47 protein-coding genes, 2 tRNA genes, 1 other RNA gene and 1 pseudogene (1 of these 51 running past the window's edge) are annotated in these 57671 nt (G+C 44.1%); 29 read left to right on the plus strand and 22 right to left on the minus strand.

All coding sequences use genetic code 11. The features are described from left to right. Window positions 1-177 precede the first annotated feature (177 nt). From AS194_RS03695 to AS194_RS03705, 3 genes are all read right to left on the minus strand, one after another. Window positions 178-1614, minus strand: coding sequence for an outer membrane protein transport protein (locus AS194_RS03695; RefSeq protein ID WP_058024129.1), 1437 nt, complete (start codon window positions 1612-1614; stop codon window positions 178-180). A 371-nt stretch (window positions 1615-1985) separates the two neighbouring features. Next, window positions 1986-3197 (minus strand): OmpP1/FadL family transporter, encoded by a 1212-nt coding sequence (locus AS194_RS03700; RefSeq protein ID WP_058024130.1) that lies wholly within the window; start codon window positions 3195-3197, stop codon window positions 1986-1988. Window positions 3198-3416: 219 nt separating this feature from the next. Further along, complete coding sequence (locus AS194_RS03705; protein ID WP_058024131.1) at window positions 3417-3674, minus strand: SlyX family protein; 258 nt, start codon at window positions 3672-3674, stop codon at window positions 3417-3419. 240 nt (window positions 3675-3914) lie between these two features. Between AS194_RS03705 and AS194_RS03710 the strand changes: the two genes are divergently transcribed. The 6 genes from AS194_RS03710 (at window position 3915) to AS194_RS03735 (ending at window position 10289) form a co-directional block, all read left to right on the plus strand. Beyond that, on the plus strand, window positions 3915-5858 hold the full coding sequence (locus AS194_RS03710; protein WP_058024132.1) for an ATP-binding cassette domain-containing protein: 1944 nt from the start codon (window positions 3915-3917) through the stop codon (window positions 5856-5858). 523 nt (window positions 5859-6381) lie between these two features. Next, the gene (gene petA, locus AS194_RS03715) at window positions 6382-6966 is read left to right on the plus strand and encodes a ubiquinol-cytochrome c reductase iron-sulfur subunit (protein WP_058024133.1); all 585 of its coding nucleotides are present in this window, start codon (window positions 6382-6384) and stop codon (window positions 6964-6966) included. 22 nt (window positions 6967-6988) lie between these two features. Next, on the plus strand, window positions 6989-8194 hold the full coding sequence (locus AS194_RS03720) for a cytochrome b (RefSeq protein WP_179207292.1): 1206 nt from the start codon (window positions 6989-6991) through the stop codon (window positions 8192-8194). Next, a complete protein-coding gene (locus AS194_RS03725) occupies window positions 8194-8907 on the plus strand; it encodes a cytochrome c1 (RefSeq protein WP_058024135.1) in 714 nt (237 codons plus the stop codon). The genes AS194_RS03720 and AS194_RS03725 overlap by 1 nt, the downstream gene beginning before the upstream one ends. A 197-nt stretch (window positions 8908-9104) precedes the next feature. Beyond that, the gene (locus tag AS194_RS03730; RefSeq protein ID WP_058024136.1) at window positions 9105-9719 is read left to right on the plus strand and encodes a glutathione S-transferase N-terminal domain-containing protein; all 615 of its coding nucleotides are present in this window, start codon (window positions 9105-9107) and stop codon (window positions 9717-9719) included. 132 nt (window positions 9720-9851) lie between these two features. After that, complete coding sequence (locus AS194_RS03735) at window positions 9852-10289, plus strand: ClpXP protease specificity-enhancing factor (protein WP_058024137.1); 438 nt, start codon at window positions 9852-9854, stop codon at window positions 10287-10289. A 104-nt stretch (window positions 10290-10393) separates the two neighbouring features. Here AS194_RS03735 and dcd read toward each other — a convergent pair whose 3' ends face one another. From dcd to AS194_RS03775, 8 genes are all read right to left on the minus strand, one after another. Continuing rightward, window positions 10394-10969 carry a dCTP deaminase gene (gene dcd / locus AS194_RS03740; RefSeq protein WP_058024138.1) on the minus strand — a complete coding sequence of 192 codons (576 nt, stop codon included), beginning with the start codon at window positions 10967-10969 and terminating at the stop codon, window positions 10394-10396. A gap of 112 nt (window positions 10970-11081) precedes the next feature. After that, window positions 11082-12203 carry a DUF2804 domain-containing protein gene (locus AS194_RS03745; RefSeq protein WP_058024139.1) on the minus strand — a complete coding sequence of 374 codons (1122 nt, stop codon included), beginning with the start codon at window positions 12201-12203 and terminating at the stop codon, window positions 11082-11084. 27 nt (window positions 12204-12230) lie between these two features. Further along, window positions 12231-12656 carry a hypothetical protein gene (locus AS194_RS03750; protein ID WP_058024140.1) on the minus strand — a complete coding sequence of 142 codons (426 nt, stop codon included), beginning with the start codon at window positions 12654-12656 and terminating at the stop codon, window positions 12231-12233. A 93-nt stretch (window positions 12657-12749) separates the two neighbouring features. Beyond that, window positions 12750-13982 (minus strand): iron-sulfur cluster carrier protein ApbC, encoded by a 1233-nt coding sequence (gene apbC, locus AS194_RS03755; RefSeq protein ID WP_058024141.1) that lies wholly within the window; start codon window positions 13980-13982, stop codon window positions 12750-12752. 209 nt (window positions 13983-14191) lie between these two features. Next, a complete protein-coding gene (locus AS194_RS03760; RefSeq protein ID WP_058024142.1) occupies window positions 14192-14968 on the minus strand; it encodes a 3-hydroxybutyrate dehydrogenase in 777 nt (258 codons plus the stop codon). A 66-nt stretch (window positions 14969-15034) separates the two neighbouring features. Continuing rightward, window positions 15035-15664, minus strand: coding sequence for a 3-oxoacid CoA-transferase subunit B (locus AS194_RS03765; protein WP_058024143.1), 630 nt, complete (start codon window positions 15662-15664; stop codon window positions 15035-15037). A gap of 125 nt (window positions 15665-15789) precedes the next feature. Then, entirely contained in the window at window positions 15790-16503 is a 714-nt protein-coding gene (locus tag AS194_RS03770; RefSeq protein WP_058024144.1) for a CoA transferase subunit A, read from the minus strand. A 139-nt stretch (window positions 16504-16642) separates the two neighbouring features. Beyond that, the gene (locus AS194_RS03775; RefSeq protein WP_058024145.1) at window positions 16643-17983 is read right to left on the minus strand and encodes a short-chain fatty acid transporter; all 1341 of its coding nucleotides are present in this window, start codon (window positions 17981-17983) and stop codon (window positions 16643-16645) included. A gap of 398 nt (window positions 17984-18381) precedes the next feature. Here AS194_RS03775 and AS194_RS03780 point away from each other — a divergent pair, with 398 nt between their 5' ends. Both AS194_RS03780 and metG read left to right on the plus strand, forming a co-directional pair. After that, window positions 18382-19035, plus strand: a complete 654-nt coding sequence (locus AS194_RS03780; protein WP_264753427.1) for a hypothetical protein — start codon at window positions 18382-18384, stop codon at window positions 19033-19035. A gap of 352 nt (window positions 19036-19387) precedes the next feature. Then, window positions 19388-21487, plus strand: a complete 2100-nt coding sequence (gene metG, locus AS194_RS03785) for a methionine--tRNA ligase (protein ID WP_058024146.1) — start codon at window positions 19388-19390, stop codon at window positions 21485-21487. A 108-nt stretch (window positions 21488-21595) separates the two neighbouring features. On the opposite strand, the gene AS194_RS03790 is transcribed toward metG, so the two are convergent. Beyond that, window positions 21596-22000 (minus strand): hypothetical protein, encoded by a 405-nt coding sequence (locus AS194_RS03790; protein ID WP_058024147.1) that lies wholly within the window; start codon window positions 21998-22000, stop codon window positions 21596-21598. Between the two features lie 590 nt (window positions 22001-22590). Here AS194_RS03790 and AS194_RS03795 point away from each other — a divergent pair. The 10 genes from AS194_RS03795 to AS194_RS03835 all read left to right on the plus strand — a co-directional run bounded on the left by AS194_RS03795 (window position 22591) and on the right by AS194_RS03835 (window position 33869). After that, window positions 22591-23655, plus strand: coding sequence for an ABC transporter substrate-binding protein (locus AS194_RS03795; RefSeq protein WP_058024148.1), 1065 nt, complete (start codon window positions 22591-22593; stop codon window positions 23653-23655). A 133-nt stretch (window positions 23656-23788) separates the two neighbouring features. Further along, entirely contained in the window at window positions 23789-24820 is a 1032-nt protein-coding gene (locus AS194_RS03800; protein WP_058024149.1) for an ABC transporter substrate-binding protein, read from the plus strand. Between the two features lie 442 nt (window positions 24821-25262). Then, window positions 25263-26162: an ABC transporter permease gene (locus AS194_RS03805; protein ID WP_058024150.1), complete on the plus strand. Its 900-nt coding sequence runs from the start codon at window positions 25263-25265 to the stop codon at window positions 26160-26162. Between the two features lie 64 nt (window positions 26163-26226). Further along, complete coding sequence (locus tag AS194_RS03810) at window positions 26227-27021, plus strand: ABC transporter ATP-binding protein (protein ID WP_058024151.1); 795 nt, start codon at window positions 26227-26229, stop codon at window positions 27019-27021. Window positions 27022-27213: 192 nt separating this feature from the next. Continuing rightward, a complete protein-coding gene (locus AS194_RS03815; RefSeq protein WP_058024152.1) occupies window positions 27214-29544 on the plus strand; it encodes an FdhF/YdeP family oxidoreductase in 2331 nt (776 codons plus the stop codon). A gap of 90 nt (window positions 29545-29634) precedes the next feature. Further along, window positions 29635-30597, plus strand: coding sequence for a formate dehydrogenase accessory sulfurtransferase FdhD (locus AS194_RS03820; RefSeq protein ID WP_058024218.1), 963 nt, complete (start codon window positions 29635-29637; stop codon window positions 30595-30597). Window positions 30598-31510: 913 nt separating this feature from the next. Beyond that, entirely contained in the window at window positions 31511-33178 is a 1668-nt protein-coding gene (locus tag AS194_RS03825; RefSeq protein ID WP_058024153.1) for a sodium:solute symporter family protein, read from the plus strand. A gap of 94 nt (window positions 33179-33272) precedes the next feature. Continuing rightward, window positions 33273-33407: a putative transporter small subunit gene (locus AS194_RS13885; RefSeq protein ID WP_208855952.1), complete on the plus strand. Its 135-nt coding sequence runs from the start codon at window positions 33273-33275 to the stop codon at window positions 33405-33407. Window positions 33408-33584: 177 nt separating this feature from the next. Continuing rightward, window positions 33585-33658 (plus strand) — tRNA-Cys (locus AS194_RS03830). A 124-nt stretch (window positions 33659-33782) separates the two neighbouring features. Beyond that, a tRNA-Leu gene (locus AS194_RS03835) sits at window positions 33783-33869 on the plus strand. Window positions 33870-34157: 288 nt separating this feature from the next. On the opposite strand, the gene AS194_RS03840 is transcribed toward AS194_RS03835, so the two are convergent. The 5 genes from AS194_RS03840 to AS194_RS03855 form a co-directional block, all read right to left on the minus strand. Further along, a complete protein-coding gene (locus AS194_RS03840) occupies window positions 34158-35786 on the minus strand; it encodes a long-chain-fatty-acid--CoA ligase (protein ID WP_058024154.1) in 1629 nt (542 codons plus the stop codon). A 387-nt stretch (window positions 35787-36173) separates the two neighbouring features. Continuing rightward, entirely contained in the window at window positions 36174-36419 is a 246-nt protein-coding gene (locus AS194_RS03845; RefSeq protein WP_058024155.1) for a hypothetical protein, read from the minus strand. Window positions 36420-36495: 76 nt separating this feature from the next. Then, complete coding sequence (locus AS194_RS03850; RefSeq protein WP_058024156.1) at window positions 36496-36747, minus strand: hypothetical protein; 252 nt, start codon at window positions 36745-36747, stop codon at window positions 36496-36498. 397 nt (window positions 36748-37144) lie between these two features. Further along, window positions 37145-37503: a transfer-messenger RNA gene (gene ssrA, locus AS194_RS13395) on the minus strand. Between the two features lie 85 nt (window positions 37504-37588). After that, window positions 37589-38260, minus strand: a complete 672-nt coding sequence (locus AS194_RS03855) for an alpha/beta hydrolase (protein WP_058024157.1) — start codon at window positions 38258-38260, stop codon at window positions 37589-37591. 421 nt (window positions 38261-38681) lie between these two features. Here AS194_RS03855 and AS194_RS03860 point away from each other — a divergent pair, with 421 nt between their 5' ends. The 4 genes from AS194_RS03860 to AS194_RS03875 all read left to right on the plus strand — a co-directional run bounded on the left by AS194_RS03860 (window position 38682) and on the right by AS194_RS03875 (window position 43202). Beyond that, window positions 38682-40055, plus strand: a complete 1374-nt coding sequence (locus AS194_RS03860) for a glycerophosphodiester phosphodiesterase family protein (protein ID WP_058024158.1) — start codon at window positions 38682-38684, stop codon at window positions 40053-40055. 232 nt (window positions 40056-40287) lie between these two features. After that, window positions 40288-41067: a response regulator gene (locus tag AS194_RS03865; protein ID WP_058024159.1), complete on the plus strand. Its 780-nt coding sequence runs from the start codon at window positions 40288-40290 to the stop codon at window positions 41065-41067. Window positions 41068-41083: 16 nt separating this feature from the next. Beyond that, the gene (gene creC / locus AS194_RS03870) at window positions 41084-42871 is read left to right on the plus strand and encodes a two-component system sensor histidine kinase CreC (protein ID WP_058024160.1); all 1788 of its coding nucleotides are present in this window, start codon (window positions 41084-41086) and stop codon (window positions 42869-42871) included. A 130-nt stretch (window positions 42872-43001) separates the two neighbouring features. Then, entirely contained in the window at window positions 43002-43202 is a 201-nt protein-coding gene (locus AS194_RS03875) for a hypothetical protein (RefSeq protein ID WP_058024161.1), read from the plus strand. 134 nt (window positions 43203-43336) lie between these two features. Here AS194_RS03875 and aroC read toward each other — a convergent pair whose 3' ends face one another. Both aroC and prmB read right to left on the minus strand, forming a co-directional pair. After that, window positions 43337-44440: a chorismate synthase gene (aroC, locus tag AS194_RS03880; protein WP_058024162.1), complete on the minus strand. Its 1104-nt coding sequence runs from the start codon at window positions 44438-44440 to the stop codon at window positions 43337-43339. Window positions 44441-44543: 103 nt separating this feature from the next. Continuing rightward, window positions 44544-45719 (minus strand): 50S ribosomal protein L3 N(5)-glutamine methyltransferase, encoded by a 1176-nt coding sequence (prmB, locus tag AS194_RS03885; RefSeq protein WP_058024163.1) that lies wholly within the window; start codon window positions 45717-45719, stop codon window positions 44544-44546. Window positions 45720-46057: 338 nt separating this feature from the next. Here prmB and AS194_RS03890 point away from each other — a divergent pair, with 338 nt between their 5' ends. Next, complete coding sequence (locus AS194_RS03890; RefSeq protein WP_200960312.1) at window positions 46058-47461, plus strand: L,D-transpeptidase family protein; 1404 nt, start codon at window positions 46058-46060, stop codon at window positions 47459-47461. A gap of 159 nt (window positions 47462-47620) precedes the next feature. Here AS194_RS03890 and AS194_RS03895 read toward each other — a convergent pair whose 3' ends face one another. After that, window positions 47621-47833 carry a hypothetical protein gene (locus tag AS194_RS03895; protein ID WP_058024164.1) on the minus strand — a complete coding sequence of 71 codons (213 nt, stop codon included), beginning with the start codon at window positions 47831-47833 and terminating at the stop codon, window positions 47621-47623. A gap of 364 nt (window positions 47834-48197) precedes the next feature. Here AS194_RS03895 and AS194_RS03900 point away from each other — a divergent pair, with 364 nt between their 5' ends. The 5 genes and pseudogenes from AS194_RS03900 (at window position 48198) to AS194_RS03920 (ending at window position 55376) form a co-directional block, all read left to right on the plus strand. Beyond that, window positions 48198-49835 carry a DUF389 domain-containing protein gene (locus tag AS194_RS03900; protein WP_058024165.1) on the plus strand — a complete coding sequence of 546 codons (1638 nt, stop codon included), beginning with the start codon at window positions 48198-48200 and terminating at the stop codon, window positions 49833-49835. A 146-nt stretch (window positions 49836-49981) separates the two neighbouring features. Further along, complete coding sequence (gene alaS, locus AS194_RS03905) at window positions 49982-52654, plus strand: alanine--tRNA ligase (RefSeq protein ID WP_058024166.1); 2673 nt, start codon at window positions 49982-49984, stop codon at window positions 52652-52654. Between the two features lie 316 nt (window positions 52655-52970). Further along, a complete protein-coding gene (locus AS194_RS03910) occupies window positions 52971-54257 on the plus strand; it encodes an aspartate kinase (RefSeq protein WP_058024167.1) in 1287 nt (428 codons plus the stop codon). Between the two features lie 412 nt (window positions 54258-54669). Beyond that, window positions 54670-54837, plus strand: a pseudogene (gene csrA / locus AS194_RS03915) (carbon storage regulator CsrA); the annotation flags it as partial. Window positions 54838-55001: 164 nt separating this feature from the next. Next, window positions 55002-55376, plus strand: coding sequence for a HopJ type III effector protein (locus tag AS194_RS03920; RefSeq protein ID WP_058024168.1), 375 nt, complete (start codon window positions 55002-55004; stop codon window positions 55374-55376). Between the two features lie 81 nt (window positions 55377-55457). Here the strand turns inward: AS194_RS03920 and AS194_RS03925 are convergent, their stop codons facing one another. Then, window positions 55458-55769: a YeaC family protein gene (locus AS194_RS03925; protein ID WP_058024169.1), complete on the minus strand. Its 312-nt coding sequence runs from the start codon at window positions 55767-55769 to the stop codon at window positions 55458-55460. Between the two features lie 83 nt (window positions 55770-55852). Then, window positions 55853-56857 (minus strand): NAD(+) kinase, encoded by a 1005-nt coding sequence (locus AS194_RS03930; protein ID WP_058024170.1) that lies wholly within the window; start codon window positions 56855-56857, stop codon window positions 55853-55855. Window positions 56858-57129: 272 nt separating this feature from the next. Between AS194_RS03930 and AS194_RS03935 the strand changes: the two genes are divergently transcribed. Further along, on the plus strand, window positions 57130-57671 hold the 5' portion of the coding sequence (locus AS194_RS03935; RefSeq protein WP_058024171.1) for a Bax inhibitor-1/YccA family membrane protein. The gene runs 181 nt beyond the window's last position; only the first 542 of its 723 coding nucleotides appear in the window; the start codon lies at window positions 57130-57132; its stop codon lies off the right edge, out of view.

A 57671-nucleotide genomic window follows, 5' to 3' on the forward strand; every position in this document is an offset into this window, starting at 1 on the left:
GTGTCTTAAGTTTGGGAGGGTTACCGTTGTAGCTATCAGTTATTAATTTACTCTCTGTAAAACACTCTAAATATCTTTCCATATCTAAGAGTTTTTATTCACTTCAAAATATTGGAATCAATAAAAAAGCGACCTATGATAGGCCGCTTTTTATTATCTACAGGAGATACAAATCGATTATTTACCCTGATAAGAAAGCTTTAAACCAGCAATATAACCATCATTATCTTGGAAATCACCAACGATTTTTCCACTAGGTAGACGACCTTTTGCATCACCGAACCATAAGTATTTACCACCAGCAGACACTGCCCAGTTTTCCGTCACATTGTATTTGGCACCAAGACCGACGCTGTAATAGCCATCGATAGGACCTAACGACGTTGTTGGATCACCGGCACCACTATCCCAACCCACAGTACCACTGATAGCAAGTGCTGGTGCAACACGCTTGGCAAGACCAAGCTCCACTTGCCATTGGTCATCATCGTATTCAACCAAGTCCAAACCATCAGGACCATAACTTATTTTACTAGTGTCGTTATAAAGTGGTGGTGTGATGACAAAATCGCTCCATGGTACCCAACGCACTTTTGCCGTTGCTAGAGTTGTAGGATTAATACCAGTCTGGAAATCAAAATTGACTGATTTAGGCGTGGTAATTTCGTATGTACTGTCTCTATTTGCTGCTGCTGCTGCTTGTTCTGGAGTAGCTCCTGCTGCTATAGCTCTAATTGCTACTAAAGGATAGGACTCGGATATTTCTATATCATGGTCAATCTCAGAACGATAAGTCAACGCTGCTTTTAGAGCAATTTCAGGCTTGCTATAGGCAATACCTGCGATATAACCATAATCCATATCAGGATTGCTGTTTGACGTATAGCCAGTAGCAGGTCCATAAGCTAAGCCACGCAGTTTGGTTTCAGATTGGATACGCTGAGCAACTGGACCACCATAAATTTGGAAGTTCTTATTCGCGCCGAATTTCATTCCAAGAATACCAGTCAAACTTTGGCTACGGACTTCTACATTAGTATTTTCGCCTGCATTACCTGCTTCAGCTCGTGCTATCGCTACTGCAGTACTAAGTGATGTAGCACCAGCTTTAGCATCAGCTCTTATATTATCTGGTAATGCAGTATTATTGGCAGCATCTGTCAATCTAACGATTTCATCACCTATGGTTGCACCATTGAATCTACCGTTAGTTAATTGCTGAATAGATGCGTTCAAGTCACCTTTAGAAACAAAATTGCTATCGCCAGTATATTCAGCGGCAGCACCAAAGGGCTCGTCATATAGCACACCCACACTGAACGTGTCGTTGATATCAGCTTTTACGCCATAGCGAAAGAAGTCATAAGATTCAGCAATATCACCCGTTTTATCACCACGCTCATAGTCATTTTGAGAAGGATTATTGTTAGCACTATCGTAGCCGCTTACATCAGCGTCAATATAAGTATAGACCGCTTCAGCGTAAGTGCCATCTTGAAAAAAAGCAGTGACATCTTGACCTGAACGATCAAGACCAGCAGCGTTGGTTACGCTAGCAACAGAGAGAGTAGCAATAGCTACTGCGAGGGTTTTCAAATGAAAGGTAGTGCGCATTGTGTATCTCCAACGGTCCTTGTTGTATTAATACTTTAATAACCATTATGTAGCATTGCTATGCTTAATACTGGTATTACTAAAGTTTAGTCCTAAGTTGAATACTAATGTCTTTTTGACACTAAAACAACATTTAAAGTGCTTTATTTCTCAATTATGACTGAACAGTACATATAAGATATAAATAAAATGCTGTGGTTTACTTTTTATCCTTAGTGTGATTTTTACGGTGAGGTCTATAGTCATAAAATAAATATTTTTACCTATAGTCTGTTAAATGTGATTTCTAAAAACACATAATAAAAAAGCGACCCTTAAAGGATCGCTTTTTTATATTAGTAGCAAACAGTATCACATAATTTATTTGTGATTTACTGAGCTTGGTAAGATACCTTTACACCCAATACAAAACCATCGTTACTTTCGAAATCACTAACGATCGTCTTAGTTGGGATTTGACCTTTGGCATCACCGAACCATAAGTATTTACCACCAGCAGATATCGCCCAGTTTTCGGTCACATTATATTTCGCGCCAAGACCAGCGCTATAATAGCCTTCGATAGGACCTAATGAGGTGACTGGGTTACCTGCACCACTGTCCCAACCAACAGTACCACTGATAGCAAGTGCTGGCGCGACACGCTTAGCCAATCCTAGCTCTACTTGCCATTGGTCGTCATCATAGCTAACTAACGCTAACCCCTTATCATCCTGAGTCGAAATCTTGCTAACATCGTTATATAGTGATGGTACGATAGCAAAATCACTCCATGGTACCCAACGTACTTTTGCAGTCGCTAGGGTTGTAGGGTTGATGCCAGTTTGAAAATCAAAGTTCACTGATTCAGGCGTAGTTATTTCAATGCTATCAACTCTGTTTGTTGACAGGCCAAGTGCAGAAACCACAGGAGCTGGTATAAGACCAGAACCTACAACAGGATAAATTTCAGATGCTTGAGCGTTATGTTCGATTTCCGATCGGTATGTTAATGATGCTTTTAACGCAATTTCAGGCTTGCTATAAGCTACGCCTGCGATATAACCGTAATCTTGATCAGCATTAATATTCGTAGTGTAACCGTTCGCAGCTTCATAAGCAGGACCGCGTAGCTTTACATCTGCCTTTACGCGCTGAGCAACTGGGCCACCGTATACTTGGAAGTTTTTATTTTGACCAAACTTCGCACCAAGGATACCAGTAATACTCTCTGTACGTACTTCTACGTTAGTACCCTCACCGTTTGCATTTACAAAGTTATTATCACCAGTATAGTCAGCGGCTGCGCCAAAAGGCTCATCATATAAGACGCCAACACTAAACGTGTCGTTAATGTCTGTTTTTACGCCATAACGGAAAAAGTCATAAGACTCTGCGATATCATCAATCTTATTACCTGAAGTATCTTTACCCGTCACGTCCGCATCGATATAGGTATAGACAGCTTCAGCATAAGTGCCATCTTGTAAGAATGCGGTGACATCTTGACCTGAGCGATCAAGACCAGCAGCACTAGCAGCGCTAGCGACAGATAGAGCAGCAACAGCTACTGCAAGAGTTTTTAAGTGAAAGGTGGCGCGCATTTTACATCTCCAAACATCCGCATTGTTTTACTGCTTTACTTAATTCTCTTAAGTAAGCAGCATCCGAGGTGGAAGATAGTAAAGATTTTTTAACACTAAAACAACTGCCAAAATACATTATTTCCATATTATGACTATTAAGTCACCAAAGGGTACCTTTATCTAAAAATACACATATTGCGACCATTTACTACTGGTTATCTTACTTGCTATTATTTTTTAATAATGTGGTGGTCTATCCGCCATCACATCAAATGGGGCAATACCACTCTCTGGGTCTTGATTTTCTATTTGCTTATAAATCAGTTGTAGCTGACGCTGTAATGTCTGAATATCTTTATCTTGACGTGCAATCACCTCATCAAGTCTCTCTACTGTAATCTCAAGGTGCGCTACATTCATTTGCAGATCAATTACTTGGGTTTGCAAGTCGTCTTGTATGCTCGCAGCAGCATCTTTGTTATTAGATTGATTCATATTTTTCTCTAAAGTATCGTAAATATAAGGTGGGAAGGTTTAGCAAGTAAAATAGGTAGCAAAACCTAAGTGGCATCATTAAACCCATCATGCTAATCAAAAAATAGCCACTATGAATAAAAGCTATAAATAGTACTGATAAAACTATTTACTCGCACTACAGTTGCGCGGTGGCATGTTATACTGCTGGCAATTTTGCAACAACCCCTACCTCACTATTATATAAGCTTAAGATACTCTATGGCACTGATTCATTTAAAAGACATTCACTTAGCGTTTGGCGTTGCGCCTGTTCTTGATGGTATTGATTTTTCTATCAATTCAGGCGAGCGTGTGTGTTTGATTGGCCGCAATGGCGAAGGTAAATCCACTTTATTCAAACTGATTAATGGCTCATTGCAGCCTGACAGTGGCGAGATTATTACCAACAGCAGCATGCGTGTTGCGATGCTTGAGCAAGACGTCCCCGAGTCGAGCGGACGCATACTCGATATCGTCATGGGCGGTAGCCGCCGCACAGCTGACTTGCTCATTAACTATAACAAGCAAGTCGATATGTGCGCCAATGGCGACATGGACGCTTGCGAGCACATGGCGACCTTGCAGCATGATATCGACGCCGTCCATGGCTGGGACTTAGAACGTGATGCCATGCGTCTGATCACAACGATGGGGCTTGACCCAGAGGACGACCTCTCCTCGCTATCTGGAGGCCGTAAGCGCCGCGTATTACTTGCTCGTGCGCTGGTCACCAAACCTGATGTACTCTTACTTGATGAGCCGACCAACCATCTAGACGTTGATAGTATTGAGTGGTTAGAGCGTTTCTTGCTCGATTGGCAAGGTCTAACTCTACTGTTTGTCACCCACGATAGAGCATTCGTTGATAAGCTTGCGACTCGTATTGTAGAGCTTGACCGTGGTCAATTGACCAGCTATGACGTCACTCAAGGCGCCAAAGGCTACGCTCGTTATCAAGAGCTAAAAGAGCAGCAGCTACTTGCTGAGGAAAAGAACAATGCCAATTTTGATAAAAAACTGGCGCAAGAAGAAGTCTGGATTCGCCAAGGTATCAAAGCTCGCCGTACCCGCAATGAGGGCCGCGTCCGTGAACTAAAAGCATTGCGTGAAGAGCGCCGCGAACGCCGTGAGCAAGTGGGCAATGTAAACATCACGATGGGTCAAGGCGAAAAAAGCGGCAAGCTCGTTTGTAAAGTCAAAAACCTGCACCTTGAATATGAGGGTAATGTACTGGTTGACAACTTTACGACCACTATTATGCGCGGCGACAAAATCGGTATTGTCGGCCCTAACGGTGCTGGTAAAACCACCCTTATCAAAGCCCTACTCGACATGTCTGACGATGAAGTCACTAAAACGGGTAGTGTTGAACTGGGCACCAATCTAAAAATCGCGTTTTTTGACCAGCTACGTGATCAGCTAGATCTTGAAGCCAGCGTCGCGCAAAACGTCTCAGAAGGTTCTGACTTTGTCGAAGTTGGCGGTCGCAAGACACATATCATGAGCTATTTGCAAGACTTCTTATTCGCTCCAGAGCGTGCACGTACCCCTGTCAAAGCACTATCTGGTGGTGAGCGTAACCGTGTATTGCTGGCCAAGCAGTTATTGAAACCTGCTAATATTTTGGTACTCGATGAGCCAACCAACGATTTGGACATGGCGACGCTTGAGCTATTAGAAGAGTCGGTCAGCAGCTTTAACGGTACCATCTTGCTGATCAGTCATGACCGCTCATTTATGGACAATGTGGTCACCTCCACCTGGGTATTTGACACGGATGAAAATGGCAATGGCATCGTCAAAGAGTATGTCGGCGGCTACCAAGAATATCTGGTGCAAAAAACCCGCGAAGAAGAAGCACGTGCGGCAAGAGCACCTGCCAATAATACGGTCAGCAAAAAAGCAGCAAACAAATCTGGCGCAGATATCAAGCCTAAAAAAGCAGCCAAAAAGCTGAATTATAATGAGCAGCGTGAATTGGATAACTTGCCAAAAGAAATCGCCGCACTCGAAGCCGAACAGACTCAGCTACAAGAAAAATTGGCTGATGGCTCTTGGTTTAATACCGACTTTGATGCAGCGACAGCCGCAAGTGAGCGTTTATTGACAATCGAAGATGAAATGATGAGTAAGCTTGAGCGTTGGAGCGAGCTTGAAGGCTAATAATGGCACTTCTCTAGCCACATTTATTAGAATATCGCATATGTACTTTGCATTGCGTATTTCGATAAACAAGTTTCTGATAGTCTGATAAAGCATTATTAATTATTCTGAAAGCATCACCACTTTATTATATAGAGTGGTGATATTCGTTTTATGACGTTTTATCCAGTAGTGAGATGGTGAAAGTTAGTGAACATTTTCGTAATTTCAAGTATCATTCGCTATTGCTGAAAAATCCTTATTAATTATAAGGTCATGACATTTACAATCCCTATAAAAGCAAAGTTGGCGTTAAACATTGATAATCCGACTGTTTTAATATGGTTGTCATATTCAACCCCCTAATATGCCCTATTAAGGTTGCTTTATTTTTAACGCAATAATTTATTTTATCACCGAAATAGCTTAGAATAGTAACAATTAGCAAAATTAGGCACAGCTAAAGTGGCTTGATATTGTATATTTTCTAAGCCACAAACCCAGTGTGGGATAATCCCATTTCATTCACCTGGAGGAAGTATTAATGAGCCAAGCCGAAGGCGTTAATGTACAACGCCGTAGAGTTCTTATTGCCTCAACTGCCGCGATTGGTGCAGCTGGGGTAGCTGCCGTGGCGACACCTTTTGTCCGTTCTTGGTACCCAAGCGCTAAAGCTGAGGCTGCAGGGGCTGCAGTAACCCAAGATATTGGTGCTATCGAAGATGGACAAATGATTGTTGTCAAATACCGTGGCAAACCTATTTATGTCGTTAAACGCACAGAAGACATGGTCGCAGGACTAGAATCAGTTACGCCTTTATTATCTGATCCTGAGTCTGATGCGTCTCTACAGCCAGAATATTGCAAAAACCCTACTCGCTCGATAGAACCAACCATATTGGTTGTGGAAGGCGTTTGTACTCATTTAGGCTGTGCACCAAACTACCGTCCTGATGTGGGCGCGGTGGATTTAGGTGGCAATGATTGGTACGGCGGGTTTTTCTGTCCGTGCCACGGGTCAAAATATGACTTAGCAGGCCGCGTATATAGTGGCGTTCCTGCACCGCTTAATTTACCCGTTCCAGAATATGGTATGGATGGTACCATTTTGACGGTTGGGGAGGCTTAACATGAGTATAGGTAAAAAGTTAATGCATTGGGTGGACGCGCGTTTTCCAGCGACTGAAACCTACGAATACCACATGTCAAAGTACTACGCACCAAAGAACTTCAACTTTTGGTACTTCTTTGGCGTGCTATCAATGATTGTACTGGTCAACCAATTGGTGACTGGTATATGGCTGACCATGATGTACAACCCTAGTGCCGAGGGCGCATTTGCGTCTGTAGAATACATCATGCGTGATGTCAAAGGCGGTTGGCTCATCCGTTATATGCACTCGACTGGCGCCTCAGCGTTCTTTGTCGTGGTGTATTTGCATATGTTTAGAGCACTGCTCTACGGCTCATATCAAAAACCTCGTGAGCTTATTTGGCTCATCGGCATGGGCATCTATTTGGCTCTTATGGCTGAAGGTTTCTTCGGTTACCTACTACCGTGGGGCAACATGTCATTCTGGGGTGCACAGGTTATCTTAAACCTACCTGCAGCGCTGCCGGTAATTGGTGACGGTCTTGCTGAATGGGTACGTGGTGACTATATCATCTCAGGTATCACCCTAAACCGCTTCTTTGCGCTACACGTTGTCGCTATTCCATTGGTCCTTGTGGGCTTGGTCTTCATGCACATTGTCGCATTGCACCATGTAGGTTCTAACAATCCTGATGGTATCGATATTAAGAAGCTAAAAGACAAAAATGGCGTACCATTAGACGGTATCGAATTCCATCCATACTACACTGTGCATGATATGGTGGGTATTGTAGTATTCTTTATCTGTTTCTTTGCAGTGGTATTCTTCTTCCCAGAAGGCGGCGGCTTCTTCCTTGAGCCACCAAACTTTGAGACTGCCAACTCACTGAAAACACCAGCGCATATTGCACCAGTATGGTACTACACACCATTCTACGCTATCTTGCGTGCAGTTCCTGACAAGCTTGGTGGCGTTATCGCCATGGGTGCTGCTATTGCTGTACTGTTCTTGATTCCATGGCTTGATAGATCGCCTGTACGCTCAATGCGTTACAAAGGTATCTTATCTAAGATTGCATTGACTGTCTTTGCTATTAGCTTTATCGTACTTGGCTATTTAGGTGCGACACCTGCAACGCCAACTGCGACTATTATGGCTCGTGTATTCACGATTCTATATTTCTTGTTCTTCTTACTGATGCCGTTCTATACTGCCATTGAGAAGTGTAAACAGCCACCAGAACGCGTTACCGGAGGTCACTAATGAGCACGCTAATGAAATCCCTAGCTGGTCTAGGCTTAGGCGCGGCATTGACCTTGACTGCTGGTACAGCAATGGCTGAAGGCAGTGGTTGTGGCACGTTTACTAATGCTGAAGGTGTTGATGAGCATTTGGCTTGTAGTACAGCGCCTATTGATTTTACCAATAAGGGCTCACTACAGAACGGCGCGAAAATCTTTATGAACTACTGCGCTGGGTGTCACTCAGCCAAATATGTTCGTCATTCGCGTATTGCACAAGATTTAGAGATACCGCCTGAGTTGGTTGAAAAGTATTTGATGGTTACCACCGATCAAATCGGTGACCATATTACTGCTGAGATCGACCCTGAGATTCAAGCATCTTGGTTTGGCGCAGCGCCTCCTGATTTATCACTTGAGACAAGACTGCGTGGCGATGACTGGGTATATACTTACCTACTATCGTTTTACGAAGATCCAAACCGTCCTTGGGGCGCCAACAATCTAGTGCTCAAAAATGCTGCTATGCCTCACGTTTTGCACAACATGCAAGAAGAGTTGAGCCAAGAAGAGTTTGAATCTGAAGTTGGTGACTTAGTAAACTTTATGGCTTGGATGGGTGAGCCTGCTCGTCACGACCGTCAAGTAATTGGTTTCTTTGTTATTTTATTCTTATTAGTACTACTCATCCCAGTTTACTTGTTGAACAAAGAATTCTGGAAAGATGTCAAATAAGTAATAATTAGCAGACAGTTCTGATAATTAAAAAAGGCACTACTTCGGTAGTGCCTTTTTTTGTGCTTTGACATTAAGCTGAAATACCAGATAAGCCGGAAAATAAGCCACTCAGCGCTAATGTTTACGTACACTACCTTGATAAACGCTGCGAGTTTGTTTACGATGACAACCTTCACTCTTAACATTAGGCTTTCATGATTGATGCGAATGACATTCCAAGTAGTCAGCTAATTTTATATGCTGATGATGGCTACGACAGTCATGTGGTACGCCTATTACTTGAAGAAAAAAAGCTTGCTTACTATTTGTCTCGTCTACATTCTGAGCGCCCTGAAGATTTGACTGAGCTAAACCCTTATCATACCTTACCTGTATTGCAGCAGCGTGAGATTGCGCTTTATGAGATTAATGTTATTTTTGAATATCTTGAAGAGCGTTATCATACCAATAAACTGCTTCCTGAGACACCGCAAGAACGTGCACAGTTTCGCCAATTGGCTTGGCGCATTCAACGTGATTGGCTCGTACTCGGTAAGCGCCTCCTCACGCATCCAGATAGTTTTAATAAAGCACAAGCTGCTGTTGCCAAAAAACAACTCAGTGATTCGTTGATTACTCTATCACCCCTGTTTGCTCACAAGCCTTATTTTATGGCTGATGAGTTTGGTTGGTGTGACGTACTATTAGCACCACTATTATGGCGATTGGATGAGATGGGTATTGAGCTGCCACGTGCTATTAGCCGTCCACTGTTTGAATATCAAACGAGAGTGTTTGAGCGCAGTAGCTTCCAAAAAAGCGTACGTTGATTAGACAAGTGTAAGAAGCTGCCTTAGAATAAGTACCAATATAATAGAAATTGACTTGCACTTATTGTGCGATAATTTGCTAAATAAAATATCTTTTCATTATTGAACATCATTAGTATAGGAAATCATTAGATGAGCGAAACCACCTCTATTACACCTACCCGTCCTTATATGGTACGTGCACTATATCAATGGATAGAAGACAACGCCTTGACGCCATACTTGATGGTCGATGCTACTGCTGATAACGTACAGATACCAACAGAGCATGTGCAAGACGGCCGTATCGTACTAAATATCGCCAGCCGTGCTACGGGTAATATGAGTATGGAAAATGACTACATACATTTTAGTGCGCGTTTTGGGGGCGTCTCACAGGAGATTTGGGTACCGCTCACGGCAGTAATGGGCATTTATGCTAAAGAAAATTCGCAAGGGATGTTCTTTGATCCAAAAGAATATGATAACTATGTACCAGAAGACGACGACGCATCGATTGCTAGCAAAAAATCTGCTACCGCACCTAAACCGAAACGTGATAACAAAGCAGGGTTGAAAGTGCTGAAGTAATCAGCCATTCAAACTGATTATTTTTCACATAATAAAAAGCCAGTCATATTTGATATAACTGGCTTTTTTATTGGCTGCTCAAAGACTTGAGACTTTATCTTTAACTAGGTTCTCGGCAAGGTCACGCCGCGCTGACCTTGGTATTTACCGCCGCGATCTTTGTAGCTGGTCTCGCACACGTCATCGGCATCGCTTTGGAAAAACAGCATTTGTGCCACGCCTTCACCTGCATAAATACGAGCTGGTAGATTGGTAGTGTTACTAAATTCAAGTGTCACATGACCTTCCCATTCAGGCTCAAGCGGCGTTACGTTGACGATAATACCGCAACGCGCGTAAGTCGACTTGCCTAGGCAAATAGTCAGTACGTCGCGTGGAATACGGAAATATTCCATCGTACGTGCTAAGGCAAACGAGTTTGGCGGAATGATACACTCATCACCGACGATATCGATAAAGCTTTTATCATCGAAGTTTTTAGGATCAACAACGACTGAATGGACGTTGGTAAAGACTTTGAATTCAGGCGCACAGCGTACATCGTAACCGTAGCTTGAGGTACCGTAGCTCACCAAACGCTCGCCTGCATCATTGAAGCGCACTTGACCTGGCTCGTATGGCTCGATCATGCCGTGCTCTTCGGCCATTTTACGAATCCAGCGGTCAGACTTAATAGACATTGTTATTCCTTAGCAAATTTTTAATAGCGATGATTATACGGAATTGATGGCTCAATTTATAGGTTTTACGCGAGATAAAAGTATCCACTCGCTATTCAGCTTGAGTCAGATATTACCATTTTGCAAAGTGATCTTCCGCTAGTCCCATTACCTTATCCAAGCGTAGCACTTGCCCAGCTAAGCGTATCTCTCCGCTGTACTCCCCTAGCCACTGCTCAAAGATGCTGGCGACAACGCCGAAATTGTCTGTTTTTTTGTAGACTCTAATCGGCGTGAAAGTTAAATCGATATCGACACTGCTCCAGCCTAAGCTTCGATGATAAATGTGCCAAGTATTGGCAGAGGAGTCATTCGTATCTTTACGCTCAAATAATACAGGCGGCAGATAAAAAATCTCGCCATCGAGCCAACAAGCATTCTCACTTAGACCTGTATCATTGACACCCATAGAGAGATTCAATAAAAAATGCCGACCATCTGCTAGGTAGCTGTTGATACAAGTCCAAAACCAATTGGTCTCATGACGCATATAACCCAGTGTCCAATCTAGATTGGCTCTTGTTGTCTTGCTCAATTCAAGTTTTTGCTGCTGACTATCAGCGGTTATCTGTGCACCCGCTTTGATAATTATCTCGCCGCTAGCAGCGCTCAACGGCTCTTTTTGGGTAAACGTCCAACCGCGTCTGCCTGTTGGCGTACATATCGCAAGCGGCTGCTGCTGACGCTCTAATTTTGCATGGACTGCTAGATATTGGCTATCAAGCTCTATACTCACCTGCTCTGGGGTAAAACCTAGCGTTAGGCTAAGCTTGCTATGGGTAAAAGACATCTGCCCTTGATAGTGATCGCCTTTAAATTCACTACGGCGCGTAACTGGCTGCAAGGCTTCCCCAATCTCTAATTGTGCAGTCTCTTCATTGTAAACATAAACAAAAGCACTAGTGGCAATCTTAATCGTTGCCAGTGCGAGACATACTCTAAAAGGCGGCTCGATGATTTGGACAAAACAGAATTGATTGGCCTTGAAGTCTTTACGCCAGTTTGATAATGGTTTTTGCGAGATTAGCGGACTGTAATAATCGAGATAATTGATTTGTTTAACTTGCGAGAACACCCCAAATTGCGGCTGACCATTTTGGATGAGCTGTTCGATAGCTTGTGGCTTTATATCCGTAGAAATGATATTTGCGTAAGCTACATTATCTACCTTGTCGCTTTTAATAGGTCCATGCATTGCTATGACATCCTTGTCTTGCATTTATTACTGACTAATCACTTGTCCTTGATAGCTTACTTCGGTACTTATCACTGTTCTTTTTGCTTGCCTTGATGCGGCCCAAATAGCTTCTGTAATGGCTTTGACCTCTATTGCAGTGAGTCCATCGGCCAGCTCCTGCGTCACATTTGCTACGGCAAAACCATTTGTCCCAAAAGGATGCTTGGGAAACTTTAACAATAAAGCCGCCATCGCCTCTACTGCTGACAAAAAATCGGCAATCACCATTCGCCTATTACTAAAGGTTGCATTGACTTGATAGCGCTTGCTACTACCATCTTTATAGTAGCAAACGCCAATCAGCTGGTTATTTGATAGCTCAATTTCATACACGGGCGGACGCAGCATTTTTAATAACGTGTACTGCTTGGGCGCAGCCTCTAAATGACTTTGATAAATAGATACACTCACAAAGTTTCCTTGCTTCTTTGTTAGAATAAAAGTGCTTTTAACTTTATATTTGCTTAGGCTAATTTGTTATTGATAAACAATCATCATAAACGATTAAAATATACGTTTATCATCAACAGGCTTAGCAAATTTATCAATATTAGTCTCGATGTTTTTGGCTATATTGATATAGTAATTCGCAAACTCATCATCAGCCAATACACTTGGCTCCCCTTTATCGACTTGGGCGCGGATACCACTGGCAAGTGGTAGTTGCCCTAATAGCGGCACCTGATACTGCTCAGCGATAATCTCACCACCGCCAGTACCAAAAATCGCTTCGGTATGGTTGCAGTTACTACAAGTGTGCAGCGCCATGTTTTCAACAACACCAAGCACAGGAATACTGGTTTTGTTAAACATCTCAATACCTTTCTGCGCATCAAGTAGTGCAACGTGCTGCGGCGTCGTGACGATGACAGCGCCTGTCACTGGGATACGCTGTGCTAAGGTCAGCTGTATATCGCCCGTACCTGGCGGCATGTCAATCACCAAGTAATCTAGCTGTGGCCAGTTGGTTTGATTATAAAGCTGCATCAGCGCACCTGTCGCCTTTGGCCCACGCCACGCAACTGGTGTGTTCTCCCCATCGAGCAAACTACCAATGGAGAGCATCGCTATTCCATGCGCATCAACCGGAACGAACTGCTCGTTTTCTAATTGCGGCTTCACATCGGCAACACCTAGCATTGTCGGCATACTAGGCCCATATATATCCGCATCAAGCACGCCCACGCGGTTACCCAGCTTTTGTAATGCCAGTGCGATGTTCACAGTCGTCGTTGATTTGCCAACGCCGCCCTTACCTGATGCCACAACAATAATATGGTGGATACGAGGATGCGCAGCTAATGAAGCTTGCGTAGGTGCTGCTTTGGTAATTGGCGGCTCAGCGTTAGCGTTATTGGCATTACTCACGTTGTTATTAACGCCAGATGAAGGCTGGGACTCCATCGCATTGGTTGTCTTTGGCATCTGCTTTGGTAAGCTTGAACCTGACCCTTTTTCTGGAGCAGGCAGGCGCACATTCATATGAATCGTGGTAATGCCATGCGGATGCAGCAACTGGCCAAGCTCTTGTTGGACAGCTTCAGGGTTGCTGCCTTGTGGCAGGCGCAAGTCTAGCGTCAGCGCCTCGCCGTCACGCTCAAGTCCTGTGACCATCGTCGCAATACTGACTGTTCCTATCTCATACCCAAGCAATACTTTATCAACGGCACTATCACGTTCTGCCTGCTGCTGCGGTGTTTCGGTTTTGGTGGTTTTTTTCTTCATAAAGTTGAACATAGCTATTATTATTGCCTATACAAGTGGATGAGTTTGGTACATAGCTTAATTCATCTCGTCTCCTATTGAGCAAACGATAAAACCAGTGACCATTTTAGCCAAACCTTCTATCGTGACAGTGTAGCTGAATTGGACGCATAAAAAAACCACAACGCCAGTAGGTCTGACATTGTGGTTTGTTCTATTATAATAGGCGCAATATCTGTCTATTAATTCATAAACCAGCCATGACTGGCAACGATAGATTGTCCTGTAAACACATTACTGGGAAACGCCGCTAAGAATAGTGCCAACTGAGCAATATCCTCTACCGTCGTAAACTCTTTATCGACAGTATTTACTAGCATAATGTCATTAACGACAGATTCTTCACTAATACCTTTCTCGCTTGCTTGCTGCGGGATTTGTTTTTCGACCAAAGGCGTTTTGACAAATCCTGGACAGATCACATGCGAGCGCACATTATGCTCAGCACATTCTTTGGCCAATACGCGGCACAGTCCTAGCAGGCCGTGCTTGGCAGTGACGCAAGGTGCTTTATAAAGTGACGCTTCATGCGAGTGTACTGAGCCCATGTAGATGACCGTGCCGCCTTTATCGTCTTGATACATGTGCTGTACCGCAGCTTTGATCGTCAAAAATGCCCCATCTAAGTGAATAGCGAGCATTTTTTTCCAGACATCAAACGTCATTTTATGGATAGGATCGATAATCTGGATACCAGCATTAGACACCAAAATATCAATAGCGCCAAAGGTATCAACCAATTTCTGTACACCTTCGTTTACCGCATCTTCAGAGGTGACATCCATCGCAATCGCAAGAGCACGCCCGCCACCTGCTTCAATGGCATCAACCGTTTGCTGTGCTGCTTCAAGATTGATATCGGCAATACCAACCATAGCGCCTGCTTTTGCATAAGTCTCAGCGATATCACGACCGATACCACTTGCAGAGCCAGTGATTAATGCCACTTTACCTGTCAAATCCTGCTGTAATTAGGTGGCCATATAGGTTCCTTATTATGATCTATAAATATTAGGAGATAAATCCTATTGAGCAATGCTAACTGGCGTTTTTTCTTGTAGCTCGTCAAAGCTAACACCATCTGCTAATTCAACCAATTTTAGGCCACTGTCAGTAACGTCTAATACGGCAAGCTCAGTGATGATACGATCAACCACGCCCTTACCCGTCAATGGTAGCTCACAGTTGGCTAAGATTTTTGGATCGCCATGCTTATTGACCTGTTCCATCAATACAATCACACGCTGTACGCCTGCGACCAAATCCATCGCACCGCCCATGCCTTTGACCATTTTTTTGGGAATCATCCAGTTAGCAAGGTCACCTTGTTCTGAGACTTCCATGGCGCCTAATATCGCCAAGTTGACATGACCACCGCGAATCATCGAAAAGGACTCTGAACTACTAAAATAACTGGCCCCTGCTTCTGCGGTCACGGTTTGCTTGCCCGCATTAATCAAGTCTGCATCAACGGCGTCTTCGGTTGGAAACTCACCAATACCGAGTAGCCCATTTTCTGATTGTAGCCATACGTCTACGCCTTCAGGAATATAGTTAGCGACTAGCGTTGGTAGACCAATGCCTAAGTTGACATAATAGCCGTCTTGTAGCTCTTTTGCCGCGCGCTGCGCCATTTGTTCTCTTGTCCATGCCATGCTGATTTCCTTATTTTTTACGATATTCTATTGCTATTCATCTAAATCGTTAGCTATCTAAACAATTAGCTATCTAAGTTATTATCAATCTAAAAACTGACGATAAGTCTCAATCATGATTTTATCTAAGCGCTTTCTACCGCTTTAGTCGTGGTTTTTTCGATACGTTTTTCAGGGCTAGCATTCAATACAATACGTTGCACAAAAATACCTGGTAGATGCACTTCATCTGGATCAAACGTGCCTGTCTCGACGATTTCTTCGACTTCGACGATGGTGATTTTTCCCGCCATCGCGCAGTCTGGGTTGAAGTTGCGAGCGGTCTTATTAAATATCAAGTTACCGGCTTTATCAGCCTTTTGTGCTTTGATGAGTGCCACATCCGCACGCAGTGAATGCTCTAATACATAAGTACGACCATCAAAATCACGCGTTTCTTTACCTTCGGCAACTAATGTGCCCACACCAGTCGCTGTATAGAATGCAGGAATACCCGCACCACCTGAGCGTAGCTTTTCGGCCAATGTACCTTGCGGGGTTAGCTCAACTTCTAACTCGCCTGCCAAGTACTGGCGTTCGAACTCTTTGTTTTCACCAACGTATGATGAAATCATTTTCTTGATTTGGCGGGTCTGTAGTAGCAGACCAAGTCCAAAATCATCGACGCCAGCGTTGTTGCTGATACAGGTCAACTCTTTAACGCCACTATCACGTAGTGCTTCGATCAATGCTTCTGGAATGCCGCATAGACCAAAACCACCGATAGCGAGTGTTTGCCCATCTTTAACAATACCGCTTAGTGCCTCTTCAGCACTGTTATATACTTTTGATTGACTCATGCTTATCTCCTATGATTATCATTTATATTTTTTAATCCGTGTAAAGCTCATTCTGAATTAGCTATATCAAGTATCCATTTGATGATTACTTTTCACGCATTTTATTTTACGACTCTTATTTCTTTTGAGCATTACAACGTTATACCACCAACCAAAACACGCCCATTATGACTGCGCCAGATACGGCAAGCACGATCAGGCAGTAACCCATAATTGCTCTCGCATCCAAACCTGCGATACCCAACAATGGCAAGGCCCAAAACGGCTGAATCATATTGGTCCACGCGTCCCCCCACGCAATCGCCATCGCAGTGGTGGCTGGACTGACACCCAGCTCAATGCCCGCAGGAATCATAACGGGGCCTTGCACAGCAAACTGTCCACCGCCCGATGGCACAAAAACATTCACTAGGCCAGCACTTAGAAATGCAAATATCGGGAAACTGTCTGCGGAAGCGGAATTGACAAAAAACTCGGTGACTTGCGTACTGATGGAGATGCCATCCGCATTTGCACCCGTCATAATTCCCATGATGCCGCCATAGAAAGGGAACAGCAGTACAATGCCTGTGATACCGCCGATGCCTGAGTGTACGGCGCGATAATAGCGCTCTAGCGTGCCATGCGATAACAAACCAATGAATAAGAATAGCCCAATGACAATGTTTAACCCTAGATTAAAGCCATTGTTGCCAAACTCGCTGATATAGTACATCATTGCCAACGCCAGCAATATCACGGCGATGATACGGCTATCATCGAGCTTTTGCGCAGGTGTATTTCTTTGGGGCGCGACGTAGATCACTTCTTTGATTAATTTAGGATCAATCACGGTAGGATTTTTGGGATGCATAAAGCGGTTTAGTAGCGGCAAGATAACAATGAGTAAACCTACAATCAGTAAGTTATAGCCTGCGAATACAGTCTGAGATAAAGGCACTGCTTCGGTCATCGTATTGCCAGATAGCGTCAGTAGCGTATCGCCACCCGAACTAAGCGTCAAAGGTATCGAGCCTGAGAAGCCGCCATGCCAAATCACAAAACCCGAATAAGCCGCAGCAACGAGTAAAGGATAATCAACATTAGCGACTTTCTTTGCTAGTGCTTTGGCAAAAATAGCCCCGATAATCAGACCAAAACCCCAATTTATCCACGAACTGACCAACCCAACTAGGGTCGATACGATAATGGCGGTCGTAGGAGAATGAACTCTGCTGGCAAGATTGTCCAATAACCGTTGAATGAATGGCGCACTGGCAAACGCGTAACCTGTGACCAAAATCAGCGCCATTTGCATCGCAAAGCTATGTAACGACCACAGTCCATTGCCCCAGTGCCCTGCCATCGCAATCATATCTTGACCAGTAATAGCCAAGCCAACCGCGAACGCAATGAGGGTTAAAACAATTGAAAAGACAAACGGAGATGGTAGATAGCGATTGACCAGCTGTACGCTCACGTTAGTGATGGCACTAAACATATTCACATTCCTTGTAAATTTGCTGTTTGTGATGAGATTTATGACCAGTTTTTATGGTTAACGCTTATTGTCAATAAACTTCCTTTTAATAAGCGCGGCTCATATTAAACATTATACTTAATATTTTTATTTATAATAATACATATTATATCGGTATATCACGTACAAAATACTTATGCTAACTTAACATATTATTTTCGTAGCGCCTAGTTGCTTAGTGATTAGAAAATAACCCCAAGAGGACGCAAGTCAACAAAGTATTTCTTATCTTTCAGTAATATCTCAACTGGATTTATGTTTAATAAAATACAATAAATAAGGTTTTTTGATTAATTTTATTGACCTACATCGATAAGCGCGACATACACGCTGTCTTAATTTTGCCAAGGAGGGCTATCATGTTTAGTAAATTTGCGATTGTCATTACCCTATTATTACTCATGTTTTTTGCTTATCGCGGTTATTCTGTGCTGATCTTAGCACCGATTATGGCGACGCTAGCAGTCTTACTATCAGGTGATTTTTTAAACACCATCCCCGCTTATACCGATGTCTTTATGGGCGCTTTAAGTGGGTTCTTACTCAAATTCTTCTCTATATTCTTGCTAGGGGCATTGTTTGAGCGTTTGATGGCCGACTCTGGTGCGGCAACTGCCATCGCCAATACCGTCGTCGAAAAGCTCGGTGCCAGCAAGGCCATTCTTGCGGTGATTTTGGTCTGTGCTATTTTGACCTATGGCGGCGTCTCGTTGTTCGTTGTGGCTTTTGCTATTTATCCAATCGCCAAGGACTTGTTCAGAGCAGCCGATATCCCAAAACGTTTGATTCCAGCAGCGATTGCCCTAGGGTCATTTACATTTACAATGACTGCACTGCCAGGCACGCCAGCCATCCAAAACGCTATTCCAATTCCTTACTACAACACCAACGTATTTGCCGCGCCTATTTTGGGTATCATTGGCGGTACGATCATGTTTATCTGTGGTTGGTTGTGGCTTCAGTCACGTGCCAAAAAAGCCAATGCAGCGGGGGGAAAGTTATGGTCAGCATGATGAAGAGGATGTAGGCGGCGTTGGCTTGAACGCTATATTGACCTATGTGGTTTTCCCATCGATAAATTTCAGTAGCCTAAAAACTCAATTCCCAGATGGGTTTTTTATGGCTGGTTTATGACCATCAATATGCGGTGTAAACCTATCGTTCATGGCTAATAAATGCTTGCCAAATGAGAAGTAATTACCAAGGAATATCACAAAATTATCTGAATTACGGTATCATAGGCACACTTTTTGATTTTTTATTATTTTTAGAAGTTTTTAGCATTAACGATGTCGCATCGATGAGCGATGAGCCGCTTAAGATGTTCGATAACTAACCCGTTTATATAAAAATATAGGTGATTTTGTGCGTGAGATTCTAGTAACCAGTGCGCTGCCCTACGCCAATGGCTATATCCATTTGGGGCATCTTGTAGAATATATTCAGACCGACATTTGGGTACGTGCGATGAAAGCGCAAGGCCATCAGGTCACCTATGTCTGCGCGGATGACGCACACGGTACGGCCATCATGCTCAAAGCAGAAGCCAATGGCGTCACGCCAGAGGAGCAAATTGCCTCAGTCAAAGCCTCACACGAAGCGGATTTTTCAAAGTTCCTGATCAATTTTGATAATTATCACAGCACTCATTCAGAAGAAAACAAACAGTTCTCTGAGCTGATTTATCGTCGTCTAAATGAGGCTGGTCATATCAGTACAAAAGATGTCGAGCAGCTATTTGATCCTGAAAAGCAATTGTTTTTAGCCGATCGTTTTGTCAAAGGCACTTGCCCTGAGTGCGATTCACCAGATCAGTACGGCGATAACTGTGAAGTATGCGGTACCACTTATGATGCAACAGATCTAAAAGACCCGCATTCGACATTGTCTGATGCAACGCCTGTGCTTAAAACCTCTAAGCATTATTTCTTTGATTTGCCAGAGTTTGAGCAGTTCTTACAGGACTGGACGCGCAGTGACAATCGCTTGCAAACCTCAGTGGCTAATAAATTGCAAGAATGGTTTGAGGCAGGACTTGCCAGCTGGGATATCTCGCGCGATTCGCCCTATTTCGGTTTTCAGATTCCAGATACCCCAAGCGATGAGCCAGACAAATATTTTTATGTCTGGCTTGATGCGCCAGTGGGCTACATGGCAAGCTTTAAAAACCTATGTGATAAGCGTGCGGGAACAGACCAAGCGCTTGATTTTGACCGCTACTGGGCACAAGAAAACGAGCACAAAACTGAAGTTTATCACTTCATCGGTAAAGACATCGTGTATTTCCATGCACTGTTTTGGCCTGCCATGCTAGCCGGTAGTGAATTCCGCACGCCAACGGGCGTCTTTGCCCATGGCTTCTTGATGGTCAATGGCGAAAAAATGAGTAAGTCACGCGGTACTTTTATCAAGGCCGAGACGTATGCTGAGCACTTACACCCTGAATACTTACGTTATTACTTCGCCAGCAAACTGTCTGACAAAGTCGAAGATATCAACCTTGATTTAGAAGACTTTATGCAAAAGGTCAACTCTGACTTGGTGGGTAAAGTGGTCAATATCGCTAGTCGTAGTGCAGGATTCTTGGTTAAGAGATACGACGGTATACTGTCTGAGACTTGCGCTGAACCGCGCCTATTAGAAGACATTACCAAAACGGGCGATGAGATTGCTGCTGCTTACGAGAATCGTGAATTCTCACGTGCTATGCGCCTCATCATGCAGTGTGCGGATAAAGCTAACGAATATATCGATGCCAAAAAGCCATGGTCGCTCGCGAAATTGGAAGGCACTGAGCAAGAAGTTCAAGACGTCTGCTCGGTCGCTATCAACATTTTCCGTCAGTTGATGGTCTATCTGGCACCAGTATTGCCTGAGCTGACAGCAAATACGAAAGAGTTTTTGAACATTGACGATTTAAGCTTTGCCAGTCGTAATGAGTGGTTATTAGGCCATAAAATCAATAAATTCAAGCCACTGATGCAACGTATCGAAGAAAAAGATATTGAAGCCATGGTAGAAGATTCTAAAGCATCATTAGCTCAAGCTGATACGCCTGCTATGACCGAAAATAACAAGCCTGCCGCAAAAGACAAATCACCTGCAATAGACGCTAATACTGATGCCGAGCAAACGGATTATATTGGTATTGAAGACTTTGCTAAGGTTGAGATGAAAGTCGCTAAAGTGCTTGAGTGCAATCACGTAGAAGGCGCGGACAAGCTGCTACAGTTCACGCTAGATGTTGGTGAAGAAAAGCCACGCAACGTGTTTAGCGGTATTCGTAAGTTCTATGAGCCTGAGCAACTGACGGGTAAAAAAGTCATTTGCGTGACCAACCTTGCCCCGCGAAAGATGAAATTTGGCATCTCTGAGGGCATGATTTTGTCATCAGGCGATCCAAAAACTCAGCTAACGATCGTTACGCTACCTGATAACTGTGTCATTGGTGATGTACTCGCATAAAAATATTAACTTAAGTAGTGGTGTAAGTGATAATTAAAGAAAGAACGAAAAAAAACGGTCTCAATAGACCGTTTTTTTATGGGTGACTTAAAAGATTAAAGTGCGCTGTTATCTACTCAAAACATCAATAATTTCCAACGTGTTATTAATTACTGTCACAATCTTATTGTCTGGCGTACGGATACGTACGTAACGGTCATCATAACGGTCTAAAATAACAGAACGATCATAATCCCTTCTATCAATCTTGCCGACTACTCTATAACCGTATTTGTCAAGGTCACGCTTGAATGACGCGTTAGGGCTAGCATTGCGATACGCGTTAATATTCGGGCGGGCATTACCATTATTTTGATAATTGTTATGGTTGTAATCTTTACTAATGTGAGCAGAGTTGCCTTTGTCATGACCGTGCCCATTGCCATGATTGTCTTTTGCCATAGCAGGCAGGCAAATCAATGAGCTTGCCGTAATGCCAGCGATGGTTAATCGTTTTAGATTGGCCGTCTTCATAATGTTATCCTTAAAATACGTTTGAATAATAGTAATGAGATATTTGAGTGCGTTGTATATTCAACACGTCAACATAGTAATGATATGGATTTTGGACGCACCCTACTTCTCATATAAAAAATTTTTATATAAACATTAGCTTACGTTAATTATGAAGTGGGTTGGTAATAGATGCGTTGCTAGCTTGTATGCTTTTTGACTATCAGTTTATTGGATAAGACAATGCCTTAAGAGGCTAATTCTTATGGTTAAATACTCAAAACCACACTTATGACAGTGGTTACGACAATGCCTAATAGTCTTACTAAGTACGCCTATGACGAATGCGCTTTAATTTTTTATTGCGATAACTTACATTGCTGTCATAATATAAACATAATAATCGACGGAACGATTACTTTATTTAATGGTTAGCCTGCTATTTTGGCATCAACATAGCATTGACTCGGCTAATCTGCATTCTCCAATATCTTTTTTAGAACCAAAGAGAACCAAACAGATCATTTGAGCATTGCTATTAGTAGGCTTGATCAATCTGGCAGTCCTCGCTTGGTTTTTATGATTGATATAACCTATGAGTTATCCTAATAATGACTATTGCTTCTACTCTACGCTTAAGCCTATATGGCGTTGCTCTTAGTGCCATTAGCACACTTGGCCTGATAGGCTGCTCGAACTCCTCTACTGACACAGCCGCCACTACTGAAAATAGCTCTGCTGCAGATGTAGAAAAACCTGCCAAATCTATTGCGATTACCCAAATCGTTGAGCATCCATCATTGGATGACATGCGCCGCGGTATTATTGATGAGCTGGCAGACAATGGTTATGTCGAAGGCCAAAACCTAACGGTCAACTTCCAAAGTGCACAGGGCAATACAGCGACAGCAGGACAGATTGCTAAGCAGTTTGCAGGAGACAATCCGGACGCCATCGTCGCTATCTCGACGCCATCGGCCCAGTCGATTGTCGCGGCTACTACTACGATTCCTATCATTTATACGGCCGTATCAGACCCACTAGGCGCTAAGCTCATCAATGAAGATGGCAAGCCTTTTCAAAGCAATTTGACAGGATTATCGAGTCAGCTACCTCTAGAGCCGCAGTTAGATTTACTACAACAAATAAAGCCTGATATGAAAACGATCGGCTACGTTTACAGCCCAGGCGAAGCAAACTCAGTGTCATTACGTGATAGCCTAAAACAAGCCCTGCCAGCCCGAGGTCTGACATTGTTAGACATTCCTGCCAATCGTCCAACCGATATCGGCATGGCAACACGTAGCTTGCAAGGACGCGCAAATATCATCTATACCTCATTTGACAATAATGTTGCCTCTGCTTTTGAGGCCATGACCCAAGCAGCAAACGAGTTGAAACTCCCTATTGTCGCGTCTGATGAGTTTAGTGTGAAGCGCGGCGCGGCAGCTGCTCTTGGCGTTAATGATTATGACTTTGGTCGTACCACTGGCAAAATGGTATATCGCGTATTAAATGGCGAGGCGATCAATACCATTGAACCTGCCGTCATGAACGATCTAACCTTATATATCAGCCCTAAGCATGCCAAAACGCAAGGCGTTAGTTTGCCAGCAGAGTTGCTAAAAAATGGCATCAATGTTGATGAACAAGCGCAAAGCACTGATAACAAATAGCACGAATAAAATAAATAGTGCTGAATAGTAATACTGAAAAATACCCTGTAGCCATCATAAGTGGCTCGTTTTACCCTTTTACCCATCTATTAAATAATGTACGGACACATTATTACTTTTAGGAGTCAGAACCATGTTGTATCAAAATCGTTTTAATTTTGGCAAAGCGTTACTACTAGGCGGTGTATGCACTGCTATCTTAACGGGTTGTAATCAATCAGCCCAAGATACTAGCACGACTGATACTGCGGCTACTGGCGATACTGCCACCGAAATGAAAACTGTTGCTATCACTGCTATCGTTGAGCATCCAGCACTTGATGATGTTCGCAAAGGCGTGATCGACGAATTAAACGAAGCAGGATTCAAAGACGGTGAAAACCTAACCGTAAACTTCCAAAGCGCACAGGGCAATACAGCTACTGCTGGACAGATTGCTAAGCAATTCGTTGCTGATGCCCCAGATGTGATCGTCGCTATCGCGACACCATCTGCGCAGTCTGTTGCCGCTTCTACTAGCAGCATTCCACTGGTATTCTCTGCGGTTACCGATCCAGTAGCAGCCAAACTGGTACCTAAGCTAGATGGTTCTGGCACCAATGTTACAGGCGCATCAGATGCCCTACCGTACGAGCCACAAATCGACTTGATGCGTCAAATCATTCCATCATTAAAAAATGTCGGTTATGTCTATAGCCCAGGTGAAGTCAACTCAACGATTATCTTACAAAATCTAAAAGAGAAATTGACACCGCTTGGCATCAACGTACTCGAAGCACCAGCACAGCGTAGTAATGACATCGCAATGGCAGCACGCAGCCTAGAAGGTAAGGTCGATATGATCTACACCTCAACAGACAATAACGTGGTATCCGCTTACGAGTCACTCTATCAAATCGCCAAAGAAAGCAAGATTCCACTGATCGCCTCAGATACCAGCTCAGTTGAGCGCGGCGCGGTTGCAGCATTAGGCGTAGATTATTATGAGCTTGGCCGTGAAACGGGTAAAATCGTTGTTCGTATCTTGAATGGTGAAAAAGCAGGCGCTATCCCTGTTTACACCCCACAAGCGCTTAACCTGTATGTCAGCCCAAAACATGCTGAAGAAGAAGGCATTACTTTGTCACAAGCAGTTATCGATAAAGCAAAAGAAGTGGTAGAATAACGCACCTTTTTATTTGGCTTACCATAGCAGCCATGAGCAAAATCATAGTATAAATCAGTGATTGCGCTTTTGTGCTGTCATGCTAAATGTTTGACAAGAAACCCAGCTATGAGTCAGTAAGCTGGGCTTCTTGTTTCAGCAGAACCCATTTAAATAGCTTGTTTCATATATTGCTGTAGTTAGCTTATGGCTTATCTGCTATTTGTTAAGTAAAATACATTTTTGCTGCATTAAATATTGCCATGGCTCGAACTATAGCTTTAAACCAAGGTAACTTATGATCGTTGTTAATCGTGACCTGTTTTGGTTTACCATAACCGCAGATTGCTTAATCTGTTAAATTCACCGCTTAGCTGTTTAGCATGTAGAAGGTTTTGGCGCTTGCCACTCACCTATCTTGGTTCCATACGCTAGACACTGAGTTATGACTTACTGATCTCTTATGTCTTTAATTGCTTTTTTTGGTGCGCTTGAAAGTGGTCTGATCTATGGCCTCGTCGCACTTGGTGTGCTGATCTCATTTCGTACGCTTGACTTTCCTGACTTGACGGCTGACGGTAGCTTTCCGCTGGGCGGCGCGGTCGCTGGCATCTCTATCGTTGCGGGTGTCAATCCGTGGCTCGCCTGTGCTTTTGGTATGCTAGCAGGCTCAATCGCCGGTATCGTTACTGCATGGCTGCACGTCAAACTTGGCATCCTACAATTGCTTGCCAGTATCTTGGTGATGGTTGCCCTATATTCTGTCAACCTACGCATCATGGGCGCTCCAAACCTACCGCTACTTGGTGAGACGACAGTATTTAGCACCTTAGTGACTAATGGCAATGGTTATTGGATGCGCTGTCTGATTATCGGGATCGTCGTGGCGATTGCTATGATATTTTTAAACTGGTTTTATAGTACCGAAACTGGTTTATCAATGCGTGCTACGGGCTCAAACTTGAGAATGGCACAAGCACAAGGTATTAATACCTCATGGATGACCATCATCGGTATGGCGATCTCTAACGGTTTGATTGCCTTGGCAGGTGCGCTATTTGTCCAGACCCAAGGCGGCGCTGATATTTCTATCGGTATCGGCACCATCGTCATCGGTCTAGCAGCAGTCATCATTGGTGAGACCATCATTCCTGCCAAGCGTATTTGGTTAATTACCTTTGCGGTTGTGGTCGGTGCAGTATTGTACAAGCTGTTTATTCAGGTCGCACTATCGAGCGATACGCTGCGTAGTATCGGCTTTGGTCCGCAAGATTTGAACTTAATTACCGCGTTACTCGTGGTACTGGCTTTGGTCTTACCAAAAGCGAAAACGAAGTTTTTATCACGCAAAGTTCGCGCCTAATGACAGTTTAAGCAAGTACCAACAGCACTTGCTTTGCCCGAAGAGATAATAAGGAATAACGATTATGATGCAAGCCACCGATTTACAGTTGACCTTTAATCCAGGCACACCTATCGAAAACCCTGCCCTACGTGGTATTAGTTTGAATATCGCTGATGGTGAGTTCGTCACTGTTATTGGTACCAATGGTGCAGGTAAATCGACTTTTTTGAACGCAGTAAGCGGTACCACGCGCGTCGATAGTGGTTCAATCTTGCTAAATGGCATTGATGTCACCAAAAAATCCGCCCATCAACGTGCACACTGGGTCGCTCGTGTCTTTCAGGATCCGATGGCAGGTACTTGTGAAGCGCTGACGATCGAAGAAAACATGGCACTGGCCTACAAACGTGGCGGCAAGCGCGGCTTGAAGTTTGCACTAAATCAAAACAACCGTGACTTGTTCCGTGAAAAACTGTCTGTGTTAAAACTGGGACTAGAAAATCGCCTGACAGACCGTATGGGTCTACTCTCTGGTGGTCAACGTCAAGCGGTGAGCCTGCTGATGGCATCGCTACAGCCCTCTAAGATTTTATTGCTCGATGAGCATACTGCTGCCCTTGATCCAAAAACTGCCGCCTTTGTCTTAGAATTGACAGATAAAATTGTCACAGACAATAAGCTCACCACCATGATGGTGACCCACTCTATGCAACAAGCATTGGCACATGGTACGCGCACCGTGATGCTACACCAAGGGCAAGTGGTCTTGGACGTGTCTGGAGACATTCGTAAAGGCATGACCGTACACGATTTGTTAGATATGTTCGAGCAAACACGCGGCGAAAAGGTCGAAGACGATAGCTTGATTTTAAGCTAATATTTTCCAACTTATGAATTTTATGTAGCAGATATAACTGTTTTAGCTGCTCCTAAAACCTTCAAGAAAATTGGATTTTTCTTGAAGGTTTTTTGTTATCTATAGTTAATGATCATATGAAGTTTCTGTTGACCATTATATAGTTGTTGTCTATCAATGCTTCGCTATTGTCATCTATCTATGAGGTCTGTCATGCGCAAAATTCCTATTTACTCTCATCCTGCTGCTGGTTGGCCTGCGCTGATCTCATCGACACGCAAACTGATGGATTATCAAACCTTTTTACGCGGTAGTGTCAGCGTCCTAAAGAGCAATCAGCCTCAAGGCGGATTTGACTGCCCAGGCTGCGCGTGGCCAGACCATAAGTCACATAAGCGCATCGACGTCTGCGAAAACGGCATCAAAGTCGTCGCCAGCGAAACCATGACGAAAAAGGCGGATGCACAATTTTTTGCGCGGCATACCGTCACCGAGCTGCAAGGCTGGTCGGGCTATGAGCTTGAGCATAGTGGTCGTTTATCAGAGCCTGTCTATTATGATGCCGCGCAAGATCGCTATGTCCCTATCCCTTGGGAAGCGGCTTATAGCCTAATCGCTGAGCAGCTAGGACAGCTTGACTCACCCAATGAAGCGCTATTTTATACATCAGGGCGCGTGACCAACGAGCCAGCCTTCTTATATCAGTTATTTGTGCGCTGTTTTGGCACCAATAATTTGCCTGATTGCTCAAATATGTGTCATGAACCAACGTCCGTCATGCTCAGCAAACAGTTAGGTATCGGTAAAGCCACGGTCATGCTAGAGGACTTTGAGCAGGCCAAGCTGATATTGATGTTTGGACAAAACCCAGCGACTAACCATCCACGAATGCTCGAGATGCTCGCCCACGCGCATGAGCAAGGGTGCCGCATCATCTCGATTAATCCGATGCGCGAGCAAGGCTTGAGTAGATTTAGAAATCCGCAAAAGCCCACGCATATGGCCGCGGGTCAAAGTGATGATATGGTCGATGATGTCATTCAAATTCAAATCGGCGGTGATGCAGCGCTGCTAACGGGTATTGCTAAATGGCTGATTGAAAATGATAGAATCAACCATGATTTTATTACCACTCACACCGCAGGGTTTGAACCGCTAAAACAATGGCTGACAGAGCAGACTTGGGAAGATATCACACTTGGCTGCAGTATTTCTCAGTCCGATATTATCAGCTTAGCGGGACTAGTGGCTGATAGTTCAGCGACCATTTGCACTTGGGGCATGGGTATCACCCAGCATGTGCAAGGCGATGACAATGTTGCGATGATTACCAATTTATTGCTGCTAATGGGTATGATTGGTATTGATGGTGCGGGCGCCTCCCCTATTCGTGGTCACTCCAACGTTCAGGGCGATCGTACCATGGGTATCCATGAACGCCCGAGTAAAACCTTATTAGACAGTCTAGAGCGCGTCTTTGAGCGTCCTATGCCAAAAGAGCATGGCTATGATGTCGTCACAGGCGCCAAAGCCCTTATCAAAGGTGAATTAAAAGTGTTTATGGGTATGGGAGGCAATTACGCGGTCGCCGCACCTGACACCAGCGCTATTCAACAAGCATTAACCACCACTCAACTCAACATATTTGTCGGTACCAAGCTCAATGAAACCATGCTATACCCAGGAGCAAACAACGTCATTCTGCCTTGTCTGGGTCGTACTGAGCGTATCCTGACAACAAAAGGTGAGCAGTTTGCAACGATTGAAGATTCAATGTGTCAGATAGTTCCAACCCAAGGTAAGCTTAAACCTGTGAGTGATACCTTAAAGTCTGAGGCAAAGATTATAGCGGAGCTTGCGACACACGTACTTGGCGCTGACTCCTCTATTCCTTGGCTTGCCATGAGCGAAGATTTTGATCTCATTCGAGACTATATTGCTCAAACCATTAATGGTTTTGAAGACTTCAATCAGCGCATTCACAACTCGCAACGTGGTTTTCATTTGTATCATGCGGCTCGCCATCGTGTATGGAATACCGAGAGTGGCAAAGCTCAGTTTGAAGTACCACAATACCCTATCACTTATGTCGCTGCCCAAATGGCGGATACACATGACATTGATCATGAGGACACAACGCAAAAGGTTTGGCAATTGACCAGTGTCCGTAGTCACGATCAATTTAATACGATGATATTCGGGTTTAAAGACCGCTATCGCCAGACCAATCGCCGCGACGTGCTATTTATGCATCCAGATGAGATGAGCCGCCTAGGCTGGCAAAAAGGAGATCAGGTGATGGTATCGCGGCACGCCAGCAGCTCAAGCCACACAGCGTATAAAAACAAGCCGCGCGTACTAGGGCCGCTCATATTGACTGAGATGGATATCGCCGCCAATGCCGTCGCCGCCTATTATCCTGAATGTAACGACCTGTTTGATTTGGATACCCATGCGCCAGACTCTCATATCCCAGCATACAAATCGACGACCGTGATCTTAGAGCGTGTGAATACAAGTGTTCAGACAGTCGAACCTGTATAAGTGGTGATGATCACTGAAAGTAATTTTGAGCAAAGTGAGTCCTCTAGCAAAATGGCTATGATGGCAGAGACAACTGAAACTAGAGTGATTATGACTGAGATATCTGAGGATAATGATAATGGCGCAGCCGAGACAATGCTCGCTCGCAAACATTTAGCACAGAAGCATTATTATCCATCGGACAAGGCTCATGGAGCCGATATACCTCAAAGCTGTGTTGAGTCTCAAACCACCAGTTTGGCAGTAGAGGCAGCGGTATCAATCGTTATTAATGGGATTCATTATGCGGTACTGATGGCCAGCCCTTACCAACTAGAGTATTTGGCTGTTGGGTTCTTATTTAGCGAGGGCTTGATTCAGCACAGTCATGAGTTGCTTGATTGGGAAGTGACACATCTTACAGATATTGCCAGCTACCAAAATTTTGCTCAATCCTTAAACGATGGCGATCTTGAATCCGCCTCCATTGAGCAACGCTTAGAGCAATTTCAAGATTATGATATCTATGTCGTAGAGCTGGTGATAAACCAACGCTGCCATCAGCGCATCCAAGCCCAAAAGCGCCAACTGGCGGGGCGTACAGGCTGCGGTATGTGCGGTATCACGGGGCTGACACAGGCATTGCCCGACTTGAGCCACTACTCACAAGCAAACATGCATAGCTATAAGGCACCCGTGCCAAGCCTTGAGTATCTATTAGCACTACGTCAGCAAGTAGATGCCACACAGCATACACACCAACTGACAGGAGCTGTGCATGCAGCAGCGACCCTGCATGACGAGCAGCTGTATTTGTTTGAAGATGTTGGCCGTCACAATGCACTCGACAAATTAATCGGTTGGCAGCTGCGCAACAAGCGAGAGGCAGACTGTGTGCTGATGACCTCACGCTTGTCTATCGAGCTGGTACAAAAATCGATTCGTGGGCGTATCCCTTGGCTCGTTGGCATGTCTGCTCCCACCAGTACGGCCGTACGGGTCGCCCAGCGCTATGGTTTGGGGCTGGCTGGTTTTTTGCGTGACAATAGAGTCACCTACTACACTGGTATTTGATGAGTATTGCCTAACCACATTTTCTAAATCCTGTCGTTATCACCGATCCGTTTACTTTGATACCCTCACATTGATCATTTAATACTGCCACCATTCAATACGTTAGCCTTATTGATACCCTCACAAACACCTTTTCATAAACCCCATTTGTCAATGCCATTTTTCTTGAGGTCTGCCTCTGCCTTTTGGTCATTTATGACAGATAACTGACCGATAGATTTGAGCTTCACGGCAGAATAGGGTACCCTTAGTGCACGAGTATGTTACACATAGTTAACATAGCTGTAGTTTTATTTATAAATACCGAGCCTATGGTGCGACGCATCAGGGCTGTAGCGTGTTTGATACTTAACTACAGGTAATGCGTCAATTACCTAATCATGGGCAAAAATTCGCTCATGCTTGGGTGTATTTCAGCCGGCTATACATATTAGCCGATAAAGCTGTCTACACTTAGCACCGTCATCAGCAGATGGCTGAGTGCTTATCCATAATTTTGCTGTAGATACCTGCCTTGTCAGCGCTCTATAGCAGCCAGCTACTATCAAGTATGACCACTTGACAGCGTGATGGACTATCCATCAACAGACGCATGCTGATGACTGCCCTGCGATTTTTGTGAGACGTGGCTCACTGTTGCATGTGATTTTTTCAAATGACGTACAACAGTGAGTGACCGGCATGATGTCAATGGACAGTTGTCATTTACAGGTTACAGGATCTACTCTTGAAACACCAAGTACGCCAGCGCGCTGCATTTGGGTCGGCGCTGACCGCTTTTTGTGACGGCCAACTGTTTGTTAGCACTGTGTGATGCCTCTACATAAGACTTTTATGGGCTTTATTGTATTCTTAACAGTTTTGGATAAAGTTATATTATTAAACTTTTATTTATGTAAAATAATCGCGAGGTATGAATTTGAAAACTGAGTCACTGTTCCAATTTTCATCGTTAACCATTATTTTATTGTTGTTAGCGTTTTATGGCGGCACGTATTTGTTGTCATTGCTGATCAAAAAAGACAAAGAAACCACTTCAGGATTTATGGTGGCAGGCCATGGCGTCGGCTTTGGCATGGGTGCTGCTAGTATGACCGCTACTTGGATTTGGGCGGCATCGTTTTATGCGGCGGCGACCTCTGGCTACAAGTATGGCGTGTCAGGGCCGATACATTACGGCTTTTGGGGCGCGCTGATGATCTTATTCATCTATCCTTTTGGTATGCGCTTTCGTGAGCTTGCACCCGATGGTCATACCTTAGGTGAGCTTATCCACGCCCGCCATGGCTCATCAAGCCAATTAATTTTAGCCATATCCAACCTTATGGGCAGCTTAATTAGCTTGATGGTCAACTTTACTGCAGCTGGGGCGTTGGTGTCGGTATTATCGCCATTATCGTTTCAGACGGGGGTCATGATTGCAGGTATCGGGGTGCTAAGCTACACCCTAACCTCAGGGTTTCGCGCTTCCGTCTTTACAGACTTTGCGCAATTGGTCGCTTTGATGGCCATCGGTATTGTCATTATTCCAGCGGTACTGTTTGCGATGGGTGGGCCGCAAGTCATGGTCGATGGCCTCTCTAACCTCACGTTTGAACAGCAGGATTTCTTTTCATCCGAAGCGTTTTTTCAGCAAGGAGCGCCCTATTTTGTCGCTGTACTTGCTTATGCGATTGGTAACCAAACCATCACGCAGCGCTTGTTTGCGATCGATAAGACTAAGATTAAACAGACCTTTATTACCGCCACGGTCGGCTATGCTGGTATCGTCATCGGTCTTGGTATGATCGGATTGATGGCTTTGACCATCGGTATCGAGCCACTAGATGGCAATATGAACAACCTCATCCCGCAGATGGTCAGCACTTACTTGCACCCTGTATTTATCGCCCTATTCTTTATCTTAGTCATTGGCTCATTGTCATCGACTGCTGATTCGGATTTGTCGGCATTATCGACCATTATGATGGCAGATGTATACGGTAAAAACATCGCTAGAGGTAAAGTCAAACCTAAGACCATGATGCTCGTTGGTCGTAGCACGATGATTATCGCCACCGCTGCCGGACTGATCTTTGCCAGCTTTAAGCTAGATATCTTGGTGATGCTCGTATTCGTCGGTGCATTATGGGGCGCGATTGTTTTTCCGGTCATCGCCAGTGTGTTTTGGAACCGCGTGACCAATGCCGCCTTTACCTCGGCAGTCATCATCGGCCTGCTGCTATTCTGTGTGGTACGCTTTGAGCTGCTACCAATGACAGGCTTTACTGCCCTTTTCTTTGAAATACTGGCCAGTGTGGGCGCCGCAGTCGTGATTGGACTGATGGTCTTTGGCTTTTTGGGTCGTAAAATCGGCATGGTAGCGGCAGCGATAACGCTGGTACTGATGCTCATTTTTGCCACAGGCTTCTTACGTCAGTACATGGTACTACTGGCCTCACTAACAGCCTATGGTGCCAGCACCATTGTTTGTATCATCGTTAGCCTCATGGGTGATGAACACTTTGATTTTGCTTTAATCAATCAACGTGTCGGCGATTATGATAAAAAAGCCAAGACATCGACCTCTGAGCTTTCATAAACACAGGTAGCGAGCACCGCTTGCGGGTTTGGCAGTTGGTCAATATGTGACCCGCTGCACAGGCAACCCTTCATAAATACTATAAGGAGATATCATGGACAACGTCTTTATCTACGGCTTATATATTTTAATTTGGCCAGCCATTACGCTCGGCGTGCTGGTATTGATTTGTACCGCGACTTATCGCGATATCAAACGAGCCAAACGTAATAACGAAGAGATATTATAAAAGTACACACTCAATGATCATTACTCTCATCAGTGAGTCCGGCTCGCTGATGAGCCTGAATACGCAAAAAACTCATAAAAAAGCACTAAAATCAGCACAAGTGAGAAAATAAGCTATTTTTAGCCAAAAAATGACTTGTAATTTGGCATATTTTTGCTAATATAGTCCACCTTGATTGGCTGGATGGCAGAGTGGTCATGCAGCGGACTGCAACTCCGTTAACGCCGGTTCGATTCCGACTCCAGCCTCCAATTATTTATTAACTTTACGTTAATTTTGGCTTGCATTATTATCTCAACTGATTATAATAGCGACCACTTATCTAGTAACTAGACAGTCTATCAGCTAGTTTACATGTTAGATAACACAAGTTTTGCCCGGGTGGTGAAATTGGTAGACACAAGGGATTTAAAATCCCTCGCTAGCAATAGCGTGCCGGTTCAAGTCCGGCTCCGGGTACCATTACATAGTCCTATACTATCTTATAGAACAGCTAAAGCCCCTGATATCAGGGGCTTTGTTGTATCTGGCGTTCTATACTGTCCTGCTCTATCGAAGTTTATTCAAAAGCACCGTCCATTAATTTTCCATGCGCCATTGCCATAGCAATTAGAGTTGCGGTACAAGTCAGAACATTTAAAGAGCCCTTTAAATATTCTGACTTGCACCACTACACTTAGCAAAACCTATGTCATTGTCATACTTGAGCCTTTTAAGATGATGCTGATATTATGGTCTAAGATCATGCCATCACATCTCTAATAGCGCATCACCATACTCATCACGCAAGTCTTTTTTCACCATTTTTCCGGCACCGTTTAGTAAGATGTTCTCTACAAAAATAACTTTGTCAGGTATCTGCCAGCTAGCAATTTTATCTTCATAAAAACTTAGCACTTGTGACTCATCGAGTTCTGCATTCTCTTCTTTTACCACAATCAGTACCGGACGTTCTCCCCATTTTTTATGTTTTGCGGCGATAGCAGCTGCCATTTTTATCTGTGGATGGCCGGCAGCGATATTTTCAAGCTCTACTGAGGAGATCCATTCTCCACCAGACTTAATTAAATCTTTTGATCGGTCACGAATATTCATATAACCATCAGCATCAATAGTTGCAATATCACCCGTGTCAAACCAGCCATCTTCTGTAATGGCATCAGGATTCTCTGTATAATAATCGTTGATAATCCAGTGACCTTTGATCTGCAAGCGACCCTGAGACACTCCATCCTCTTTGACTGGTTTAAGTGGCTCATCAGTGTCTATGAGACGTAACTGAACACCATACGGTGGACGTCCTTGAGCGTTACGTAGCTCGTTAATCTCATCGTCACTCAGCGATTTATGCTTAGCCTTTATCTGATTCATCGTACCAAGCGGACTGGTCTCTGTCATACCCCAGCCGTGTATCGCATCGCAATTAAAGTCTTCTCTAAACGTTTTAATCACTGATGGTGGACAAGCGGCGCCACCGACAATGGTCCGCGTCATACTATCAAGCTTACTGCCTCTGGCTTTAGCAGCGGTCAATAGGCTTTGCCAAATCGTGGGAACACCTAACGCAACCGTCACCTTATAATCATCAATGAGAGATACTAGGCTATCACCATCCAAATTGGGACCTGGGAGCATCAGAGAGCAGCCAGTTAATGCAGCCGCATAAGGGGTTCCCCACGCGTTGACATGGAACATCGGTACCACGGGTAGCAAAACATCTTGTGCAGAGAGCGCGGAGACATCAGGCATGCATAACGCCATCGCATGTAGCACAGAAGAACGATGCGTATATAAAATCCCTTTAGGGTTACCAGTAGTTCCTGATGTGTAGCACAAAGAGCTGGCTGTTGCTTCATCGAATTGAGGCCAGTCAAAGTCAGTAGAATTTTCTGCTAATAGCTCATCAAAGAACAGTACATTAGGCAGTTTTTCTACGATACTATCATCTCGATCACTTAGACAAATGAAGTGTTCAACACCTTTGATATGCTCTTTGATTGCCATAATTAGTGGTAGGAAAGTAGTATCAAAAAACAGTACACGATCATCAGCGTCATTGATAATGTAGCTAAGCTGCTCGGGGAACAAACGTGGATTGATAGTATGGCAAACCATGCCACTACCTGAAATCGCATACCAAGCTTCTAAATGACGACGATTGTTCCAAGCCAAAGTCGCTATGCGTTCTGATGATTTAAGTCCCAGTGTAGCCAATGCTTTGGCCAATCGTTTTGAGTTATCTGAGACAGTGCGCCAATTGGTATGAGTCATCTGTCCATCGACTTCTTTGGACAAAACTGCCGTATCACCATGATAACGGGCAGCGTGTTCGATTAGACCACTGATCAGCAATGGCTGATACATCATTTTTCCTAACATAGTACACTCCCTGTCGTTGTTAAAAGTTCGCTTATTTTTATTCATGTATCCTCTAATACTAAAAATAAACCACAATTAAGAATAATCAGAATTGTGTGTCAAGACAAGATAATATTATGATCGTCATCGATTAAAATAAACGGCTGTTCATTATTTATAGATTGCTGCTAATACTCTATTTTCCTTTTCCTACTAATTTACCAAACAGCTAACTACATTAATCATCAATAAAAAATCGTTGAATTGCTCTAAACTCATCAAATTTCTTAGGTACTTTGAGCAATACCACATAATGCAAAAAAACCGATCAAATTAAATGATCGGTTTTTTGTTTGTGGTGGGATAGCAAGAACTAGGGACACGCCCTAAATACTTTGATAAGTTTTTTTAAAAACCAACTTCACTTTGCGTTAGTGCACGTACCTCAATCGGTACTGCATGAAACCAACCATTATCTGCGGCGCAATAAAACTGCCCGTCCCTAAAATCTACGATACACGCTGTAAAGTCGTTCCCTACTTGATCTTCCATAGCGTCTTCATCACTCACATCACTCACGGCACACCATATTTCTTGATGCCCACTTTCAAGCATTGAGCGCGTCAATTTACTCCCCACCATTCCACTATCCATACCACTGACTCCTACAATGAAGATGATTCTTTAGGCAATTTAGGCAAACAATCAGGTTACATCCGTGTTCGTTCAACTATAAGCCTACGTCATCTTGAGTAAGCTCGACCTTTTTAACGGGTACAGCGTACTGCCATAGATGGCCTTTATCACAAACAAAGCCATCATCACCCAAAGACACGATAGACACTAATAATTCGTAATAACCATTATCGATGGCTGTCATAGCATGATCGTCACTGACATTGCTCACAGCACACCATACCTGATTATCATCCCGCTCTAATATTGCCTGAGTCAATCTACTACCCTGTAGTTCGATAAGCATGTCTAATCCCTCATTTTTAGTCTGTTATTTTTATACTTTACAGATAAATTCACTTTCTACAATATATTTTTTCGACTTGAAGGTTACAAATAGACATACTGAAAAGCAATTCTAGCTTGCCTTGAGTAGCGTTTTAGCTAATTACGACGATGATAAGCATGAGATATTTCATGGTGAAATCTATGATATGTAACGTGATATATGCCAGGTACAACATGATATAGGTCAAGGGCATTGGAGTATTGTTTGTTAGTATTGAACAGCTGGAAAAGCTTCAATACCAACAAAAACACCAACATCCTATATATTAGCCATCCCTTTATAAGGTAAGAAAAAGTCAAAAAACACGCAAAATAAAGGGCTGACAATCTGTGACTGTCAGCCCTTTATCAATATTTGGTGGAGATGGCGGGAGTTGAACCCGCGTCCGCCAGCATTACGCTCATGAATCTACATGTTTAGTTTCTGTCTTTAATTTTAGTCCTCACCGATCCGACAGTCAGGATGGATTGGACGATTCTCTACTTTTGAACCCAAGCGATTGAGACAATCCCTTGTGGCGAACCTATATACGGACGCTTCAACTGGGCTAACCAACTATAGGTAATCGGCAGCGCAGTAAGCAGGGTTTAAGCTGCTAGAGCGTAAGTTTCGTCGTTTGCGACTATAACAATATATGTTTGATTAACGAGAGGACATACACTCTCGACATGCATCATTGAGTTTCATCACCAGCGTCGAAGCCAGAACATCCCCAATAAGGTCGCTTATTATATAGGAAAATTAGGCAGGTTTTCAACCTATAGTAGACTTGCATTACATTACGTTACAGCTTAATAATTTACGCCAAAACGGTATTTAACCACTGACCAATATTTTGAATCTGCGGCATACAGACTTGATGTGCCATCGGATACGTATTATAAGACACATTATAGTCTTTTGCTGATAATAGCTGATGTGCTTGCTCACCTAGGATGACAGGCACGACTGGATCATGCGTACCATGCTCAATCAGAATCGGCATGTCTTTATTGGCAGCACTATACTCAATATTGTCATTGGTCGCTAAGTAGGTAGAGAGCGTCATCAAGCCAGCTAAGCGCTCTGGGTAACCAAGTGCCACGTGATACGCCACCGCCCCGCCCTGCGAAAATCCGGCAATAACGATGTGCTCTGATGATACGCCGCGCTCAATCTCACGACTGATCAAATCTTGTATCTGCTGAGCAGACTCTTCAATCTGAGCCACATCTACTTTTCGCTCAAGACTCATCTCCAAGATATCATACCAAGCCGGCATCACCATCCCACCATTGACCGTGACAGGACGCTTGGGCGCATGCGGAAAGATAAAACGTACTGCCATATCATCAGCCAAGCCAAGCTGCGGTACCACTGGCTCAAAATCATGTCCGCTCGCGCCAAGACCGTGCAGCCAAATCACCGCGCGATCTATCTTTTTTTGAGAGGGATTGTGCTCAACGACGACGGCGTCTAGATAGTTACTCATAATTATCCTTAATAATGTAGTGAGATATGCCCTAAGCATTTCTATGTTTTTTGTCAAAATAATGTATGTGTCATTATATGGTCAATATCATCTGTTAGTTTGAGAATATGGTCAATAGTGAGGTGCTAAATGGACAATAGCGAAAATGAGAACAGCATAAGAAGATACGTATGATTTTATGACCGATAAGCCCAATACTATCAAGCTTATATACTGTCAACTGTCTCTTCTTTAGTACATGTGCCTACAATTGTATCTGCATTAATGTTAAGTTCTTACAAAGCTAAGTCCTTATAAGAATGTCACGACCTTTAGTTTCTTTTAGCAAACAGCAAGTAGCAACCAACGCTCAAATGCTAATCTTTTAATTCCTATCCCTACGTCCGATGGGATTTTTTATAATTTTGCAGGAACATTTTACATGACAATTTTTGATAAATCAGTGCTTAAGCTGAGTAAGCAAACGCTGGCTAAAGTCAATAAGATTCATCTCGCCTTACCTTTAACGCTTATCAGCTCATTATTGATATTAGGCTGCACTACTGATAGCCGCTCAATGCTCACATCAAAAGCCCCTTTATCGACAGCGCAACCGCAATCACAGCCACAACCTTCCTCACCTGTCACATATACCTATGGCGTGCGTCCGTTTTACCTGATAAATGATATGGACGAGGGACCATTAAAAGAAGAGTTACAGGCGTGCAGGGGGCAACTACCAAGTAAGACAGACTTCTCTATTGCGCATCGAGGTGCGCCATTACAGCTACCTGAACATACTTATGATAGTTACGTGGCTTCAGCACAAATGGGTGCTGGCATCTTAGAATGTGATGTTGCATTTACCAATGATGGAGAGCTTGTCTGTCGTCATGCCCAAAACGATTTGCACACCACCACTAATATTCTAACCACGCCGCTGGCCAAGCAATGTACCGTACCGCCTGTATTGGATGCTAAAGGCAAACTTACCAATGCCGATAGTATCGAATGTCGCACCTCAGATATCAGTGCCGCTCAATTTAAAACCTTGACGGGTAAGATGGATGCTGCCAATAAAAAAGCAACCAGCATTAGCGAGTATATGAATGCAACCGCACCTTGGCGAACGGACTTGTATTCACAAAATGGTAAGGTATTGACGTTAAAAGAGCATATCGCATTGGCACGCCAGCTAGGCATGAAGCACACACCTGAGCTAAAAGCACCAGCCGTGACCATGCCGTTTAATGGCTATCGTTTAGACGATTATCGCCAACAGCTGATAGATAATACTTATAAGGCAGCGGGCGTGCCTGCAAGTGATGTATTTGCCCAGTCATTTAATATAAAAGATCTGGATTACTGGATCAAAAACGAGCCAGCTTATGGCGCCAATGCCGTCTATCTTATTGATGACAGCAATGAGACCGCTAATAATAAGACATTTGATAAAAATGACGCAAGTACATGGAAGCACTCATTGGCTGATATCAAAGCACATGGCATCAATACCATTGCACCGGCGCTTTGGTTATTAGTCACTACTGACGGTAAAGGCAATATGCAACCATCAGAATACGCAAAACAAGCCAAAGCCAATGGTCTAAAAATCATTACTTGGTCGATAGAGCGTTCAGGACCATTAACCGATGGTGGCGATTGGTACTATAGCGGTCTTGGAGATGCTATCAACAATGATGGTGATATGATGAATTATATTGACGTACTAGCGCAGGATGTCGGAGTCCAAGGCGTTTTTTCAGACTGGCCCGCTACGGTGAGCTACTATGCCAACTGCAAAGGTCTTAAATAGATTTTCGCTTAGTTTATTGATAGATAATCATGCTTAGTTTGTATTACCAAGGCCAGCTTATCCATTGAGCTGGCTTTTTTATGGAATATATTAAAGTGATTACCTCACAAACTGTCTATTTAGCACCCTACTTTTCCATTAATTTTTCACACCATTTGACTCGTAGCAGCAAGAGCAGTCTGCTGTTTTGTGCTACGATAATTTACTAAGATTATAAGATGATGTAGAGACTATGACCCATATTTTACTGGTAGAAGATGATCCTGCGATTGCCATGTCACTCAAGGTTACCTGCAAGCGCGAAGGCTGGCAGATGACTTGGCTGGATAATGCCAGTAGTGTGTTACCCATGCTGCATAGTCATGAAGCACAAGATCTATCGGCAATCATTATGGATGTCGGTCTGCCAGACGGTGATGGCTTGAGCCTGTGTCAACAAATACGTCATACACCTGATATCGACGCCTTAAAAGACTTGCCTATTGTATTTTTGACTGCACGTAGCGATGAGGTCGATCGTATTTTAGGGTTGGAGATGGGTGGCGATGACTACTGTGCCAAACCCTTTAGTCCACGTGAATTGGTCGCACGCTTAAAAGCCATTTGGCGACGTGAACAGCTGATTCAACAGTCAGGCTCTCATATCATAAACTCAAATGACAGTACTGATAATACTTCGTCAAACAATCTATCAGGACAAGCATTAACGTTTGAAAACCAATCTGGCGTTTGGCACTATCAACCGCTTAATTATTCATTAACGTGGCAAGAGCAAAAGCTGGAACTTAGTAATACTGAGCGCAAAATTTTACTCACCTTGTTACAAGCGCCCAATCAAGTTTTTAGCCGTGAGCAGCTACTCAATGCGGTGAGTGACTATCCTGATCATCGATTGGCTCGCACGATAGACAGCCATATCAAGTCGATTCGTAAGCAACTTGCGACTGTTGATACGAGTATTGAAGTCATTCATACACATCGTGGACTGGGTTACGCATTATGTCCAGCTTAATAATAGCTGCTAATTTATGAATCATAATGCCAATAATGCTGAGAGCGATACTCATAACGACCAAAACAATTGGTATGCCAAATTGCATCCCATTGGTACTGTGCAGCAAACTCCTAAACGTAAACGACTGCTCAATTTAAGTATCTTTTTTAGGATTTGGCTTGCAGTTGCTTTGGTACTCATCATTTGCGGCGTGGTTGTATTTACCCAGTTGTTTGGCTACGTCAAGCCAACCGCGCAGCAAGTCATCGAAGACACGCTCCTAGATACCAGTAAGTTACTTGCGGCCAGTCTCCAGATACCATTATCTACAGGGCAACTATACGATGAGGCTTATCAAGCGCAACTTGATGCAGCCTTTGTAGGCATACCAGCGATTAACGATAATTTAGGTCCCGTCTATCAAACCAAAAGCTATAGCAGCTTTCGGGTATATGTAACAGACAGCAGCGGCAGGGTCATTTATGATTCGCTACCCCAACCTGACAATAATGAAGGGCAAAACTATGGGCGCTGGAATGATGTCTATCTCACATTAAGAGGTCAGTACGGTGCCAGAAGTACGCTGCGGGATAACCAGCAGCGTGATGGCTCGGTCATGTATGTCGCACAGCCAATCAAGAATATGTCTGGCGAGATTATCGGCGTGGTCAGCGTCGGCAAACCTGTCGCCAGCGTGCTACCTTATTTGGACGATACACGTAACCGCATGCTGATCACAGTGCTATTCATCAGCACTGCTGCCCTCATTTTAGCAGGTCTCATCGCATGGTGGCTCAAGCAAAGTATTACCTTGGTGACTCAATATACCAGTTCGCTGGCAGAAGACACCAAAAAACCCTATTTTTATCTCGGTCATGAGCTAAACAGCCTGACAGATACCATTGAGACTATGAAGCATCGACTAGAGAATCGTGCTTATGTCACTGATTATGTGCATACACTCACTCACGAGTTAAAAAGCCCTTTAACCGCCATTCGCGCCAGTAGTGAGCTGTTAGAAGATGATGGACTAGATGGTCATATGCTTGATCAGGATGATCGGCAGATGCTCATTGAGACGGTTGGTGAGCAAAGCGTAAAAATGCAGCAGCTCATCGACCGACTACTGTTGCTTGCAAAAGTTGAACAGCCTACTTTTAAGCTCAGTCGTCAGCTAACGCCGCTACTGCCATTATTACAGAGTCTAATAAAAGACAATACCGCTAAGCAGCAACAGCAGAATCTACAACCTATCGATATATACATCGATGATCAGCACATGACAAACACTACAAACTTACCAGCAGAATTATTGGCCTCTACCAGTGTGTTTGCTGACCAATTTTGGTTGGTACAAGTCTTACAAAATGTGCTGGATAATGCCATTCATTTTGCTGATAACACTGTTGATATCTCGTTGCACAGCACAGCGCGAACGGTAATCATCGATATATTTAATGATGGAAAGCTATTGCCTGATTATGCTATTGAAAAAGCTTTTGATCGTTATTTTAGCCTATCTCATCAAAGCCATTCTGTTCAGCAAGTGAAAAATCAGAATACAACCTATACGCTAGATACAGGTTCAGCACATCACAAAGCTGACTCAAAACAGTCCGATAGTATTCTCAAAAAAGGTACCGGTCTTGGACTCACTTTAGTGAAGCAAGTCATTGAGCATCATGGCGGTCAGGTAACTATTGATAATATCCATGCTAATGATAATAAAATTGGCGCTGATAAAGCTACACCTGATAACACTGATACTGGTAAAAATCAGCGTTCTGGTGTGATGGTTAGCATTACCCTGCCACTAGCTTAAAAATAAGCATTGATAACAGTTCATCAATTTTCCATCATGACTGCACAGGATTTCTACTTCTTTATTTTACGATAGCACTAAGATCTATTGAACCATCAAATTCGTAAAGCAGATTAGAAGGAGAACATTTATGTCACGTCAATTAACTGATAACCCTATCATCAAGCACCTAATCGGCCTTAGTCGTCATCACTGCGCGCAGATACTATCCAGCCAAGGTGTCGGTAGTATTGAGTTTGGACATTGGCTAGCGATTCCTAGTCAGCAATTATTACTGGTCTTTCGGCATCAGCAATGTGTAGCTATTGATGAATATCGATTGGCAGCCTGATATCTTGCTCGCTCAGCACGTTGATTGTTTTTAGGTAACACCTGTATTTTATTGGGACATAAAAAAGCCCTTTATCATTTCTAGTATTAAACTACTGGAAACAACAAAGGGCTGATTACTTTAGAGCAAAAATACTAAGTAATCGATTGTACTGGCGGCTTTACATCCGCGTTCTGACCACGGTGACGCAGATAGTGATCGAGCACTACAATCGCTAGCATCGCTTCGGCAATGGGCGTGGCTCGTACACCAACGCAAGGATCATGGCGACCTTTGGTAAGCATATCAACTGCCTCACCTTGGGTGTTGATACTTTTGCCAGCGGTGGTAATACTAGAGGTTGGCTTAAGCGCGATGCTCACACGGATATCTTGCCCTGATGAGATACCGCCCAAGACACCGCCAGCATGATTGGCGGCAAACCCATCTGGGGTCAGCTCATCACGAGCGCTATGTCCAAATTGACCTGCCACTGCCATACCATCGCCAATCTCAACCCCTTTGACCGCATTGATACTCATCATTGCATGAGCGATATCGGCATCTAAACGATCAAATACTGGCTCACCCAGACCTACAGGTACACCGCTCGCGATAATATCAAGGCGTGCACCGCAACTGGTGCCTTCACGGCGCAAGTTGTCAATCAAGGTCTCAAAACGGCCAATCGCTTTTTTGTCTGCGCAGAAGAACGGATTGCTATTTACAAATTCCCAATCGATCTGGTTCGGGTCTAGTACATTGCTATGCTCATTGCCGATTTGGGTCACATGACCACGAATTTGTACGCCCAGCCGTTCTTGTAAGTACTTCTTAGCGATAGCACCAGCAGCCACTCGCATAGCCGTCTCACGCGCTGACGAACGGCCACCACCACGATAGTCACGGAAACCATATTTCATACTGTAAGTATAATCGGCATGTCCAGGACGGAAGGTATCTTTGATATCGCTATAGTCTTTTGATTTTTGATTGGTATTGCGAATCAATAGACCGATGGATGTCCCTGTGGTTTTGCCTTCAAATACGCCAGAGATAATCTCAACTTCATCAGACTCACGGCGCTGGGTTGAATACTTAGACGTACCCGGTTTGCGACGATCCAGATCTACTTGTAAATCGTCTGCAGATAATGCTAAACCTGGTGGTACGCCATCAACGATGGCCATAAGGCCTGCGCCATGTGACTCACCGCAAGTGGTGACCGTAAAAACCTGCCCAATACTATTGCCTGCCATAATTGTCCTTAAACAAGTAAACGCGACTGATGGTTGTTCGACCAACCTTTTATGATTATCGCTGATCAGTTTTTATATGATCGATTTTGTGACCCACACTCAGCTATTGCATGCTATCTAATAGTTGCACATAAGCGGCAAACAGTTGACGATTGGCTACCAATTCATCATAAGTAATCGCAAAAACCCCATGCCCGCCATGTGCAAATTTCAACCAATCAAACTGAATCTCAGGATAGGCTTGCTTTAATGCCCATTCGCTGTCGCCCACTTCACAGACCAGCAAACCATCTGGGCTAAGGTAATCTGGCGCTTCAAATAAAATACGATGTACCAAATCCAAGCCGTCTTGACCCGCGGCTAATGCATGCTCAGGCTCATATAAAAACTCAGGCGGCAAATCTGCCATGATAGCCGCATCGACATACGGTGGATTGGTGACGATAAGCTCATACTGGTTCTCAGCAGGTATCTTGGCAAACAAATCAGACTCGATTACGTTCACTTGATGGCCAAGGTCATGATGATCGACATTGACCATTGCCACGTCCAGCGCGCCTTTATCGATATCGATAGCATCGACCAAGGCATCAACGAAACGGGTAGCAAGCGCGATTGCGATACAACCAGAGCCAGTACACAAGTCTAAGATACGCTCAGGCTGCGACAACTGCTTCACATCTAAACCATGATCATAAAATACCGCTGACTTTTCGTTCGGGCTGACACCCAGTGGTTTGGCGAGTTCAGTCACATCAAAATACGGATGGAACTGCTGACGAATCAACTCTGCGATTGGCGAGCGCGGGATAAGCACGCGCTCATCCACATAAAAAGGCAAATCGCAGAAATACGACAAGTTAATCAGATAGCTCAGCGGCTTACGTTCAGCGATGCGCTCTTCTAATAGTCCTAGCACTGCCTGCTTCTCTGACGTGGTCAAACGACAGTCTAAAATCTGCTCATTGGCTGACCAATCTAAAGACAACGAATGCAATACAATGGCTGACGCTTCCGCAAACTCATCAGTCGTGCCTTGTGCGACAACCACATCATAGTTACGCAATTGTGTGACGGAAAAACGAATAAAGTCGCGAATACTCACTAGCTGCTCGCGTGCTTCATTAAGCTCTGCTTGCAGGTTAGCAAGTTCATCGTGCTCACCAAGAAGTCCAGTCTCTAAATCATACTCCATCTCACCGTCTAAGCCCTCAGACTCATCATCGTTGAAGTATTGGTTTTGAAACTCTTCTGCACTCATCGTTTGGTCTTCTGACATATCGCACCTTGTTTCACTATTGGCGGGTTAAATGGCTTTTTGCTAAAAATCGATCTATTAATGAAAAAATTAATCATACATTATAGACATAAACGCCAAATAGCGCCAATCACTGTCGTTTTTACTAAAACAAAAAATAGTGAAAATAATGAGGAGTTTGCGTAAGCAGCCTGCCTGTCGCCGTAAACATTTTGGCTAAAATATTACTCAACTGTAGCGAATACGTCAGCAGTTGACGTTTAACCTACTCTAAATGCAAAAAGATAGACCAAAAGTTTGCGAAGCAACCAAATTATGCGCATAATAGCCGCATTAGTAGCAACCACAAGTGATTCAATATGATGAAAATAAAGCCTATTATTACTGCTATATCTATCGCTGCCATGAGTGCCAGCGTTGGCGCACTTGCCGCCACTGCCGATAATACTCGCACATTGCCAGTACGAACGGCAAACGCCATGCCAGGCCTTGCTCAAAAGGTGAGCCTCAATGTGCAAGAAAATCGTAGTCGCTCAGATGGTGCTGCTACTGTACAGTTAAATACAGAGAACGCAAAACCCGTTGATAGCATGAACCAGCTGATCAACACTAAGCAAGACGATCAAAATAGCACGCCAGCACCCGCTGCTGACAACATGAGCGCTGCTGAGTTGACCCTCAAAGATGAGCAATCTGATAGCACTGATGATATCAGCGAAGGCCAAGCGGTCGCTGCACCCAGCGATATCTCCTCTATCGACTCATCTGATCCACTCGCCTTTGAGTTACCGGAGAGTGAAAAGCGTCAAGACTTCAGTGATGATCCAACCATCAAAAATATCGAAGACAAAGATGGTAAGAGATATACCACATTAAACTTGTCAAATTACGCACAACAAGTAAACAACGCTGTGTGGTCGCCTAACATGAAAGTCAACTCAGCCATGACGATCAAAATGCAAGCGTTGCTCGATTGGAACCATGCCTCTCCTGGTCCTATCGATGGTGGCTGGGGGATGAACAGTAAAAAGGCCCTTACTAACTTCCAAGCAATGAAAGGCCTGCCAACGACTGGCAAAATGGATCAAAAAACGTGGGATGCCTTGGTTAAGAACATTCCGGCAACCAAACCTGTGCTCGTCACTTATACGTTGACTGATGATGATATCAACACCAATTTTGCGACCACACCTGCTGGCGCAGAAGCCAAGTCAAAAATGAAAGGGCTGTATTATCAAGATATCAAAGAGATGCTTGGTGAGCGCTTCCATATGGATGTGCGCTACTTGGATAAACTCAATAAGAACAAAGAATACAAAGCTGGTGAGACCATCACTGTACTGAATACCCGTGGTGCGTTAAACAAGCGAATCAACCGCGTGGTCGCTAACAAAGCTGATAAAACGTTATATGCTTATGATGGCAACCAACTGGTAGCGACTTACCCAACGACCGTTGGTAGTGATGACACGCCGTCACCACATGGTACTTATAAGATTGTCAATAAAGTCAAAATGCCGTGGTATAAAGCCACAGTCGGTGAAGGCGCTCAGAAAAAAATCCATATGTTGCCACCAGGACCAAACAATCCAGTCGGTGTGGTATGGATGGGCTTATCTAAACCGTCATATGGCCTACATGGCTCACCAAAACCTGAAGGTATCAGTCGCCAAGCCTCACATGGCTGTATCCGCTTGACCAACTGGGATGTGCTTGAGGTTTATGCCAATATCGAAAATGGCGCAACCGTTGAGCTTAAATAACGCTCTAACCTAGATCGCTATCAGCATTTATTACCAAGTCAGCACTTACTACCAAAAAAGACCTCACTATTGAGGTCTTTTTTACGTTTGGCGACGCTTTAGCGTTTTTACTACTAAAACCAACATCATCTGAGCATCAAGCCAAAATCTGATCATCCGTTATACTTTATGACCATCTTCGTTACCAGTAATGCTACCGATTTTTTTGGCAAAGAACATGGTGATGGGAATAGACGCCGCTGCACCCACTGCGACCGCTATTTGCATATGCGCGATCTCATCGAAACCCATAATGAGCGTACCGATGATGACAATCCCTGTGGTGACAGTGCCTGCTATGATGTAAATAACAGCAAATAATGGCCAGTTCATGACTTAATCCTTACTTTATGTGTGGGTATAGTTACTTTATACGCCATATCCCTACTAAAGGTAAGTATTTAATATAGACGCCAGCCTCATACATTTTGGCTGACTTATTCTAAAACCCATGTTAATATAAGGGTATTTCTCACTCATATTTCGCTATCTTCATTAATACTCATTTCCTATAAATTTTTACTCCGATTCCACTTTACATTCAGCCCCTCGATCATACCCTTACTACGATACCTCTTTCTATTTTGCCCAATGTCATGTCTAGCACTTTGCTTTTGCACAAAAAAAAGACAGCTTGTCGCTGATTTTTCATTACAATAATGGTTTTATTTCATCTGACTAATAAAGCCCAATTGCTATGACCGCTTCTGATAATACGTCACAACAAAAAAAACCAGACACCGCTTCTCAGATTTCATCTGATATGACAAAAGAGACATCTGAGAGAAAGATCGATGATGCTCATGAACCAGAACAGACCACTGAGCAGGAGTATGCAACCGAAAACAGTGAAGAGGAGTCGCTCTCTGAAACAAAAATCGTCATCACCTCACCAGAGCCTGATGTCGTCATTGCCACGCTAGACGCGCCTGATGATGACTCAGATCAATCTGAATTATCCAGCCCAAACGCAGACACAGCCGCTCACGCATCAGAGACAACGTCTGAGGCTTTTCATCAAACACAAGAAGATCCAGACACTTCCGAAGCGCCCAACACTCATGTTAGCCAACCTGTCGAACCCATTTCGATCGATCATAGTATCCATGAAAATGATCCTGTCGTTGCTGACGTCGATGATCATCTAACCACAGAGTCTACAACGACAAACACTAGTGGTGAAAATGTGGAGAGTGACGACGACGAGCAACAGTCAGAAGAAGAAAAGATCAAAGATGAAAAAGAAGCCAAGCTAGAATCCTACAAGCAATTCGTGGCCGAGCAGTTTAGCGATCAAAAGATAGACTATCCCGAAGTCCGCGTAACCATTGAGGCCAACGCCCTACCAAGTAAAATGTACTTTGTAATGAACACGCTATCAGCCATTATTGCCAGTTATGGCTTGGTGACCAATTCAGCCGCAGTGGTTATTGGCGCGATGTTGGTCGCCATGATGCTCGGTCCGATTACAGGTGTCGCCCTAGCGATTATTGACTACCGTATGCCACTGTTGCGTAAGTCGTTGCTCACCGTGTTAGCGGGAGTATTTTTGGTGATATTGGTCGGCTTTGTGGTGGGTCTATTGCATCAAGGTCAACCGCTGACCAATGAGATTTTATCTCGTACCCAGCCCACGTCTATGGACTTGATGATTGCACTGGCTGGCGGTACGGCTGGTGCATATGCGATGGTGTCTCCGCACCTGTCCGTCGCCGTTGTTGGGGTTGCTGTGGCCACCGCCTTGGTGCCGCCACTCGCGGCCAGTGGCATTTTATTTGCCAATGGCGAGATACAGATGGGGCTAGGTGCTGCCTTATTGGCCCTAACCAACATCATTGCCATTCAGTTTACTAATGCCATGGTACTGTGGTTTTTAGGCTTCAGGCGCTTGGTCGATGATGATTATGAATCGGGCACCTATTTGATATTTTTCCGTCGAAATGCCGTCACACTATTGTTACTGGTCGGCTTGGGCATTTATCTTACTCTAAACCTCAATAGCAATGCCAAGCAGCAGACCTTTGAAAACAATGTCAAAGAAGCAATTAATGAACATTTTATCGATCAAGGTAACGTACTGACCAACATACAATTTGATAAGAATAATGCGTTTCAAATCATTCGTGCCGTGGTACGCGGTGAGACCAGTCCAAATTCACAAGATGTGCAGCAGATCGAGGATGTGATTACCAAAGACATGGCAGAAAACTTCCCCAAATACTTGCCTATTAAATTGCAATTGCGCTACTTGCCAGTGCAGGTCATTGAGTCTGATCCATTAATCAAAGACAAGCTTGATGAGACTGATGCGGCAATTTTGACCAATTCACCATGATGCACCCTATATGAGCGGCAAATCATGAATGGACTATAACGAGCAGTTGTAACTCTTGTACCAAGAGCTTAGGCGTTTGTGCTAAAATCGCTTGCAAAATTATTTTATGTCATTTACTCAATTCTATCCGTCAGTAAGGAGCCGCTGTGAGCCAGCCATTTCGCTCAGCCGATATTCGCCAAGCCTTTATCGATTTTTTTATAAGCAAGCAGCACACCCAAGTTTCATCGTCTAGCTTGATTCCGCATAATGATCCGACATTGTTATTTACCAATGCCGGCATGAATCAGTTTAAAGAAACCTTTTTGGGCATGGAGCCACGTGAATACACACGTGCTGTGACCTCGCAGAAATGTGTCCGTGCTGGTGGTAAGCACAATGACTTGGACAATGTTGGCTACACTGCCCGCCATCATACGTTTTTTGAGATGCTTGGTAACTTCTCGTTTGGCGATTACTTCAAGCAAGCAGGTATCGAGTATATCTGGGAGTTTTTGACCTCAGATCAGTGGCTCGCGATTGATAAAGATCGTCTGTATGTCACCATTTATGAGACTGATGACGAAGCCTTTGATATTTGGCACAAAACCATTGGTCTGCCAAGTGAGCGCATCATTCGTATCGGTGATAACAAAGGGGCACCGTACGCCTCAGACAATTTTTGGACCATGGGCGACACCGGTCCTTGTGGCCCTTGCACCGAAGTGTTTTATGACCATGGCGCTGAGATCGAAGGCGGCTTGCCCGGTACGCCAGAAGAAGATGGCGATCGCTACATCGAGATTTGGAACTGCGTCTTTATGCAGTTCAATCGCCAAAAAGACGGCACGCTATTGCCGCTACCTGCGCCCAGTGTCGATACTGGCATGGGGCTTGAGCGTATTAGCGCTATCATGCAAGGCGTCCATGGTAACTATGAGATCGATCTGTTTACCCATTTAATGGATGCGGCAGCTGAGATCTTAGAGATTGACAATGAACAGCAGTCTTCACTAAAAGTCATCGCTGACCATATCCGTGCTGTGGCCTTTTTGATTGCTGATGGCGTCACACCGAGCAACGAAGGTCGTGGCTATGTATTGCGCCGTATCATTCGCCGTGCGGTACGTCATGGCAACAAGCTTGGCGCTGATAGTGAGTTTTTCTATAAAATGGTTGAGCCACTCGTGGCTGAAATGGGCAGTGCTTATCCAGAGCTAGTAGAAAAACAAAACGTGATCGAAAATGCGATTCAAAAAGAAGAAGCGCAGTTTGCCAAGACACTGGCACAAGGTCTGCGTTTGCTTGCCAGCGAGCTTGAAGGTCTAAAAGATGGCGATACGCTATCTGGCGAAGCGGCCTTTAAACTCTACGACACCTATGGCTTCCCAGTTGATTTGACCGCGGATATCACGCGTGAGCGCGGTATTGTCATCGATGAAGCGGAGTTTGATGAGCACATGCAAGCACAGCGCGAACGTGCTCGTGATGCAGGTAAGTTCGATGTCGATTACAGCAGCGTCATCCAAGTCGAGACGCCAACCGTCTTTGTTGGTTATGAGCAGCTTGAAGAAGACGGCGTGACCATCGATGCGCTTTATCAAGATGGCAATCCAGCAGAGAGCCTAACGGAAGGCATGGAAGGCGTGGTGGTATTGGATCGTACGCCATTTTACGCCGAAGGCGGTGGTCAAGTGGGTGAGCTTGGTGAAATCCGTACCGAATCAGGTGTCTTTGAAGTACAAGATACCAAAAAATCTGGTCAAGCCATCATTCATTATGGTGTGGTGACCATGGGTGATATCAAACCCAAGCAAACGGCGGATGCCCACGTGCTTTCAAGCATTCGTGCAGCCAGTGCCAAAAACCACTCTGCCACTCACCTATTACATGCAGCACTAAGAGAAGTCTTGGGTGATGAAGTCACGCAGAAAGGCTCATTAGTCTCAAGCGACGTACTGCGTTTTGACTTTGCTTATGATAAGCCTGTCAGTGCTGCTGAAATCATGCGAGTAGAGCGTCTCGTCAATGAGCAAATCCAAGCCAACACTCCTGCTCGTATTGAACACATGTCGATTGATGAAGCCATGAATCAAGGCGCGATGGCATTATTTGGCGAAAAGTACGGCACTGACGTTCGCGTACTAACCATGGGTACAGATCGTATCGTCGGTGGTCAGCGCAAGCCTTTCTCTATCGAACTTTGCGGCGGTTTACATGTACAGCGTACTGGCGATATCGGTATGCTAAAAATCACCAGCGAGTCAGGTATCGCTGCTGGCATCCGCCGTATTGAAGCCGTCACGGGCATGAACGCGGTCAAAAACATTCAGCAAAGCGAGCAGCAACTAAGCGAGTTGGCAAGCCAGCTAAAGGTCAAACGTCCTGAGGTCGCCCAGCGTGTGCGTACCATGGCAGATAAGCAACGCGAGCTTGAAAAACAGCTTGAGCGCTTAGAGCAAAAAATGGCCAGCGCTCAAGCTGCCAACCTACTCGATGACGTACAAACGATTGCAGATACGCCCGTACTTCTCAGCACCTTAAGCGGTATCGATGGTAAATCCATCCGTACGCTGATGGATGATATCAAATCAAAACTGCCTGATAGTGTGATTGTATTAATTGGTGATAAAAATGACCAATTAGCACTAGCCGCGAGTGTCGCAAAATCTGTTACTGCTAAAATCAAAGCGGGTGATATCATTCGTCATTTAGCCAGTGAGCTTGGTGGTAAAGGTGGCGGTAAACCTGACTACGCACAGGGCGGCGCACCAAAGTCTGATAACAGCACTGCGGTCATCAATGCCCTACCTGCTTGGATTGAAACCCAACTTAGCTAATCATAAAAGGCTTAGTAATTTAGGACCTTACTCTGGTTTACTTGGCATGGGATATGCGATCGGTTATAGCAACTATAACCAATCGCCATACATCTAAGCGGTACTGATACTTAAAGTTATGCGGTAGATATGGTATAAAGGTCAACGTTTGACAATATTGCTCATTCATGACAGTTGATGCAGTACCAATAAACGAATGACACATATAGGGCATAACTCTTACAATCTGGCTTTATCTATACACGCATGGACACGTGTCGCATTGAGACTGATCCATGAGAATAAAAGGTCATTAATGAATAATAGGTAGATTTTTATGGCGTTAATAGTACAGAAATACGGCGGCACCTCGATGGGCAGTATCGACCGCATCAAAAACGTCGCCAAACGCGTCAAACGCTGGCATGACAATGGTCATCAAGTCGTGGTCGTGGTCTCAGCCATGAGCGGCGAAACCAACCGTTTGATTGATCTAGCACGCCAAATCAGTAACAACCCTGACCCACGTGAGTACGACCAGATGGTCTCAACCGGTGAGCAGGTTTCTATCTCACTACTCGCGATGGCGATAAAAGAGCTTGGTATTGGTGCGCGTTCAATGACTGGTCGTCAAGTCGCGATCAAAACCGATAACGCCCATAATAAAGCCCGTATCGAAAGCATCGATGATAAAAACATACGCGAGCAGCTAGATGCCGGCAATATCGTCATTGTGGCAGGCTTTCAAGGTATTGATGAAGAAGGCAATGCAACCACATTGGGGCGCGGCGGCTCTGATACGACAGGCGTTGCGATTGCAGCGGCTTTGGGTGCTGATGAATGTCAAATTTATACTGATGTCGATGGCGTTTATACCACTGACCCTCGCGTCACCTCAAAAGCCAAAAAGCTTGAAAAAATTACCTTTGAAGAAATGCTTGAGATGGCAAGTCTTGGCTCCAAAATCCTACAGATTCGCTCAGTAGAATTCGCTGGCAAATACGGCGTACCACTGCGCGTCCTATCTAGCTTTGATGAAAACACTGACGGTAGCTTTGACCAAGAGTTTCAAAACAACGTGGGCACCCTAATTACGATAGACGAAGGAGACAATATGGAACAGGCAATCATCTCAGGTATCGCATTTAACCGAGACGAAGCAAAAATCTTAGTGCGCGGTGTACCCGATCATCCTGGTATCGCCTCTGCTATCTTAAGCCCAATTGGTCGTGCCAATATCGAAATCGATATGATTGTCCAAAACCTCTCGGATAATGGTACCACTGACTTTACTTTCACCGTCAATCGTACTGACTTGGACAAGACGCTAAAAGTGCTCAATGAAGAAGTCAAAGACGAGATTGGTGCCAAAGAAATATCAGGCAACAGCGAAGTGGTCAAAGTCTCACTAGTTGGTGTTGGTATGCGCTCACATGCAGGGGTTGCCAGCCTCATGTTCCAAACATTGGCTGAGAACAATATCAATATCCAAATGATATCGACCAGCGAGATCAAAGTATCTGTTTTGATTCAAGATCAGCACTTAGAAAAAGCCGTCAAATCATTGCATACTGCCTTTGGTCTTGACCGTGAAGACGGTGAGAGCAAAATCGCTGGGCTATAAGGCCAAAAAACTGTTAAAATACAGCTTTAGCATTGATGGTTATCTATTAACCGCTATTGACGACTTTGCATCGTATGTAAATAAATAGCGTTTCGTTTAAACAAATAGCCTCCAAATAAAAACAGTACTTAAATAAAATAGGATCTTTTTAGATCCTATTTTATTTTTTAGCATAGTTGAAATGAGCATTTACCTAATAGTTTTGTGAAAAACCGTGACAGTATCTGTTATGCCACCTATAATGGGGCTTTCATTTGGGCTAAATGAATCTACCTATCATTGCCGTGGTTTGCACAATGTCGAGTATGGTAATTGTTGATATATTACTTACTGAGTGCTGCGGTGATGTTCTGCAATTGAGAAGTAATCTGATGAGTAATAATCTGTTGATGCGACATAAGGAGTGTGACGCATGTTAATTTTGACACGCCGTGTGGGCGAAACGCTAATGATCGGCGATGAAGTCAGTGTGACGGTATTGGGCGTCAAGGGCAATCAAGTACGTATCGGTGTGAATGCACCTAAAGATATTGCCGTACATCGCGAAGAGATTTATCAACGTATCCAGCATGAGCGTTCTGTACAGTCGCAAATGCAACATCTTGAGCAAGGCAATTTTTCGCCGTCGTTCGATGATGAAGACTACTTCAATCGCTAATCTATGATACTTAATGCTCAACGACTAATGAGCATACATAAGCATTATATTTTTTATTTTTTAAACTGCTCTGAGGTCATTTATTTATGAGTATCCGCCAATCAGATGTATCGGCTCTACTTAATGGTTTGAATAAAAAAGCCATTGGATTCAATGATGTTATCAGCTTTATCGATGATTTTTATCGCTATTCTCCTGCCCCATTTGTCAACGGTATGGTCCATAATGCAGCTGGCGAAAATGAAGGTAGTGCAAAGATTTTTGGGTTCGCTAAGCATCACGGTCTAAACCAATTGGATACGCTAAAACTATTCGGCGAACATTATGCCAAAGTGCAAGCAACGCCTAACGGTACTGACCATGCTAATATTCGCAACTTTTTGCATTGGGGCTGGCAAGGATTTTTAATGCAAAAAAATCCGCTAACGGTTCGTCCTAGTGTCGACACAACTGCAATTTAAATATGTGTAGTGATTGAATAATTAATAAAGTAAAAAAAGCCACGCTAATGAGCGTGGCTTTTTTATTGACTGTTTATAGATTTATTTATTACGAAACTTCACAGGTTGTACCGCCCCTTTCGGGTTCGGCATATTAGGATAATGATGCTCGTGCTCGACGTCACACTCAGCGCCCACGATAGAACCATCCTCTTTCACTGGTTTATGGATATAACCCGTACGCTCAGCAGGTGGTAGGTGCTCGTGCTCCCATACCATCACTGCTTGCATGCAAGTTTCTCGCTGCTCAGCGGTAATTTTGCGACCATCAGGCCACTTACCTAACTCAATCGCCATGCGGAATTTATCAACCACTTCCGGTGTTAGACTGGCTAGTATTGTTTGTTTATCCATCTTGCCTACTCTCCACTACTATTTTTTCATCATATTTTTTGATGGCTATTGGACGATTTGAAAACATGCTCTAATAGATACGCTCATTCATCATCTATAATATCATCATCGACATCCAGACTGAATTCTTCGGCATGTACGTTCCAGTGCAGCTTGGTACGACAGGCTTCATAAAAGTCAAATCCAGGCGGATGCAGTAAAGTGAGCTTATCAGGATGCTTACGAATATATAAGCGCTGTTCTTGCTCAAGCGGTACGCTTGGTTTGCCATCTGCGCTGACCATCGGCTGCGTGCGATTGTCTTCGTGAATACGAATACAGACCTCACTATTACCACTGACAACAATCGGGCGACTAGACAACGTATGTGGGTGCATAGGCACAAGACAAATCGCATCCATACTCGGATGAATGATGGGGCCACCACCGGACAAGGCATAGGCAGTCGATCCAGTCGGTGTCGCTGCTATCAAGCCATCACTATGCTGTCTATAAACATCATGTCCGTCAATCTTCATCTGAAAATCGATCATATGTACCGATTTACCAGCGTGCAGTACGATGTCGTTTAGCGCCATGTCTTCATGAATGATTTTGCGCCCTTCTCGTATCTCCATCGTCAATAAAAACCGATGATCCAGCTGATAATCGCCCATCAATACTTGGCGTAGCTTAAATGCTGCTTCGTCAGGTTTGACATCTGCCAAAAACCCGAGACGACCACGGTTAACCCCTAATACTGGGACACGGTAGCGTGCCAATGCTTCGGCAGCATGCAATATCGACCCATCACCACCAACAACGATGACCAAATCGCAAATCTCACCAATCAAGCCACGTTTAACGATTTTGACTCTTTCTACTTCTGTGAGGTTAAGCGTTGGTAAGTTGGCCGTTTGTACATCCATGATCAACGTCAAGTTCATCTCATTGATGGTTTGGGCAATCTGTACCAGACTTCGCGTGACGCTGCGTTTACCAGCACGGCCCATTAAACCAATACGCCTAAAAGCAGGATTTTTGATAGCGTGGAACAGCTCTGACTCGTGTAAGTGTGGCAATCTTGCTGACTGCGCTGAGTTTTCCATAAAACGACTCGGTATAACGGTGAAGTACAGGGTAATAATAGCGATAAATGCGCGCTTAGACTAGCATGTTTATGAATTATCGTTGTTAACTGTCGTAACTGGCCCCATATAAAATATATCAGATGCCTTACTCATGCTTGCTTGTCTGCTTAGGTTTTGAGACTACTAGGTTGAGCTGTAACGGCTGTCACGCAAACACAGTTGACAATAACGGCGGTTTTGCTAAAGTAGCAGCATCTCTATTTTTATATTTTATTATTAAGGACTTATGTATGGCCAATCCTATTGTCAGTCGCGCAGAACTTGCGATCGGCGGTAATCCAATGACGGTCAAAGGCGTTATTCAAAAGACCAGCCTGTTACTTGGGTTATCAGCTATTACTGGTGTGGGCTTTTTCTTTTATGCGCTTATGGCAGGTTTATCGCAAGGTTTTATTACCATGGCAGCCTTTGGTAGCATGATTGCTGCGTTTGTTCTTGCTCTTTTTATTACCTTTAAACCACAAAAAGCAAAGACGTTGGCGGTGCCTTATGCCTTGCTAGAAGGTATCTTTTTGGGCGGTATCTCATTATTTTTCATGAGAATGTATCCAACTGTCCCAGTCACTGCGATGTGTGCAACCTTCGTCACAGCAGCAGTCATGCTAGGACTGTATCGCTCAGGTTTGGTAAAGGTTACTGAAAAGTTCCGCTCTATCGTGACCTCAGCCGTGATTGCCATCATGCTTGTTTATGTAGCACAGTGGGTACTGTCTCTAGCGTTTGGCTCAACCTTGCCATTCTTGTTTGAAGGTGGTGCTATTGCTATTGGCTT

It is taken from the genome of Psychrobacter piscatorii (assembly GCF_001444505.1).
Taxonomy (GTDB): Bacteria; Pseudomonadota; Gammaproteobacteria; order Pseudomonadales; family Moraxellaceae; genus Psychrobacter; species Psychrobacter piscatorii_B.

What these genes read in the sequence shown, in the direction of transcription:
- AS194_RS03820 (WP_058024218.1), top strand. Translation starts at nt 29,635, where the DNA reads ATGACTGAGATATCTGAGGATAATGATAATGGCGCAGCCGAGACAATG.
- AS194_RS13885 (WP_208855952.1), top strand. Translation starts at nt 33,273, where the DNA reads ATGGACAACGTCTTTATCTACGGCTTATATATTTTAATTTGGCCAGCC.
- AS194_RS03850 (WP_058024156.1), bottom strand. Translation starts at nt 36,747, where the DNA reads ATGCTTATCGAACTACAGGGTAGTAGATTGACTCAGGCAATATTAGAG.
- AS194_RS03890 (WP_200960312.1), top strand. Translation starts at nt 46,058, where the DNA reads ATGATGAAAATAAAGCCTATTATTACTGCTATATCTATCGCTGCCATG.
- petA (WP_058024133.1), top strand. Translation starts at nt 6,382, where the DNA reads ATGAGCCAAGCCGAAGGCGTTAATGTACAACGCCGTAGAGTTCTTATT.
- AS194_RS03810 (WP_058024151.1), top strand. Translation starts at nt 26,227, where the DNA reads ATGATGCAAGCCACCGATTTACAGTTGACCTTTAATCCAGGCACACCT.
- AS194_RS03815 (WP_058024152.1), top strand. Translation starts at nt 27,214, where the DNA reads ATGCGCAAAATTCCTATTTACTCTCATCCTGCTGCTGGTTGGCCTGCG.
- AS194_RS03895 (WP_058024164.1), bottom strand. Translation starts at nt 47,833, where the DNA reads ATGAACTGGCCATTATTTGCTGTTATTTACATCATAGCAGGCACTGTC.
- AS194_RS03920 (WP_058024168.1), top strand. Translation starts at nt 55,002, where the DNA reads ATGAGTATCCGCCAATCAGATGTATCGGCTCTACTTAATGGTTTGAAT.
- AS194_RS03795 (WP_058024148.1), top strand. Translation starts at nt 22,591, where the DNA reads ATGACTATTGCTTCTACTCTACGCTTAAGCCTATATGGCGTTGCTCTT.
- AS194_RS03930 (WP_058024170.1), bottom strand. Translation starts at nt 56,857, where the DNA reads ATGGAAAACTCAGCGCAGTCAGCAAGATTGCCACACTTACACGAGTCA.
- AS194_RS03855 (WP_058024157.1), bottom strand. Translation starts at nt 38,260, where the DNA reads ATGAGTAACTATCTAGACGCCGTCGTCGTTGAGCACAATCCCTCTCAA.
- AS194_RS03705 (WP_058024131.1), bottom strand. Translation starts at nt 3,674, where the DNA reads ATGAATCAATCTAATAACAAAGATGCTGCTGCGAGCATACAAGACGAC.
- AS194_RS03825 (WP_058024153.1), top strand. Translation starts at nt 31,511, where the DNA reads ATGAATTTGAAAACTGAGTCACTGTTCCAATTTTCATCGTTAACCATT.
- AS194_RS03805 (WP_058024150.1), top strand. Translation starts at nt 25,263, where the DNA reads ATGTCTTTAATTGCTTTTTTTGGTGCGCTTGAAAGTGGTCTGATCTAT.
- AS194_RS03720 (WP_179207292.1), top strand. Translation starts at nt 6,989, where the DNA reads ATGCATTGGGTGGACGCGCGTTTTCCAGCGACTGAAACCTACGAATAC.
- prmB (WP_058024163.1), bottom strand. Translation starts at nt 45,719, where the DNA reads ATGTCAGAAGACCAAACGATGAGTGCAGAAGAGTTTCAAAACCAATAC.
- aroC (WP_058024162.1), bottom strand. Translation starts at nt 44,440, where the DNA reads ATGGCAGGCAATAGTATTGGGCAGGTTTTTACGGTCACCACTTGCGGT.
- dcd (WP_058024138.1), bottom strand. Translation starts at nt 10,969, where the DNA reads ATGTCTATTAAGTCTGACCGCTGGATTCGTAAAATGGCCGAAGAGCAC.
- AS194_RS03695 (WP_058024129.1), bottom strand. Translation starts at nt 1,614, where the DNA reads ATGCGCACTACCTTTCATTTGAAAACCCTCGCAGTAGCTATTGCTACT.
- AS194_RS03800 (WP_058024149.1), top strand. Translation starts at nt 23,789, where the DNA reads ATGTTGTATCAAAATCGTTTTAATTTTGGCAAAGCGTTACTACTAGGC.
- AS194_RS03790 (WP_058024147.1), bottom strand. Translation starts at nt 22,000, where the DNA reads ATGAAGACGGCCAATCTAAAACGATTAACCATCGCTGGCATTACGGCA.
- AS194_RS03725 (WP_058024135.1), top strand. Translation starts at nt 8,194, where the DNA reads ATGAGCACGCTAATGAAATCCCTAGCTGGTCTAGGCTTAGGCGCGGCA.
- AS194_RS03910 (WP_058024167.1), top strand. Translation starts at nt 52,971, where the DNA reads ATGGCGTTAATAGTACAGAAATACGGCGGCACCTCGATGGGCAGTATC.
- AS194_RS03710 (WP_058024132.1), top strand. Translation starts at nt 3,915, where the DNA reads ATGGCACTGATTCATTTAAAAGACATTCACTTAGCGTTTGGCGTTGCG.
- AS194_RS03775 (WP_058024145.1), bottom strand. Translation starts at nt 17,983, where the DNA reads ATGTTTAGTGCCATCACTAACGTGAGCGTACAGCTGGTCAATCGCTAT.
- AS194_RS03840 (WP_058024154.1), bottom strand. Translation starts at nt 35,786, where the DNA reads ATGTTAGGAAAAATGATGTATCAGCCATTGCTGATCAGTGGTCTAATC.
- AS194_RS03900 (WP_058024165.1), top strand. Translation starts at nt 48,198, where the DNA reads ATGACCGCTTCTGATAATACGTCACAACAAAAAAAACCAGACACCGCT.
- AS194_RS03845 (WP_058024155.1), bottom strand. Translation starts at nt 36,419, where the DNA reads ATGGATAGTGGAATGGTGGGGAGTAAATTGACGCGCTCAATGCTTGAA.
- apbC (WP_058024141.1), bottom strand. Translation starts at nt 13,982, where the DNA reads ATGTTCAACTTTATGAAGAAAAAAACCACCAAAACCGAAACACCGCAG.
- AS194_RS03875 (WP_058024161.1), top strand. Translation starts at nt 43,002, where the DNA reads ATGTCACGTCAATTAACTGATAACCCTATCATCAAGCACCTAATCGGC.
- AS194_RS03730 (WP_058024136.1), top strand. Translation starts at nt 9,105, where the DNA reads ATGATTGATGCGAATGACATTCCAAGTAGTCAGCTAATTTTATATGCT.
- AS194_RS03865 (WP_058024159.1), top strand. Translation starts at nt 40,288, where the DNA reads ATGACCCATATTTTACTGGTAGAAGATGATCCTGCGATTGCCATGTCA.
- AS194_RS03735 (WP_058024137.1), top strand. Translation starts at nt 9,852, where the DNA reads ATGAGCGAAACCACCTCTATTACACCTACCCGTCCTTATATGGTACGT.
- AS194_RS03745 (WP_058024139.1), bottom strand. Translation starts at nt 12,203, where the DNA reads ATGCATGGACCTATTAAAAGCGACAAGGTAGATAATGTAGCTTACGCA.
- AS194_RS03780 (WP_264753427.1), top strand. Translation starts at nt 18,382, where the DNA reads ATGTTTAGTAAATTTGCGATTGTCATTACCCTATTATTACTCATGTTT.
- creC (WP_058024160.1), top strand. Translation starts at nt 41,084, where the DNA reads ATGAATCATAATGCCAATAATGCTGAGAGCGATACTCATAACGACCAA.
- AS194_RS03925 (WP_058024169.1), bottom strand. Translation starts at nt 55,769, where the DNA reads ATGGATAAACAAACAATACTAGCCAGTCTAACACCGGAAGTGGTTGAT.
- AS194_RS03765 (WP_058024143.1), bottom strand. Translation starts at nt 15,664, where the DNA reads ATGGCATGGACAAGAGAACAAATGGCGCAGCGCGCGGCAAAAGAGCTA.
- AS194_RS03770 (WP_058024144.1), bottom strand. Translation starts at nt 16,503, where the DNA reads ATGAGTCAATCAAAAGTATATAACAGTGCTGAAGAGGCACTAAGCGGT.
- AS194_RS03860 (WP_058024158.1), top strand. Translation starts at nt 38,682, where the DNA reads ATGACAATTTTTGATAAATCAGTGCTTAAGCTGAGTAAGCAAACGCTG.
- AS194_RS03700 (WP_058024130.1), bottom strand. Translation starts at nt 3,197, where the DNA reads ATGCGCGCCACCTTTCACTTAAAAACTCTTGCAGTAGCTGTTGCTGCT.